Genomic DNA, 57,671 nt, shown 5'->3' with positions numbered 1-57,671 from the left:
GGAATTGAACTCCTGCGACATGATGTTCTGCGTCCGGAAGCTGCCGTACGGAAACTTGGCGCCCGCATCGTAAGGCCGTTGCTGGGAGCGGTCTTCGTACCCGAAGTCCATCGCCGTGCGCACCTGCAGGCTGAACTTTTTGGTAATGTTATAGGTGGCCGACACGTTGCCGGTAATGCCGTGGCGGTTGGATTTGTTGAGATATTCGTACGCCACCGCGTAAGGGTTGCTGGGGAACGAACTGAAGGGAAACATGATCTTCAGCTGCTCCTGCCCCAGTTCCCAGTAATTCTTCAGCCAGTCGATGTCGGCGCTGGGCTGCCAGAAAATGTACCAGTACATGATCGACTGGTTGCCGTAACCCGCACCGGGGAGGTTATCGGAATATTTGTTGGTATAGTTCACTTTCGACGAAATCTGCAGCCGGTCGTTGATTTTCGAGTTGACGGACAGCGCCACGGTATTACGGTCGTACCCGGTGTTGGGCAGGATCCAGGTGTTGTGGACGTTGGTGACGGAGAACCGGGCCGTCGTCTTGTCTGTTCCGCCATCCAGCGAAATGGTGTTGGTGAAGGTTTTACCGTCGTCGAAGTAGGAATTGACTTTGTTGGGATACGGTTGCCACAGCGTCCTTTCCGTTCCCTGTTTCTGCGTAACGGGGTCGAACTGGTGGAACATCTGCCCGTCGAACCGGGGCCCGTAAGCCGAGCTGGTGCCGCTGGTGGAGCCACCGTCCGGACCGGCGCCGTAGGAATAATACGCGGCGCCGTCGAGGCCCTGTCCGTATTCGAACTGGAGGTCGGGCCAGCGGTTCACTTGTTCGACAGACGCATTGGAATTGAGGGAAACGCCGATGCCTTTGCGTTTGCTGCTACCGGATTTGGTGGTGATGATGATGGCGCCGTTGGCTCCTCGGCCGCCGTACAGCGCCGCAGCACCGGGGCCTTTGAGCACGGTGAGCGACTCGATGTCTTCCGGGTTGATATCGTTCAGGCCGCTGCCATAGTCGGCCGGCATGTTATCGCTGCCGGTGCCGTAAGTGGCTTCGCCGCCCACGGCCGTTCTGCGGCCGCTTCCCTGGTTGATCACGACGCCGTCTACCACGATGAGGGCTTCGTTTTCGCCGGTGAGGTTGTTTTCGCCGCGGAGGATGATTTTATTGGAACCGGTGGGGCCGCTGTTGGAGCGGACGAGGTTCACGCCCGCTACTTTGCCGGACAGCGCGTCTGTCCAGTTACCGGAAATGGCTTCGGTCAGTTGTTCGCCTTTTACGACGGTGGCTGCATAGCCGAGGGCTTTTTCTTCCCGTTTGATGCCGAGCGCCGTTACCAGCACTTCGTTGAGGCTTTTGGGATCGGCGGCGAGCTGCACGTTGAGCTGTTGCGTTTTCTGCACGGTGATTTCGCGGGTGATGTAACCCACGTACGAGAAAACCAGCACGTTATTGGCCGAAGTGGTGGAAACGAGGAAAGCGCCCGCAGCGTCTGAAGTAGCGCCTTTGGGAGTGCCTTTCACCTTGATGTTGACCCCGATGAGCGGGTCGCCGTTAACGTCGGTCACGCGTCCGCGAACAACGATCGCCGAATCCTGGAAAGGACGCGGCCTGGCGGGTGTTTTGTCGTAAATGCCCGGCCGGAAGACGGTGGGTTTCCGCGATACGTCCTCCGTGGCTGCGTGAGCGAATGCCCCGATCTGCAAGCCGGTCATGAGCAAGAAAAAATGTTTCATTCAACAAGTTTTATAATGTAATGATTCCCCTTGTGGCAATGTGGGTGCGCGGCCTGTGGACGATCCGGGATACTGCGCAGGCGGTACTTTCCGGGAAAACATCCCCGGGCGGGATGAGCCATCCAGCCGGTACCTGTTCAAGTCAGCGTATATTGGTAACCGTTATTCCTCCTGCCGGACGGCCGCGCAGCGGAACGGATAAACGGAAAGATGTTTCTTCATACTGTGGATGATTTTGGTTTCATTCAATACTTACTCAGCCTTTCATTCAAGACAAAAATTCTTCGTGCAGGTGCGTAACCGGCAATAACCTGGATGATCGTTCCCGGTGGCGCCACCGGGTATTTTTCCCGAAAAACCTTGCGATTGATACAGCCGGATTCACACCGGATGATCGTGGAACTTCACTTCATCTAAGGGACATTCGCTAAAGTAGAACAAAAGTAAAATTAAACAAAAAATAATTACCTGTAATTATTTAGAACTAGATATGAAATATAATGAAAGAATGGACAGATTTGGGTGCATTAAATTGATTATCAACATAATAAGTTAAAATACAAAAAGAAAGGAGGATAGACCGGCCATAAACGGGCGCTCCATCCTCCTTTTATTTGAAACTTTCCGCAATCAGCTCGCCTTCACCGCCTGCATCCGGCAGTTGCGATGCCGCTGGCCCCAATCGCTCAACTGTTTCCACACCGGGATCAGTTCTTTGGCCACATGCGCCAGTTCGTATTCTACCCGTGGCGGCACTTCCGCGTATACGGTACGGCGGACCAATCCGTCGCGCTCGAGTTCTTTCAACTGCAAGGTCAGCATTCTTTCGGTGATATTGGGAATGGAACGGCGCAGTTCGCTGAATCGCATCGCTCCTTCTTCCAGCCTGCAAAGGATCAGCAATTTCCAGCGGCCGCCCACCAGGCCAATAGCGTAGGTGAGATCGCATTCGATGATGTAATCGCGGTTGATGCTGTTCGATGAATTTTCCTTACGCTTGCTCATTACTTACAAATTTGTTAGTACCATACAACGAGATGTATGCATACAAAGGTAAGGGTAACCCCTCTACTTTTGCTGTATCAAATTTTTGTTACGTGAAAAACACAACCATGCTTGCCCTGGGAGCCCTCCTGCTGACGCAGCCCGCTTTCTCCCAACAGCCCACCCCCGCTACATTCCAGGAAGCCCGAATAGACTCCCTCGCACAAAGGCTTGTCCGCACCGGCAAAGTCCAGGGCGTAAACCTGCTCTTCTCCCAACACGGGAAAATCATCTACCGCAAAGCCTTCGGAAAAGCGGACGAAAACCGCCCGCTGCAAACAGGCGATATCTTCCGCATCGCGTCACAAACCAAAGCCGTTACCAGTCTTGCCGTGATGATGCTATGGGAAGAAGGGCGCTTTTTGCTGGACGATCCCGTGTCGCAATATATTCCCGCTTTCGCCGGCCTCCGTGTCATCAAAGACTTCAACGCCGCAGATACAACGTATACTTCCGTAGCGCCCAACCGGCCCGTGACCGTGCGCGATCTTTTGCGGCATACTTCCGGCATTTCGTACCCCCTCATCACCGGCGACCCGCGGTTCCAGGCCATTTTCGCGAAAAACAAAGTGCCCACCGGCATCGGCAGCCCCGGCAACCTGAAAGATTTCGTAGACCAGATCGCGCAGCAGCCGCTGGTGCACCATCCCGGAGAAGCATTCACTTACGGCCTGAACATCGACGTGCTGGGAAGGCTCGTTGAGATCTGGAGCGGCCAGCCGCTGGAGGTTTTCTTACGTGAACGGATCTTCCGTCCGCTGGAGATGCACGACACCTATTTCCGCGTTCCCGACGATAAAGCGAAGCGCCTCGTGCCCGTGTTCTCCGCCACCGGCGGACGTTTACACCGCCAAACCGCGCCGATCTACGAAGGCAACGACGCCGGTTATCCGATGCAGGACGGCATTATCGTATCCGGCGGCGCGGGCCTCAGTTCCACCACCGCAGACTACGCGAAGTTCCTGCAACTGCTGCTGGACGGCGGCGTATATAAAGGAAAGCGGATCATCGGCAACGCCGCCATCCGCCTGATGACGACCCCGCAAATCCCGCAGGGCGCCACTGCGAAGTGGGACTGGCCGGATTTCTCGTTCGGACTGGGCTTCAGTCTCGTAACGCCGCAAAACCAGGCTGCCGGCCCTGTTCCGGTGGGATCGTTCTTCTGGGGCGGCGCGTTCAACACGCATTATTGGGCCGATCCGGCGAATGACATCGTCGGCATCGTGTTCACCCAGGAATATGCACCCGCGTCGTACTGGGATTTAGGCACGCTGTTCAAAAATGTTTTCTACACCGCATTGGAAAAATAAAAATGAAAAAGACCGCATACATCGGATGCCTCGGGCTGATAGGCATCATAACGACAGAATTCGGCGTGATCGGAATATTGCCGCAGATCGCTGCGCATTACCGGATCCCCATTGAAAAAGCGGGTTGGCTGCTAAGCGCGTTCGCCATGGTGATCGCGCTGGGCGGCCCGGCGATGACGCTGCTCTTCTCCCGCGTGAACCGCAAGCTCATCATGAGCCTTGCCATCGGCATGTTCATCGTCACCGGCGTCGTATCGGCACTTGCACCGCCTTTCTGGCTGTTGCTCACGGTGCGCGTATTGCCCGCCATCCTGCATCCCGTCTTCGTTTCCACGGCCATTGCCGCGGCCATCCAGGCGGCGCCGCCGAAAGAGGCCACGCGGATGATGGGCATCGTGCTGGGCGGGATCGCCATCGCGATGGTGACCACTGTTCCGTTCGCCACCTGGCTCGCGGGGCGCATCAACTGGCAAGCGGCGTTCTGGGCGCAATCGGCCATCAGTTTGACAGCGTTGCTGGCGATCCTCATCGGGCTGCCGCAAATCCCGAAAGGCGAAAAGGAAAGCCTGGGCAGCCAGGCGGCCATCTTACGCGATCCTATTTTCGTGACCAGCAGCATCGTGAATGTGTTGCTCATTGCCGCGTGGTTTTGCACATATAGTTACTTCGCGGATTTTCTGGGAAAGGTGAAAGGAATGGATGAAGAAAGTATCAGTTATATGCTGATGGTGTTTGGCCTGGCGGGGATCCCCGCTAACTGGATCGCCGGGAGATGGCTCGGGAAGCAGCTTTCGCTGACTACGGCGGCGTTTCTCGCTGGCGCGTTGTTCATACCGTTCCTGAGCATCGCCGTGGGCGGAGGGATCGTGGTGAATGCGGTGGTGCTGGCGCTGTGGGGATTTTTTTATGCGCCCTGCTATCTTACCGCGGCGGCGTATCTGACCTCCGCGGCACCGGGAGCCGTGGCTTTCGCCAATACGCTTGCGATATCTTATGGTAATTTGGGAATTACGGTGGGGACGACGGTCAGCGGATGGGTGATCGCGCAGTACGGGATCGCGGCCGCGCCCTGGGCGGGCGCTGCTTTCGGGATAGCCGCGCTCGTTGCCATGGCGCTGCGGTCGCAACTCGTGGCCCGCCGCGAAATACGCCGCTCCTGCATTGCACCATGATGATCGTAAAAAAAATACTTGCAGACCGTCTACCGTAAAACCGGTAGACGGTTTTATTTTTATCCCCGGCCCGCAGCCCCGTTTCCCCTGAAACTCAATATCTACGCACTTGTTCCCGTTTCCATCGATGCAAAGCCGACCCATTTGCCCTTCCTTTTACTAGATAAAATTTTTTCGAGCGTTACAACTTTTATTTAAAAACTTGAATTATATTGCGATCAGTTAACATGCAGGCACAGAAAAAAAATTCATCCAATGCCAGCTAAGCGGAAATAGAAATCTAAATCAAGCGTAACCAGAATCTAACGTAACAGCTTCATCCTTTCACTTCGCCATCTAAATCGAAAGTCTGTAGATTCCTGTTTGCCAAATTTTATGAATAATGTTTTGAAACGGTCAGCAGTAGGCCTTTTCAGAGAAATCATATTTTTTTTCAACTGATTGCTCCCCGACATCCAGGGAGTAGCATTGCAGCATATTCGCGCCGGCCTGACCGCCGCGCAGCGGAAGTTATATGCCATGCCAGACCATAAACTAAAATCTAAATGATGTGACTATGAAAAAAATCGCAGCCCGGCATTTATTGATGATTTAACCAGGATACAGGCAACCCGACCGTAGCCGTCAGCAGCATATGATATTGACCTAAAAGCCTCTTCCCGATGGCTTCCTGGCCATGCCATGCCTGTTACGGACCGGCGGCCCATTTCCTCCAGATACAACTTATACCGCTTCATCAATTCAAATCTAAACCGAAATCGAGTATGAACACACGATCGTTCCTGATCCCGCTAATGGCGGTATGCGTAACTAACGCTTACGCGCAAACGCAGCAAGCGACCGGGCGGGTAACCGACGCCAGAGACGGCACTCCCCTTCCCGGCGTTACCGTTCGCATCAAGGGCTCCACCACCGGCACCATCACCGATGCCAACGGCAGCTTCAAACTGAACGCACCTTCGGGCGCCGTTCTCATCTGCTCCTTCACCGGCTACTACAACAAGGAAGCCGTCGTAGGCGCAGGCCCGCTACACGTTGCGCTCAGCGCCGACCAGAAATCGCTGGACGAAGTAGTGGTAGTGGGTTATGGCACCCAGGACCGCCGGGACGTGACCGGCTCCGTGGGCACCGTAAAGGGAGACAACCTGAAAACCATCGCCGCGCCCAGCTTCGAAAAAGCGATGGCAGGCTCCATCACCGGCGTGCAGGTGAACACCACCAGCGGCATTCTCGGCGAGCCCGCCCGCATCCGCATCCGCGGCGTCAACTCCATTTCCAGCAGCTCCGACCCGCTGTACGTGGTAGACGGCGTTCCGTACATTTCCGGCGACCAGAGCGGCTCCCAATCCGTTCCCTACAACCCGCTCGGCGACATCAATCCCGCCGATATCGAAAGCGTGGAAGTCCTGAAAGACGGTTCCGCCACCGCCATTTACGGCTCCCGCGCGTCTGCAGGCGTAGTGCTCATCACCACCAAAAAAGGCAAGCTCGGCAAGCCCCGCCTCAGTTACGACGGTTGGATCGGGATGGCGCAGGCTTCCAAAAAATTCGACCTCATGAACGCGGCAGAATTCATGGAAGTGACCAACGAAAAACTCACAAACGCCGGCGCCGCAGCAGCCGCCAAACAGCCGGCAGACAAATATTACGACACCGACTGGCAAGACCTCGTGTTGCGCAACGCCGTGCAGCATAGCCACGCCCTTTCGCTCAGCGGCGCTACCGAAGGCACCAACTATTACTTCTCGCTCGGCTATTCCGACTTCGAGGGCATCGCCGTCGCTAACGACCAGAAGAAATACAACGTGCGCGCCAGGGTGGAACAAAAAGCGTTCGACCGCCTGAAGATCGGCATCAACATGGCCGCCACGCACACCACAGACAATGGCCTCAATTACGGCACCAACGCGCTTTCCGGCAACATCGCCGGTGCCATCCGCGCACTGCCCAACGTTCCGGCGAAGTGGGAAGACGGCAGCTACAACCTCAGCGCCGACAAGCAGCGCCTGGGCCGCGCCGGGAACGGCCGCGAAATAGACGATAACTACACGAACATCCTCTTCGTACTGGAAAACAACATCTACAAAAACCAGAGCCTCAACCTCACCGGCAACACGTTTGCGGAGCTGGAGATCATCCCCGGCCTTACGGCGAAAACACAGGTAGGCATCAACTACCTGAACGGCGAGTATTACCGCTACTGGAGCCCCGTTCACGGCGATGGCCGCGGTGTGAACGGCTCCACCGCCCAGTACAATCTTCCGCAGTTCAGATACAACTGGCAGAACACGCTGAACTTCAACCGTACTTTCGGCGATCACAAAGTGGGCGCCATCGCAGGCCTGGAATGGCAGAAGACGCGCAGCCGCTACTTCTACGCCAGCGGCACCAATATTTCGTCCGAGTTTTTCGGCGGGCAGAACATTATCACCGATGCCTGGGGCGCCCGGTCGCTGGGCGGGTACGTAGCCGAGAAGGCCTTCCAGTCCGTGTTTGGCCGCGCGAATTATGGGTATAAGGACAGGTACCTCATCGCCGCCACGCTGCGGTACGACAAAATCTCCGACCTGCCCTGGGGCAACCAGGGCGCAACGTTGCCCGGCGTTTCAGCAGGGTGGCGTATTTCGGAAGAAGCGTTTTTCAAGCGGTCCAATTCCCTCAACTTCATCAGCAACCTGAAGCTGCGTGGCGGTTTTGCGAAAGTGGGGAACGTGGAACTGGGGGCCGATTATCCGTATGCAGGCACCTTCAGTCCCTACCTCTACGGCGAGATCATGGCAATAGCTTACAGCCAGATCAGCAATAACAACCTCCGTTTCGAAACGGCCAATAAAATCAATATCGGGTTAGACGCGGGACTGTTCGAAAACCGGGTGAATTTCTCCGCCGAGTATTTCAGCAACAACGTGGACAATATGATCCTGGCGGCGCCGCTGGCGCCTTCGCTGGGTGTTCCCTACAACAATATCAAAATGAATATCGGGGAAATGACCAACAAGGGATGGGAATTCTCCGTGAACGCCGAAGCCGTTGCCACCCGCGATTTCCGCTGGAATACGGCACTGAACCTCACGCTCACCAAAAACAAGGTGACACAGTTGTATAACGGGGCAGACATCATCGGCACCTATCACATCATCCGCGAAGGGCAGCCGGTGGGCATGTTCTACGGATTCGAGTACGCCGGCGTGAACCCCGCCAACGGCAATCCGCTCTGGGTGAAGGCAGACGGCTCCATCGTGCAGGGCGTGATCAGCCGGCAGGGTTACGCGAAATACGATCCCGCCAAACCGGACGATGTTTCGGTATCCGCGCCCGCATTGAACACCAACGATAAAAAGATCCTCGGCAACTCCAACCCCACCTGGTTCGGAGGGTTCAGCAATACTTTGTCCTACAAACGGTTCGACCTCGGCATCAACCTCGTGTTCTCCGGCGGCAACAAGGTGTTCAGCGCCACCCGCCAGGAAACCCTCGCCAACATGAAGTTCCAGAACGCCGGCCGCGAGCTCCTCGACCGCTGGACCACGCCCGGCCAGGTGACCGACGTGCCCAGGCTCATGTACGGCAGCAACCCCGGCAACTTCATCAACCAGAACGGCAATACCAACAGCCGCTTCCTGGAAGACGGTTCCTACCTCCGCGCCCAAAACATCACGCTGGGCTTCAACGCGCCCTCCGCATGGCTGAACCGTTTCAAAGTGAACAGTCTGCGCGTGTACGCACAGGTGCAGAACGCATTCGTGATCACCAACTATTCCGGCCTCGATCCCGAACTGACCATCGTTGGCACCAACAATGCCGCCCGCAACTGGCAGGCCGGCCTGGACTACAACAGCAATCCGCTCCCGCGCACTTACACGCTGGGCGTAAACCTGGGATTATAAAAACATGACCATGAAAAAACTAACATTCAGATCATACAATTTCCGTCGCGCGGCCGTAGCAGCGATACTGCTCGCGGCCGGCACCTCGATCGTTTCCTGCAAGGATTTCACGGAGCTGGCGCCCATCAGCCTTGCTTCGGAAGAATCCGCATTTGCATCTCCGGGGAATATCAAGCTCGCCATGATGGGTGTATACGAGTCTGCCGCCATCGGCACGTATCAAAACCTGAAAAGCTCTGCGCGCGGCTATCCTTTCGGTGCGGCGGCGATAGAACAGGGGGAAATGAGGGGCGAAGACATGCTGAACATCGATCAGTTCTACGCCATCACCTACGAAGGCGGCGCCAACCCTACATCGCTCAACAACGTTACGATGTGGCATACGCTCTATGCCCTCATCAACCAGGCCAACATCCTGATCGAAGGCGTACAGAAAGCCGGCGCCAAAGGCGTCATCACCGATGCCGAAGCCAAAGCCTATGAAGGCGAAGCGCGTTTCATGCGCGCCCTTTCCCACCATGAGCTGCTCGTCCATTTCAGTTTCCCGTATGCGGATGCGGCGGGCGGCAAATGGGGCGTACCCTATCGCACCAAAGCCATCACTTCCCTGGCCGCTTATGAAGAAGGGTTGAAAATGGACCGGGGAACGGTGAAGGATTGTTATACCAAACTGATCGCAGATCTCGATTTCGCGGAAGCCAACCTGCCCGACAAGCAGCCGGACGGCGTGCAGCGCGCCACCAAAGGCGCCGCCATCGCCCTGAAAGCGCGCATCAAACAGCATATGGGCGACTGGGACGGCGTGATCGCGGAAAGCAATAAGCTCATCCCCGCATCGGCTCCCTACAAGAGCCCCATCGGCGCCTTCCAGCTCACGGCAGAGCCGGACGGGCCGTTCACCAGCTATAAAAACAATACCGAGTCCATCTTCTCCATCGCCAACGGACCCAACGCCAATGGCGGCAGCAATGGCGCGCTCCCGGCGATGTTCGGCCCGGCTTCGCTCAACGGCCGCGGACTGGTAGCTACGAGCCCCATCCTGTACAACGCTTCGTTCTGGAAAGCGACCGACAAACGCCGGGCTTTGCTGCAGGTGTACCAGCCTACCACCGGATCGCGGTATTATTTCAATTACAAATACCGCGACTATACCACCCGTGCCGACTGGGCCCCGATGCTCCGCTATGCGGAAGTGCTGCTCACGGCCGCCGAAGCCCATGCCCGTAAAGGCCAGAACGATCGTGCGCTGGCGCTGCTGAACGCAGTGCGCAACCGCTCCGTGGAAGCCGGCGACCAATTTACCACGCCTCCCGCCGACCTCGTGCTGGCCATCCTTCAGGAGCGCCGTATCGAGCTGGCAGGCGAAGGGCGCCGCTGGGCAGACATCCACCGCCTTGCGCTCGACGCCGCTTACGGATTCCGCGGCATTCCCGCCAAAATGAAGAAGGAACAAATGAAGCTCGACGGCACCGATTACAATGCCGTAACGCCTCCCACGTTCCCCGCTACCGGCGGCGTTCCTTCTTATGCGTACGAAAGCTACCGCTTCCTCTGGCCCATCCCGGCGGAGGAAACCGCGGCCAACCCGACGCTGCGGGCACAACAGAACAAATTGTCCGACTAACTTTTTTCTTTGGATATGTATTAATTTATCATCTATCGTACTAACCAATAGCGCCGCAGATCCCCGCGGCGCTTTTTTATTTGCATTCCGGGCGATAGCGGTGTATTCTAATGGGTCCCTGCCATATAAAGAATTCCTTACCCAGATGGCCATTTGCTGTATGGCGACGGCCGGCGTGCAGACCAATAACGCCGTTCCATAAAAAAGTCAGTAGTTTTAAGATATGAAACGCGCCACACGTGCCGACAAAGCCCTCGTAACGGGCATCCTCACCCGTTCTTTCGCGCAGAACCGCAGCGTGCTCGCCGCCGTGCGCAGGCATGGGGATGCGGAACGGAATATCCGTGGATTGATGGAATACGCATTCGATGTCTGCATCCGGTATGGCGACGTGCTGCTGTCTGACGATGGGAACGGTTGCGCCCTGGTCCTGTACCCGGACCGGAAGCCGGAAAACCTCCTCACCCGCTGGCTCGATCTGCGGTTGGTTTGGTGCTCCATCGGATGGAAGCATTTACCGAATGTGAAAGCCCGCAGGAAGCTGGTACAGTCCGTCAGGCCGGAGGTACCCATGGCCTACCTGTGGTTCATCGGTGTAAACCCGGATTCCCGGCGCAGGGGCGCCGGCCGGCAATTGCTCAACGACGTGATCGAACTGGCGAGGTTGGCAGACCGGCCCGTTTACCTGGAAACGTCCGCCCCGGAAAACGTGTCCTGGTACAGCAAAGCCGGCTTCCGGACGTACGCGGTTACGGACGTGGGGTACACGCTGTATTACCTGACCACATCTCCCCAGGCTATTCCCTGGCTGCAACAACAATGACGCGGCCGGTGTTGTTATTATCTGTAACTTGACGACATGAAAGAAGAATACATTGGACTTCCGTTGGTGAAGAATGAAACGGACCATCAGTTCGAACTGACGGTGGAAGGGCATACCGCCATTATCGTATATAAGGAAAGCGGAAAGAAGATCTGGCTCATCCATACCGAAGCGCCCGCCGAGCTCGAAGGCAAAGGCGTAGCCACGGCGCTCATTGAAAAAACGCTCGCGTACCTGGAAGAAAACCACTATACGCTGGTGCCGCTTTGTCCGCTGGTAGTAGCCTATCTGAAGCGCCATCCCGAATGGAAACGCATCGTAGACCCATCCGTCACCCATCTCTGATCCGCCATCATGGAACCCGCGCCATACGCCGTCATCAACAACGAAGCCAGCCAGCAGCTGGAAGTCTGGATAGCCGGTGAAGCCGCTACGCTCACTTATCGCTATTATAAAAAAGACATCGCGTTCATGCATACCACCGTTCCGGCTGCGATGGAAGGTAAAGGCGTGGCTACCGCGCTGGCGAAGGAAGCTTTCCGGCTGGCCGCCTCCCTGAAAAAGCCGGTGATGGTGTATTGCCCGTTTGTGGCGGGGTTCGTGGAGCGCCATCCGGAATACCGCTCCCAGCTCGATCCGCAGTATTACGGCAAACGGTGATTCAATCCGCCAGCTCCAGCACCGATCCCTTCAAATAACGCAGCTTTTCGAAAGCCGCCGTTTCTTTCCAGCCGGCGTTCAGCCAAACGTTTTTGTGCTGCGGGTTCGCATACAGCACCTTGATCTTACGGGGGCGGCGGGCCCGGCTTTCCTTCACCCGCTCCACAAAATCCACCATCGCTTCTTCATTGAAAGGGTTGAACAGGAAAATGACGCCCGTCTGGTCGGAGACCTCCATCCGCCGAGCGTCTTCACATAATACTTCATACTTCCCCGGCTTCACGGATTTACATAATCCGGGCGACAGCTCGATCCCGGTAATATCATCGAATCCGTAAAATTCGGCCATGGCCAGCACGCGCCCTTTCCCGCAGCCCACATCGAGAAAACCGGTTTTCTTTTCGGCATCGGTCACATGGTTTAGCAGCCATTCGGCCGAATAATAATTGACGGGCTCGTATTGCGTGGCCTGCGCTTTGGCCGAGTCCGAGATGGCGTCTCCCAGGTAATGCGTGCCGATGGTGCGCAAACCGTACTTCCGCTCGCCGGCAATTTCGCGGCGGATGACGAACAAAGCCATTTCAAGGTCCCAATGCCAGGCGAGGTACAAAAAGTAACGGATAAAGCGCATCCGCCCAAGTTACAAAAAACCCCGGCCCAAAAGAGCCGGGGCAATTGCATTTGCATGATTTCCGTATCAAGGTGTTAATGCCATTTGTAGTTGGACGCGGAGGCGAGACTCCACTTCCGCTCCTTCGAATCCTATATTGGCAAATCGTATCCGCCCGTTTTTGTCGATGACGTACGTGGCGGGAATAATATTGAAATTGAATTTTTCGCCGATGTTGGGATCGGTGTTGTAATACACGGGGAAGGAATACGTTTTGTTCCCTTTCCAGTTCTGCGCATCCTGCAGCGTGTTTTTCGCGCCGCTGTTGACGATCATGAAAACCACGTCCGGATTGCTTTTGAACTCATCGTAGAGTTTCTGTACGAAGGGCATTTCCTGCATGCAGGGCACGCACCAGGTAGCCCAGAAATCGATCAGCACCACTTTTCCGCGGAGGCTTTCCGGGGTAACGGGATTGCCTTTCAGGTCTACGAACGACGAAAGCGCCGGTGCGGGCTTGTCGATCATTTGCCTGGCCACGGCGGCTTTCAGTTCCCCGAGGCGCAGCGCGCCGATTTCCGCCAGTGCCGTTTCGCGGCCGGTCTGTTTGTAGAAGCGGCTTACGTTTTCAAGGGTTTCGTGGTCGTGCGAAGCGGCGATCGCGGCGCGCATGTGCGCTTCACCCTCACCGTCTTTCCCTTCCAGCATATCGATGAGGCCGAGCATTGACAGGAGGTTCCCTTTTGCCTGGGCGGTTACCGCCCGGCGGGTGCTGTCGTCTACCAGCGGAATGATATGTCCCGTTTCCGGGAAATACCGGATGAGCCCGGCAGGCCAGCGGTCGGCCATGGCCAGCGCCATGTTGGTGTATTGGCGCGCCAGCGGCAGGGCCACCGCGTTTTCGATGAGTGTTTCGGCCATGCTTTTGTAGAAACGCGGGAGATGGGGGCTTTCCATGTCGTGGCGCACCTTTCCTGCGTGGAACACCGTTTTGGCGGAGTCTTTGGCACGGGCGTACAGTTCGAACAGTTGTTCATGGAAGGGCGAAAAATCCGCTTCGTTCTGTTCCGTTTCTTTGTCCAGCGCCAGTTCCAGCAGGGTGATGCGGCGTGCGGTATCCTTTTCCCGGCCGATGAAATCCGCATGCAGGCTCCGACCCAGCGCGGTTTCCGGGTACCGGGCGCCCACTTGCTTCCGGATGGAATCCAGGCGCGAGGGTTCCCCGATGATAAGGTAGCCCATCGTTACCCGGTTGAGGTTTCCGCGGTCGGAAGGCGCTTCTTTCCACTTGGCTTCGATGACGTCGTGCATCCGGCGGCGGATGGCTTTCTTTTCCGAAGCCAGTTTCGCCACCTGCTCACGGTATACCAGCAGCCGTAATCTGGCTTCATAGTTGTCGGGGAACGCTTTCAATTCCTGTTCGTACAAATCCGCGGCAGCCGCCGCGGCACCGGGCGCTTTGCCCATTTGCGCGGCCATGCTGCCACCGCGGTACAACAAGGCATGGCGGACGGGCAGGCCGTTTTTGTATACCATCACTTCGTAAAGCCGGTCGGCCGCCGGCCGTTCGATCGTGTTGCCGCTGGTAAGCTGGAAAGTGGCGAAGGCCGCGTAGGGCGCCAACCGGAAGCTGGCGGTCCATTTACCGTTGGTTTTCACCATCGGGATGCGGATGGGCAGGTCGTAGAAGTTGGAGGTGACGAACTGTACCGTTACGGCGGTGGCGCCGGCGGGAATAGGGCCTCCGGGCACGGAGGGGTCCAGCGTAACGGTGACGGTTTCCCCCGCCTCCGGTTTCCCCGGCGCGATCACCACACGCTCCTGCGAGCGCGCGGTGAGGCCGGTGGTTATGAGGAGGAGGATTACAAAAAGTAATTTATTTTTTATAGCCTTCATTCTGCGTCAGGTTAATGTTGGTACTGATGGCATAGGCGGGGATCGGGTACAGCGTGTCGGTCGGCTGCCAGTTGGCACCCTTGATGGGGCCCAGTACATCGGTGGCGCGTTGGGTACGTTTCAGATCGAACCAACGGTGGCCCCATTCCGCGAACAGTTCAAATTTCCGTTCATGTTCCACAGCCAGGATCAATTGCGGCTGCGTAAGGGCGGTATTCAATTTCTGCAGGTTGGCGCGCTCCCGCACTGCATCCAGGTCTTTACGGCCATCATCCAGTTTATTTTGGCGGATGCGCGCTTCAGCCCTGATGAGGTATTGTTCGGCCACACGCATTACCATGGTATGCTCCTGTACCGGTGTCGCGTTACGCACTTTGTATTTGGCGGGCCAAAAATACGTAGCACCCGTTGCCAACGTCCTGTTACCCGTCCATTTGGCGAGGCGCGCGTCCCCAGCTTCGAACTTCCGGATCAGATTAAGGGTATCCAGCCGGAACAGCGGGCCAGAAGTAGCGTTTGCCGGAATGGCTACCTGTGCTTCCCAGGTATTCCGTCCTCCCCCTACATTCACCGACTGCAGTTGGAAAATTGCTTCACGGCTGTTGGCGAGGAACACGGCGTTCAGATCTTTCAGCAGCTCATAATTACCGTTACCGATCACGGCATTGGATTCCGTTTCGGCCAGCGCCCATTCGTGACGGTATAGGTACACCCGCGCCAGCAGCGCAGATGCGGCCGTTTTGTTGGGACGTACGCGGTTGCCGTTGGGGTAATTATCGCCCAGCAAGCGTTTGGCTGCCTGCAGGTCCGCCACCACCTGGTCGTACACTTTTTCCGTTTTCTCGCGGGGCAGTTTCTCGGAAATGCGGTAATCCGTCGTCAACACCAGCGGCACGTCGCCATACATATTCACGAGGTAGAAATAAAAATAGGCACGCATAAAGTAGGATTCGCCTAGCAACTGGTCTTTCAGTGCCGGCGTCAGCTTCGTGGAAGCCGTCAACCCTTCAATGCAGGCGTTAGCGGAATAGACGTAACTATAAACAGCGTTCCAGAACCGCTCCACATAAGTACTGTTGGGTAGCAGGCGCGTTTGTTTGAACACGTCGTAATCTTCAAAATTGCTGGCATAATACACATCATCGGCATGGATCCCGGCGAGGAAGTTCATCATCACGTTCGCCCAGAGGTAATTGAGGCTGTTCATGCTGATGTAAATGCCGGTAACGGCGGATGTGGCGGTTTTATCGTCGGCGAACACCTTTTCGTCCCCCACTTCCGTTTTCGGCGTGGGCGTGTCGAGGTATTTGTTGCAGGACGCGGAAAGCGTGGCTGCGAATATGATAAGAAGCGAAAATCGTTTCATCTTGATGCTTTTGGATGATTGTTAGAAACTCAGCTGGATACCTGCGGTAATGGTTTTCACCGGCGGCAAACGGATGCCCTGCGTTTCCGGATCCATTCCCTTATAGTTCGTGAACGTCAGCAGATTCTGCGCGTTCAAATACACTGAAGCGTTGTTCAGCTTGATTTTGCGTGCGTATTCAGACAGGTCGTACCGCAGCGAAACGTTCTTCAGGCGGATGAAGCTGGCATTGCCCCACACTGCACTGGATAACCGGTAAACGTCGAACAGGGTGTTGGCGGGGTTTGTGGTGGCACGGGGAACATCGGTCACATCACCCGGTTTCTGCCACCTGTCCAGCGCCTCCCGGCCTTGGTTGAAACGCGTTCCATAAGCGTTCGCCAGCCGTCCGTAGTTATATTCGCCACCTTCCTGCTCCACGAACTGGAAGAGGAAATCCAGCGATACTTTTTTATACCGCAGCGTATTCTGCAAACCGCCGTAGTATTCGGCCATAGCGTTGCCGAGGATCACGAAATCCGTGAATTCCACCGGCCTGCCGCCGCTACCGTCTTTCGTCCAGAAAACGGGCACACCGGTAGCAGGGTCCACATACTCGTACTGGTAGCCTTTTACGATGGTAAGCGGCTCGCCTACCACGTATTTGTCGCGATAAACGGTTTTCTCGATGCCGTCGAACTTCTTCAGCTTGTTTTTCGGAATGGTAATGTTGAACGAAGACGTCCAGGAGAAATGATCACGGCGGATATTATCTGTTGTGATGTCCATTTCCCAACCGGAGTTCTGTACCACTGCATCGAAGTTGTCGCGCAGGCTGGAGAAGCCTACCTGCGGCGTGAGCGAAAGATCGATGAGCTGGTTATCGGTCAGACTGTAATAATAACCGGCATTGACAAGGATGCGGTTCTTCAGGAAACCCAGCTCGATCCCGCCTTCCGATTTACGCGATTGTTCCCAGCGATATTCCGGATTGGCGATGCGGGAAGGCGTAAGACCGGTACTGCCGTCGTACACGTACGCGCTGTTGGAAGCGGCCCAACTGGCGAGGTAATCGTAGTATCCGATGTTATCACTTCCCACGGAACCATAACTTCCGCGCAGCTTACCGTGCGACAACCACGGTAATTTCTTTGCCCAGGGCTCTTCCGAAAAAATCCACGCGGCGCCCACAGAGCCAAAATTGCCCCAGCGGTTATCCGGCCCGAACCGGGTGGAACCGTCGCGACGGAACGTGGCGTTCAGGACATACTTGCCGTCCCAGTTATACGTAGCGCGACCGAAAATGGAATTGTAGCGGTACATATAATAATTGAGGTTCTCGTTGCGGACACCGGCGGAATCCAGGATGTGCATGAACTCCTCACCGGAGAACCTGCTGGCATCCGTACGTTTCCCGTCGCGGACGCTCTCCTGCCAACTGGTGCCAACGAAAACGGAAAGGTCGCCCTTGCCGATGGCGCGTTTATATTCCAGTTGCGGCTCCACCACGTAGGAATGCGCTTTCACATCGCCGAAATACGTAAAGGCGTTGGCGGCGTTCTGCGCATTCAGGCTCGACGGCGGTGTGATCTGCATCTGATCCATGGAGTTGTGCGTGTACCCGCCGGTTACCCTCGCCGTAAGGCCAGGCAATACCGTGTAGCGGATTTCGCCGCTGGTGATGAGGTTCCGGGATTTGGAAGCATACGTGCGGGAAAGCGGCGCGATGGGATTCTGATCGCTGCTGAACCAATAGAATTTCCCGTCGCTGTCATACACCGGAAAGTTCGGCGAAAGGTTATATACGTAAGACATGTCGCTGGGCAGCGAATTGCTTTTATCGCCGCTGTAGCTGGCGGAAACTTTGAACCCGAAGCGGTTGTCTTTGCTGTTATGATCGAGGCTGAAGCGGCCCGTTCCCCGTTTGTACGCAAGATCGTTGGGCAGTACAGTGGATTCCTTTCTCCAGGTGCCGCTCAGTAAATACCGCGTTTGCTGCGTCCCCCCAGACATCGAAAGCTGCGCCTCCGTTTGGTTGGCCGTGTTGCCGATGAGGCGTTTCTGCCAGTCGTTCGTTTCGGTCTGGCTCCATTCCAGCAGGTCCGGCGCATTGTCTGTCGAAGGTGTAAGATTATCATTGGCGAATGCCTCCTTCCGCATGTCGATATATTCGGAAGTGTTCAGCATCGGCATGCGATTTACGACTTTGCTGCCGCCGCTGTAAACGTTGGCATTTACGGAAAACTTGCCGCTGCGACCTTTCTTGGTGGTGATCATCACTACGCCGTTGCCCGCGCGTGAGCCGTAGATCGCCGTTGCGTCAGCATCCTTCAGCACATCGATCCGCTCGATATCGGCGGGGTTCAGTGCCGCGAGGGGGCTTTGGGTGCCGCCGGCTACGGGGATGGTCGTGTTCATGGGTTCGTCCAGATACGGTACCCCGTCAATAACGTACAACGGCCCGTTGGCCTTCAGCAGCGAATTCTGGCCGCGGAGGGTTACGTTGAATGAAGTACCCGGCAACCCGCTGTTCGAGGAAATGAACAGGCCGGGCACGCGGCCCTGCATGGCGGCGAGCGGGTCGGTCACCGGGCTGTTGGCAATGTCTTTGCTTCTCACGGAAGACACGGAGCCGGTGAGGCTTTTCCGCACAGCGGAACCATAACCGATGATCACGGCTTCGTCGAGCGCGCTGATGTTCGGTTTGAGGCGGATGCTGAGGGCGCCGGCGCCTACGGTCACTTCCTGCGGCTCGAAGCCGATGTAGGAAATGACCAGCACATCACCGGGCTCGGCATTCAGTTTGAATTTCCCGTCTACATCGGTGGTGGCGCCCGTCTGGGTGCCTTTGATGCGGATGGTGACCCCGGGCAGCGGGGTACCGTCTGTCCCGGTAACGGTACCCGTCACTTCCTGTCTGGCTGCTTTGGCGGAAGGAGCGGTAGGAGCAACTGGTTTCGGTTTGATGAAAATGGTCTTGTCCTTGACGGAATAATCCAGCGGCTGGTTTTTAAAAACCGCCAGCAGGAAAGATTCCAGCGGTTGGTTGCTGGCCTCTACCGTCACTTTTCCAGCACCGCGCAACAGGTCCCTGTCGTAAAAGAACAGGTACCCGGTCTGGCGCTTCACGGCGGCAAACACTTCTTCCAGCGAAGCGTTTTGCAGCTTCACGGTCACCCGTTGGGCATAGGTAGTGGCGGAAACGTTGAGGCAGGCCGCCAGGATAAGAAATGCTGTCCATCTCATGATTCGTCTGAGTTTGGTTGAAAGCAGCCCCTTTCCAAAACAGGGGCCGGCATGATCGGTCAATTGCATAGATTTGCATTGTCTGGTTAATAGTAATTCAAGTTCGTTGCTAAGATGCCTGACATTCGCCGGGGGTGGGTCCAATCACCTCCGGTTTCTGTTTTTTATAATGGTTGAATAATGATCTTCGATCCTTCGATGGTAAACGACATGCCCGAAACCCGCAGTCCATCGAGCACATCCTGCAGCGGCAGGTCCCGTTGTATTTCGCCGTCGAACCGGCGGCCGGGCACATTCCCGCGATATTCCACTTCCACGTCGTACCACCTTTGCAGTTGCCGCATAACGGCTTTCACGTCTGCGTTCCTGAAATAGAACACGGCGTTCCTCCAGGCCAGGGCTTCCTCCACATCCGGCCGCGCATCCACCACCGGGACGCCGCCGCTGATGGCGGCCTGTTGCCCGGGCGCCAGCTTCCGCGTTTGCCCGGCCGCCGTCACGGCCACCGAGCCTTTCACCAAAGTGGCGCGGATCGCGGGCTCGTCGGCGTAGGCGTTGATGTTGAATTCCGTTCCCAGCACCGCCACTTCGGCCTTCCCGTCTACCGCCACCGTAAAAGGTTTCGCGGCATCTGGCCGCACCTCGAAATACGCTTCGCCCGTCAGCTCCACTTTCCTCGCTCCCGGCCCGAACACCACGGGAAACCGCAGCGACGATCCGGCGTTCAGCCAAACCTGCGACCCGTCGGGCAAGGCGATGCGGAACTGTCCGCCGCGCGGCGTGCGAAGGGTATTGTATTGCATCGCCCCTTCCTTTCCGCCGGGCTGGTAAACGAGCGATCCGCCGTGCTGGCTCGCCGTGGCGCCCTGCTGCGCGAAGGTCTGGTTGCCGGTGCTGTCCAGCGGAATGGTGGTCCCGTCTGCCAGGGTGAGCACGGCTTTGCTGGTGGCCGGCAGGATAGTTCGCTGGGCCGCGGCCACGGGGGCTTTGGCGGCTTCCTGCCCGGGCTTCCAGAGCCAGATACCGGCTGCGGCGGCTACGATAACGGCGGCAGCGGCCCACCAGCGGTAATCCATACGCTTCACTTTCTCCCCTTCGCTATCCGCCGGGGCGGGAAAGTGTTTTTCGGCAAACCGTTGCCAGGCGGCGTCTTCGTCGGGCGCACCGAATTTTTGCAGCCGGCTTTGCAGGCCGGGCGCACTGGTCATCCGCTCGTAAAACGCACGATGTTCCGCATCGGCAGCCAGCCAATCCTGCAATTCGCGGGCCTCGGCTTCCGTCTGTTCGCCGCGCAGTTCCTTCAGGATCAGTTCGGCAGGTCGTTGTATCAGTTGTGGGTCCAACATTCAATTTTTTTATGGATTACTATAGAAACAACGGGTTTGTTATTTCGATGACAAGGTTTGGCGGATTTTTTTGAAGATTTTTTAGCCCGGCTCAAAAATCGATGGCTTTGTCCGCCCGGAAATCGTCCTTCCCCCACCAAATTTTCCATCCTCCCAAAATATTTCCCTTTGTCGATCGTCAACTTAAACAACCGCAGGATGCGGCCGATCTATCCATGAAGAGATTATTTAAAATTCTGAAATACATGATGTTAGTATTGATCGTACTGGTAATGCTGCTGACCGTCACTACTTATTTTTATATGAAGCGCCCCCAGTTCGGGGCCTTACCGGAAGGCAAAAGGTGGGAATCCATACAAAAGTCGCCGCACTTCAAAGAGGGCCGCTTCCGCAATCTCGTGGAAATGCCCGTGATCGCTGAAGGGTATTCCATGCCGGGGGAAATTTTCAAAACCCTCTTCAAGAAATTCCCCAACCGCGAACCGGTAGATCCCCTGCCGTCCGTTAAAACCGACCTCCGCAACGCCCCGCACGACAGCGACATGATCGTCTGGTTCGGGCATTCGTCGTTCTTTCTGCAGCTGGATGGCGTGCGTTTCCTCGTGGACCCCGTGTTCAGCGGCAAAGCCTCGCCCCTGCCGGGCGGCGTGAAGGCCTACAAAGGCAGCGACGTCTACACCGCCGCCGATATGCCCGATATCGATTACATGCTCCTCTCCCACGACCATTACGACCATCTCGATTTCGAAACGGCCGTGGCGCTGAAAGACCGGGTAAAATTCGTGATCTGCGGACTGGGCGCGGGCGCGCACTACGAAAAATGGGGCTACCGGCCGGAGCAGATCATCGAAAAAGATTGGTACGATCAGCTGGAGATCAAACCGGGATTTACCATCTTCACCGAATCCGCCCATCATGATTCGGGCAGGGGATTCACCCGCGGACAAAGCCTCTGGCTGAGTTTCTACATCCGCTCGCCCCGGGGGAGCGTCTATTATAGTGGAGACGGTGGATACGACAGCCGGTTTCAGGAGATTTTCCGCAAACACGGCGCGCCCGATTGGGCGATCATGGAATGCGGCCAGTACAACGAAGCCTGGCACTCCGTGCACGAACTGCCGGAAGAAGTAGCGAAAGCGACGGAAGAACTGCATGCCGGGAACCTGCTGACGGTCCACCACTCCAAATTCACCCTGGCGAACCACCCCTGGAACGAGCCACTGGAGAAAATTTCAGCATATTCACAAAACAAGCCTTACCGGTTGGTAACACCCATGATCGGGGAACCTGTCCGGCTACACGATCACGCACAACAATTTGAACAATGGTGGAAAAAGATACAATAACCCTGCTAATGGAAATGCCGGGTAAACGCCAGCCAGGCATAGAATACGGGCAGGAGATCCCGTTTGAGCAGGGCGGCGCGGATGAGTTTCAGGGCGCGGAGCTTCTGGGTCCTGACAGTGTTGTAGGAAATGGACAGCTCCCCGGCGATCTCCTCGTTTTTCTTCCCTTCCAGGTAACTCATCTTGAAGATACGCCGGCATTGGGCGGGCAACTCATCGATCTCCCGGTACAGACTGGCGATGATCTCGGTCTCGGCCAGCCGCGGGTCGAAAGCGCCCGTGTCGGGAAGGGCGTCGCCGGCAAGGTAGGCATAGTCTCTATCGCGCGACTGCTGCCTTTCCTTTAGTTTGAGATGATTGAGGCATGCGTTGCGGACAGACACGTACAGCCAGGAGCGGAGCGCGGCGGCATTGGGGAACACCGGCCTTTTATCCCACAGCCGGGAAAACACTTCCTGTATAAGGTCTTCCGCTTCCTGCCAGTCGTCCACGATAGTGCCGGCATAATAGCAAAGCGCCTTATAATGCTGCTGAAAAACCGATCTGAAAGCTTCCTGATCTCCCAGGGCTATCCGCTCCAGCCATTCCTGTTCCGTATTTCGATGCGCAGGCAATAAAGTCCTCCCGGTTGTTTTGTTGGTTTCGGTCCGAAGCTTTAAAAATACCAAAAATCAGCCGTTTTCCCATCTTGTCCGCTTTTGGACGGCGTGTCCGGTTTCGTAAACGGCCGTTTCGCGCCCGCCGGTCATCATACAGCTGCTCCTTCCGGTTTTTCCGCCCATCGTTGCCCATCCGCCGTCAAACCAATGCCCAGACAATGTTTTCCGCTACCGCCCGAAAGCGGACAACGGCGCCTCCCATCCTCCACCCTTCCCATTTCACTTGCCGTCCGCCATTTCCGGTACTAATTTTACATCGCAGTTAGTTTAACAGAATTTTAGTCAGCCGCGCATGAAGGTTAGACCATACGCCGCTGGGAACATACGATGCAGAACGTATGTTCCGTTTGTTTTCCTCAAAAAAAAGGGCAGCCACTTATGGCCGCCCTTTCCTTATTCCGTTTGGTACGATCTTTTACTTTTTGATGATCTTGTCCAGCGTTTCCTGCGCCAGCGGATGATAGTTGCCGCGGTATTTCCCATAGATGGAACGCGCCATGGCCGTGCCTTCGGGCGACTTCATCATCTCCGAGTACAGCGGCGTGAGGAATTTGCGGCGACCCACCTGGCTGAGGAACTTTTCCATGTTCCCGAAAGCCGGCTTATACCCCGCCGCAACCGACATGATGAACCACTGGTTCGCCACTTCGCTGTTGCCGGTTTGGGTGAACCGGAATGCCCCGTCCAGTTGCTGCATCTGCCCCAACTGCAAAGGCTTCGGCATTTTGCGGAGGAAATGCAGCCATTCGTGGCTCGTCCAGCCCTGCGTTTGCAATCCGCCCGCGGCATCGCCTTTGAGGAATTTCTCCCTTTCCGCATCCACTTTGCCGAACCGGGCCTGTGGCACACGCGGGCAATTATCCGGGATCCCCGGGCCATAGACCCAATCCTTCACCCGGATTTTATTCACCAGCGCCGTGTCCCCTTTCATCAGCTCCGCGTTGAAATATTCGAGGAATTGCTCGGTAGACATCGTTTTGAACGCATGGGAATTGAAATATTTATACAGGAACGAATCGATTTTCTGCCTTCCCACTTCTTCTTCGGCACGGCGGAGAAAGTGCGCGCCTTTTTCATATGCCACGTCCGTGAGGCCGTCTTCCGCGCTGCGCCCTTTCAGGTCGAGCTTCAGCCAGGTGTCGCGGCTGTCTTTGCCGAGATCGTTCACGGTTTCCTGCATATCCTGGTACCCCAGCTCCCATAACATATCGGCGTAATCCGCGCCCATCATGGCTTCCATGATCCGGCGCTCGAAATAGACGGTAAACCCTTCGTTGAGCCAGAAATCGTCCCAGGTGGCGTTAGTCACGAGGTTGCCGCTCCAGCTATGCGCCAGTTCATGCGCGATGAGCGACACCAGCGAGCGGTCTCCCGCGATGATCGTAGGCGTTGCGAAGGTGAGGCGCGGGTTTTCCATGCCGCCCAGCGGGAAGCCGGGAGGCAGCACCAACACGTCGTATACGCCCCAGCGGTAGGGCCCGTACAGCCCTTCGGCCGTGGTCACCATTTTGCCAACTTCCGCGAATTCGTAATGCGCTTTGTCCAGCATCGCCGGCTCGGCATACACGCCGGTACGCCCGTCTATGGCGCGATACGCCACATCACCCACGCCCAGCGCCATGAGGTACGCCGGCACGGGCTGGTCCATCCGGAAATGATACACCCCGCTATCGTTCTTCTGGCGCGGGTTTTCGGCGCTCATAAGGGCCATGAGGTCTTTGGGAACGGTCACGCGCGCGGTGTACGTAAAGCGGATACCGGGGCCGTCGGGGCCGGGGATCCAGGTGCGGGCATACGTGGGCTCCGACTGTGTATAGAGGAACGGTTGTTGCTTGCCCAGGGTCTGTGCGGGTTCCAGCCATTGCAGCGCCGTGGCCGTGGTAGCGGTTTTGTACCATATGCGCACGAGCGTGTCGGATTTTTCGATGGGCACATTCAGGCGATTGCCAAGGAACGCAATGGCGGAATCCAGCGTGTACGGCACTTTGCGGCCGCCTGCGGTAACGCTGTCGATCGCAAGGCCGTCGGTATCGAGGCGGAGCACGGAAAGGCCGCCGGGATTGGTGAAATGCCAGGCCGCCGAACCTTCGATGCGGTGCGCGGCAAAATCCACCCGGATGTCGAGGTCGAGGTGGCGGACCCGGATGCTGTCGGCGTTCGACAGGGTATGCAGGTCTTTGGCCGGCGGCGTGTCCGCGGTTTGATTGTTGGTTTCCGGGGATTGGCAGGCGGCGGCGAGGAGCGCCCCTGCCAGCAATGCATATCTCATAATTACAGGTTTGTTTCGGTGTTTTGACGGGTGGCCTTAGCGCAGGGGCTCCGGTGTTTTCTCCGGCGACTCCATCACATACAGCCCCCGTTCTTTCAACAGCGGGATGAATTTCGCCAATCTTTTCTCAAATCCCGCGAAATCCTTTTTCGCCGGTGCCGTCCACGCCGCTTCGGCCATGGCCAGCAAGCGCGGGAACGTCATGAAATAAAGGCGCTCTTCGGACTGGATGACCTCCGTCCACTGATTGGCCTGGTAACCGATGATCTGCCCGCGGTTGGCAGCAGTGACGGCCGGATAATCGTTCAGGTTGAATTCGTACACCCGGCGAAGCGGGTTAAATTCCTTGCCCCATCGCCGCCCCACGGTATGGGAACTATCCTGCACAAAATCGAAATAAAACGGCAAACGCGGACACACCACTACCTTGTACCCCTTATCCAGCGCGCTTTTCAACTGCTCGGGCCGTTCCTGCCGCCACCAGAACACGATGGTTTCCTTCACAGGAAGGTCGGCCGCGGTCACTTCGTCCCAACCCAGCATTTTGCTTTTGATGGCCATGAGCGAGTCAGACATGCGGCGGATGAAGTAATGCTCGACATCCACCAAAGTTTTCATGTTCTCACGCTTCATCAGGCTTTGGACATGCGGATCGGTGTTCCAGCTCGCGGAGCCGAAACTCACCTCGTCGCCGCCGATATGGACCATCCCGGCCGGGAACAACGCGTTCACTTCCCGGAGGATGTTCGTCAGATATTGATAAGTCCCCTCTTTCCCCGGATTAAAAGTGAATTCCGGGTATTTCGCCGTGCCGCCGCCGCTGAATTCGGGATATGCCTTGTTGGCCGCCGTGGCATGGCCCGGCATATCGATCTCGGGGATCACCGTGATGCCGCGCGCGGCTGCGTAAGCAACGATTTCCTTCACGTCTTCCTGCGTATAATAAGCCGCCGGCGCCAGCGAGTCCGTTCTGTTGCCGATGCCGCCCACGGTGGTGAGCCGCGGATATTGTTTGATCTCGATGCGCCAGCCGGGCTCGTCGGTCAGGTGCCAGTGGAAACGGTTGAGCTTATACATCGCCATTTCGTCCAGCAGTAATTTGATGGTTTTCTTCCCGAAAAAGTGGCGGGACTCATCCAGCATGAAACCCCTCCAGGCCATGGCCGGGGCATCCTCGATCCGCCAGCAGGGTACGGAAATCCCCGCCCCTTTTTTCCCGAAAACCCGTGCCAGCTGGACCAATGTCATGACGCCATGAATATAGCCGTCGCCGGAACCGGCTTCTATCTTTACCCGTTGGGGATTGACTTCCAGTTTATACGCATCGCCCTGTTCCAGCACACCGCCGATAACGATCAGGGGCGGAAATGAATCGTCGGGGTTGCCGACCAGCGATTTGATGTATTTTTCCCGGTTAACGGAATGCGCGATTTTCACTTTCACGCCGGTATGTTTCAGGAGCTCCTGCTGCAGGAGGTCGCCCACGGCATTCTGCAAGGGATCGATCACAAAGATTTCCGTGTTGGCGCTTATCGTGAATTGGCCTTTCAGCTTGCCCGCCTGCTGCGGCCTGGGAATAACCGGGCATTCCTGCGCCTGCACAAAAAGGCTGATGGCCATGGTCGTAATGAAAAGGAGCGTTCTGAGCATGATCGTTGGTGGAATATTGGTTGAAGTTTTAAAGATAATCATCAATTCCGAACGAACATATTTACTACCTTTCTCCTCCAAACGCGAAAATCATGCTGAACCTTAGCCTCAACTACCCATCGGTACCGAAAGAAATGGAGATTTTCCGGGAATTTACCAGCCGGCTCAACGAGCGCGACCAGTTCGACCTCCTTCATCCGCCCTACGATCCCCTCAACGAATATGCCCTGTCTGTTTTAGGGAGCCATCTCCGCTTCGACCCTGCCGCCGTGGCCGTAACGCCCGTGCCCAGCGCCAACAGCGGGCTTTTCACCATCGCAAAATACCATCGCCCGCTGACGGCCGGAGTGGCCATCGAGCCGTTTACTTTCCCGGGCTGGCGCATGATCGCGTCAGACGCTGGTTTCAACCTGCATGTGGTGGAGGCCGACGGAGAAGGCATGCTGCCGGAGAAACTGGCGGAATGCCTCGAAAAAAACGACTCCAAACTGATCTACCTCCAGCCCACACTGCATAATCCCACGAACGCCGTCATGAGCCTGGAGCGGAGAATGGCCATCGCGGAAGTGGTGCGCAGTTTTCCGGGAACGTACATCGTGGAAGACGACGCCTATCGTTTCCTCCATGCCGATCCGCCGCCGTCGTTCCTGGAACTGGCGCCAGACGTGACGATGCATGTATTCAGCCTGTCGAAGCCGTTCAATCCCATGCTGCGGTCGGGCTATGTGGTGCATCCGGCGGATTTGCTGAAAGGCGCGTCGAATTTCGTCAAAATGACCAGCAGCGGCACTTCCACGCTTTTCAACCAGTTCAGCGTGCAGGTCATGGCCGGCGGATGGCTCGGCAAACTCGCCGACCTGAAGCGCGAAGCCGCCACGGCCGGGCGTTTGCTCATGGAAAGTTATTTTCGCGGGAAGGAATATCTCAGCCACCCGAACAGTTTCCACTACTGGGTCCCCTGCCGCGAGCCGGAAAAAGTGACCGCTTTCCTCCTTTCCCGGCAGATAGACGTCAGCAACGGGAAAATGTTTTCGCTGACGGCCGACGATCAGTACATCCGCGTGGCCCTCGGCGGCGCGTACGACGCGCCCGAACTGCCGGAAGCCCTTCGCATGATCGCCGAACTGACCTGATTCAGTCCATCTCTTCGATCCGTTTCAACAACCCGTCTTTCAACCGCGTGAGGAAAGACGCCATTTCCTTTTTGCGCATGCGGATGTCGCGGAAATTGCTGTACACATTCCCGAAATCCACGTCCAGCGAGTTTTCCAGCCATTCAAACACCTGTTTGATATCGGCGTCCCCATTGTTGAAACTGCCGTTAAGGTGAAGGGCGTACCCCAATTCCACGAGGTCGGTTTTAGATTCCGTCCATCGCAGCCGTGGCTTGTACTGTAGGTTCCGGGGCAGGGCGTAGAGGTTTTCCAGCCGCGTGATCAGGTATTTGCTGACCCCTTCCAGCGCGATCAGTTCCGCCAGCTTGAAGGAGGTGACGGTGCAGAAACGCGTGTCCAGCATACCGTCGAGGTCAACGGGATATTCGTTGTTGTAGGTGCTGTTGCGCAGGAAATACTGTTCGTCCCGCTCCGTGGCGCCGCCGCGGAAATAGAGGAACAGTGCGTTATGGACTTCAAAAAACATTGTGATGCGCTGCAGCTCCTGGTCGAGGAACTTGTGGTAATCGTCGCGGATGGTCTTGGGCCTGTCGGCCTCGATCCGGAAGAGTTGTGCGTAATAGATTTTTTTTGCGAGGATATGCGGCTGGATGTGCTTGAAGAAAAATATTTCATCGATGGTGCTGTCGAAATGCTGCGGCACGAGGTGTTTGAGCTGGGTTACGGAGTCGTCGGCCAATTGCGCGCCGGTTTTAAAACGCTCGAGGAGATTGGGAACGCGGGCTTCCATGGCCATGAGATCTCCTTCCAATTTTGACAGGATTTGCCTGAAATCGGTTTTCATTTGCATGTTGTTTTCCGGATAAGTAATGGGTTAATGATCCGCGCTGGTACGCATCTGCGATTCATAATCGTTGAGCCTGTCGAGGATTTTCCCGATCCATTGTTTACAGGCGGTGATGGTGGACAGGCTCGGGTTCTGGTACTTCACGCGAAACGCATCTTCCGCGATGGTATCGGCTTTGCGGAGATGCAGCATGTCGGCAAGGGAAACGAACACCTGTTGCAGCGACGCGGTTTTCACCAGGCCTTCTTCCAGGTACACCCGGGCCATGAGCGCGGCCTGGGGCACGGTGAGGCGGGTGGTCCACGGCGCACCGTCGGCGCTGCGCGCAACCGGGGCCATGAGGTGGCGGATGAAGATGCGCTCTTCCTCCAGCCAAACGATCAGCTGGTCGCGGATAGGGAAAGATCCCGGCCGGAGGCCTTTCTGCCTGTCGGCCGGCGGGATGCGTTTCACTTCGCGGAGGCACCAGGCGAGCACGCGCATCCGCTCGCGGAAGCTGCGGTACTTTAACATCTCGCGGCGTACGGATTCCACGCAGAACACGAAATAGCCTGCTGCATTGAAATTCAGGTCTACCAACAGGTGGTGCACGTCGATCATCGCCCTGTCTGCCGTGGTACTGCCCGGGTAGGTGAAAAAGAGGAGCCGGGTGAGGAGGTCGCGGAGGAAGAATAGTTCGCCGAAGGTGATGCGTTCTTCCGGGCGTTCGAGGAAATTCCAGACCGGCTCGAGCATGAGGCGGCGGAAGGGCGCATCAATGTTGAGGCGCCCCATCCCCCGTTCCGCCTGTAACATTCGCGGCAGCAGAATGGAACGGGCAGAACGGGCGTAGGCCTGCGGAAGGAGGAGATCGGGAGCGAGATCATCGCGGAAATGCTGTTCGAGGCCGGTCATGACCTGGAGCAACTGCTGCGTGGCGGCGGCGTAATGCCGGGTGAAGCTATGCGTGCCGGGCGTGTCTTCATAACTCCGCAAAACGTCGAGCAGGCGGGCGATGGTACGCTGCCAATACCTGACGGCGGCCGTGCGCCGGGCATTACCGGCGGGGAGGTCAGACAGGCGGAGGAGCAACGCGGTGACGCGGTTTTTCTCGGATTGCAACTGCTCCAGGCATTGCGGGACTTCCCCGATCATTTCGGTGAGCGCCTGTGGGCAAAGTTGCACGGTTACGATGTGGTTGAGCAAAGTCATTGGCTTACTAAAAAAAGGTGAAGCTGGAATATCGAACGGCCGGCGCGCGATTACACAAACATATTTGTGAGACTGGTTGGCCCGGTGAGCGATTCGGATCATTGCGACACGAAAATGGCGAAACAATGAGGACCGCTTTCACAGGTGGGAAATATTTTCTCATGTCTGCCGGCTGAGGGGTTAACCGGGGAGAACGCTCGCACGTTAAGAGTTCCAGGTGGTAAATAGATTATGCATGAAATGTTTTTCTTCCTTGATCCATTGCAGGAGCTGGTCCCGGATGGAGCCTTTACCTGGGTATAGCGCATACTCGTTTGTAGGCAGGTAGCGTAATTCCTTTTCGTACCAGGACAGGAGGCCTTTTTTTTCCTGCAGGGTGCGGAGTGCGACGGCCCTTCTGCGGAGTACTGCGGCGGCGTGGCGGAGCAGTTCGGGGCAGTTGAAGTTATGGGCGAAGAGGATGAACAGCGTCCGCTCTTCGGGGTCCATGTAATAATGATGGTCGGGCTCGCGGAGGTCGCGCATGAGGCGGCGGAAGTATTGTGCGGTGCCGAAGGTGGGTTGCGCGCCATTGCGGCGTAAGGGAGCGAAGATGAGCTCCACGAGCCGCGGATCGGCGCCCCGGTCCAGCAGTTCCGCTTCCGTTTCCCGCATGCGGGATTCCTGCATGGCGAGGATGTGTTGGGCGTAGGGCCCGGGGAGGAAGAGATCTTTGGCGAGATGTTCGGGGAAATATTGTTCGAGGGCCATGATGAGTTCCATGAAGAGCGTGGTGGCTTCCCTGTAAAACGCCTGCAACGCGGGGCCCGCCTGTAGCTGGAACAGATGGAGCACATCCGTGATGGCGACGAATTGCAGTTGGTACCTGCGGACGGCCTGCGCAGATTCCGCGGAATCGGGCTGGCTTTCGATCTCCAGCATGTGCGCCGTCATCCTGAGCTTCTCCGCGCGCAGTGCCGCGAGCAGGGCCGGAACGTCTGCGGGATGGGAAGATAGTTGCGCCGGCATCAACCGGGCATATACTAACTGATTTACGCTGTCCATGATTGATAACTTTAATTGGCTGCGATGGGGTTCTCTCAGGCTAATACAATATGTAATTAAAGATGGCCGATGTTTCCGAAAGGGTGAATTAACAACTGTAGATTTTGATGGCCGGAAACAGGCCCTGTTAACAAATCCACGTGTTTCCGCGACCCGTTTGCGGTGTAAAATTTCCTTCCATTAACAAACGAAAAAAATATTCCGGTTTTTTCCTTTCCCCGTTCACCCCGCGCACCTCAAAACTGTATCTATATATTCGGATGGAAAACGAAAATCACATACGCATCCTGCTCAATAAAGAGTTGTTCGGAACGATTACTCCCGAAGAGCAGCAAGCGTTGGATGATTTACTGGCTACCAGCGCAAAGGCGCGCGCCATCAGGAGCGAAATGCGGGACCAGGAACGGTTTGGCGGGCAGTCGGTTTTTCCGGCGAAGGAACTGGAAGCGGATTATTTCGCCGTGTTGCAGCGGCATCGCCGCCGCCGCATGCAGCGGATATGGAACTGGTGGATCGGCGCCGGGCTTACGGCAGGGGCCGCCATCACCGCGCTGCTCATCTGGCCGCGCGATCCGGCACCCGAACCGCCCCAGGCCGTGATCCCTGCTGAAATACAGGAGATCACCCTGCAGTTCGCGAACGGTGAAACGCTCGCTTTCCGGGATGGCGGCCAGCAACGCTACCGCGTGCAATCCACCGGCATCGTTTTCGATAACGGCACACTGCACTTCGAAAGCGGCACCACCGGCGCCCCGGGATGGAACAGCCTCAACGTTCCCCCCGGCCATCAAACCCGCCTCCAGCTGGAAGACGGCACAGCAATAGTGCTGAACAGCGCATCGAAGATCCAGTTCCCCTTCCACTTCGGCTCGGGCAGCCGTGAAGTGTACCTCGAAGGCGAAGGCTACTTCCGCATCGCGCCCGCCGGCAACCGGCCATTCGTCATCCACGCCGGCCAGGCAGACATCCGTGCGAAAGCAGGCATATGTAACATCAACGCATATACGCCAACAAACGTATCTGCCCAGATCGTGAACGGCACAGTGGAAATGGAATCCGGAGGCGTCAGGATACCGGTATCCGCCGGAGAAGAAGCCACCGCCGCCACCGGCAAAACGCTCACCGCCGCGCGGATGCAAGACCAGTACAGCCTTTCCTGGCTGAAAGGGGAACAGTTTTTCAGGGATATGCCCGCAGCAGATTTACGGGATATCATCGCCAGGTGGTTCAACACCACGCTATACATCGATTCCCGGGAGGCAGAAAAAAAATTATTAAATGGAAGGATTTATCGCAACCAAACGCTTTCCGAATTTGTTGATAATATGAATGCACAAAACGAAGTGGAGTTTTACTGGAAAAACGGCATGCTTCACTGCAAATAAAATAGACTCAAAATAGTTGTGTAGATAAATGATAGCATCCTCCAAAAGGAGCTTAGACTTTCAAAAAACCGCTCCCGTAAGAGCGGTTTTTTGATCCAGCCGGCAGAAAACATGTGTAGATAAATTGATAGCGACCTCCTCAGCCGAGGCAAACAAGAAAAACCGCTCCAGCTGGGGCGGTTTTTTCATGCTGTTAACACTGATGAAGAAAGGTTAAATGTTCGTTCCGCCATCTACCGTAAATCCGGCACCGGTAATGAACTGGCCGCCTGGCCCGGCAAGGTAAGCCACCATCGCTGCGATATCTTCCGGTTTTCCGTAAGTACCGAGCGCAGTAATGGAACGCTGGTAATCGGCCCCCGGGCCGTCTGCCGGGTTCATATCCGTATCGATGGGGCCGGGATGCACGATGTTCACATTGATCTTCTTCGGCCCCAGTTCCCGCGCCAAAGCCTTGGTGAGCCCTGTGATGGCGGCTTTGCTCGTGGAATACAGCGCGCATCCGCCGAAAGTGATCCGGTCTACCAGGCAGGTCCCGATATTGACGATGCGCCCGCCGTGCTGCATGTGCCGCACCGCCACGCGGGATGCGGCGAATACGGCGCGGACGTTCACCGCCATGGTTTCATCGAAATCTTCGAGGGAACATTCTTCCAGGGGTTTGATATTGCCGATGCCCGCATTGTTGACGAGCACGTCGAGCCGGCCGAAATGCGCCGCCGCCTGGTCCACCGCCGCTTCCACGGCATGCGGGTCTTTGCTGTCGGCCGCAATGGCGAGGGCTTCCACGCCGAGGGCTTTCACTTCCGCCACCAATATCTCCGCTTTTTCTTTGGACGATTGATACGTAAACGCCACATTGGCGCCTTCCTGCGCGAGCTTTTTCACGATGGCCGCGCCGATGCCCCGGCTGCCGCCGGTTACGAATGCTGATTGCTGATGTAGATTTTTCATGCAGCAAAACTATTTCAAACACTTTACCTTTGCAGGTACTGACGCGATTGTCAAGTACTAACAATAAAGTAAGTATGCGTAAAGCCAACTCCACGAATAGCATCAACGAAAACCGTCTACACCTGCTCTGCGGCATGTCTCACGCCCTGTCCGTCATCGGCGGCCGCTGGAAAGCTTCGATCCTTTTCAGTCTTACCGACGGCTGCAAGCGCTACAGCGAATTGCGGAAAGACATTCCCGGCGTTTCGGAAAGGATGCTCGTGGCGCAGCTCCGCGAGCTGGAAGCCGACGGACTGGTGGAGCGTACCGTGTTCCCCGAGGTGCCGCCGCGTGTAGAGTATGCGTTGACGGACTTTGGCCGGTCTACCCAGCCGATGTTGCGGGAGATTTCCGCCTGGGGTGCGAAGCACCGGAAGAGCTGAACGGATATTTTTTCAGATATTTTTTGGAATTGTAACGGAATCCCCTACCTTTGCAATCCCAAACGGGAAATGCCGCGTTGGTCAATCGGCTAAGACGCCTCCCTTTCACGGAGGAATGACGGGTTCGACTCCCGTACGCGGTACAAAATAAAAGAGATGGTCTAATCAGCCGTCTCTTTTTATTTTTTGCACCTTTCCTCTCTCCTCTTTTAATATCCTTTCAAGTTCAACTTCACTCGGCAGATTTATCAGATACTTTGACACGAATAATTTGTGTGCCAGACCTGCTGTCGCATACCTTACCAATGCTTCATTCTTTCCAGAACAAAGTATGATATCAATTGGCGGATTATCTCCGGAGACAGACTCGTTCTCTCTGTAATAATTTAGATATACGTTCATCTGACCTGCATCAGCATGTGAAAAATCGCCCAGCTTCAAATCTACCAACACATGGCATTTCAGGATACGATGATAAAAAACGAGGTCTATTCGATAATGCGTATTATCAAAAGTGATGCGTTTTTGTCTTGCTTCAAAACAAAATCCCTTTCCAAGTTCTAATAGAAATGTTTGTAAATGATCGATAATTGCTGCCTCCAGATCACATTCGGTATATTGTGCTTTATCTTCTAACTGAAAGAACTCAAGCAAATAGGGATCCCGAAAAAATTGTTCAGGCACCAAAGTATCAACGGTTGTCCGTTCGCAACGAATTTCCCTATGCTCGCTCAACCCTGTTCTTTCGAATAAAAGGCTACTCATTGCACGTTGCAATGCTCGTACAGACCAGCTATTCCTAAGAATTTCGGCTTCGTAAAAGAATCGGCTGGCATCAGAATTGGCCTTAAACAATTCGATAAAATGAGAAAAGGATAGCCGATCCAATAAATCGCCTGCAGGATGGTAAATTCCCGGCAGCTTGCATTCCCGATAACCCACAACTATTTGACATCCAATATGTTCAAATTCAACAGACACTGTCTGATGAATCTGTGGATAAAGCATATAGAACTGTCTGAACAATCTTAAGTTTGATGCAGACATTCCCTTAATGCCGGCTACCTTTAATTTTTGAGACAACCGCTCAAATAAATGTTGTCCATATGCTGCCCTATCTTCTCCGTCCTGCTCATATTCAACTATATAGTATCCAATTATCCAATTTCTTATAGTAAATGCAGTATTTACCTGCTTATAAGCCTTATTTAGAAAGTAAGAATTCGTTTCAAGTATTTTCCCTTCTAGCAGTTGAATATTTGTGATCATCTAAAGAAAATTTTCGGCAGGTTAACAATCGCTAATTATCAATTTTTCCTCTCTGAAAAAGTTAAACTCGTGTTATTTGAAAAAAGGATGCGAGATCGTCTAAAAATCCGCACCCACATAATTTCCGACGGAAGAAAAAATTGTAAAATATGCGTACGAACAAATCGCAACAGACAAATGGGCACAAATGTATTGCGAATAGCCAACCAGATTCGTATTTTAGGGATTATGATCAGATCGTCCTGCCTGTATCTTACAGCTATACTCCTGTTTTCCACTGCTGCCGCCTACGCACAGCACACCGGTAAAGGACTGAAAGACTTTTACCGCAGCTACTTCCCCATCGGCGTTGCCATCACGCCCCGCCATTTGCAGGACTCCGCCACCAGCGCTTTCATCGTCAGGCATTTCAATAGTCTTACCGCCGAGAACGTGATGAAAATGGAGCCCATCCACCCGGAAGAGAACCGCTATAACTGGGGCGGCGCCGATGCCATCGTTCAATTTGCAACGGAAAACGGACTGAAAGTAAGGGGCCACACCCTCTGCTGGCACAACCAGGCACCCAAATGGATGTTTTACGATGCAAACGGCAAACTGGTGAGCAAAGACGTACTGCTCGGCAGGCTGCGCAAACACATCCACGACGTCGTTGGCCGTTACAAAGGGAAAATCTATGCCTGGGACGTCGTAAACGAAGCCATTTCCGACCAACCCGGTGAATTTCTCCGCAATTCGCTATGGTACCAGATCTGCGGGGAAGATTTTATTGCCGCGGCATTCCGGTACGCGCACGAAGCCGACCCGGACGCCGTTTTGTTCTATAATGATTATGGTACAGAATTTCCCGGAAAAAGAGACAAGGTTCACCGCTTGCTGAAAAAACTGCTCGATGCAAACGTACCGGTGCATGCGGTCGGATTGCAAGGCCATTGGTCCGTAAACGATCCATCAAAGGAATTACTGGTGGCCGCCATCGAAAAATATGCATCGCTGGGGATTAAAATACAGGTCACGGAGCTGGACGTATCCGTCTACACCAACAATAACATGCCGGAACAACGCAATTTTACGCCTGAGCAAGACCAGCTGCAGCAACAGCAATACGCCATGCTTTTTGAGACGTTCAGGAAATACCGCGACAAAATTACCGGCATCACTTTCTGGAATGTTTCTGACCGTTATAGCTGGCTGGATAATTTTCCGGTGAGGGGCCGGAAAAACTATCCGTTGCTATTCGACGAAAATCTTCAACCTAAAAAAGCATATCGGAAAGTGATCGATTTTTAAGCGATCATTCACATATTCCTACTTTCTTTTCGACGCTCCGGCCCGCTTCGACGATTTAGCCTGGTCGTTGTAAGCAAGGCACAACTCCATCCAAAACACGAAATCCTTCCTGCTTTTATACCCTTCCGGCGCTACGTAGCAATAGCCCGGTAATTCCTTCCCCTTCATGATCATGGGAAGAAAGCCCGTCCTTTCCGACAAAGCCTCCGTTTGGTCCGGATCGAACCGGCACATCAGCCGGTCTTTCGATACATTGACGCACATTTTATCGCTGACCATAAAAGCCAGGCCGCCAAACATCGGCTTTTCCGTCAAATCCAACACCTTTTTATCATACAAGTATTCCCTGACACGGTTTGCCAGATTGAGATCATATGCCATGGTAATTGGTTTTATCCGCCTATTGCATCAACCCGATAACGAGCGACATGCTTAACATCAAAACGAGCTGATACCCGTTATTTATCCAGGTCAGCTTTGCAGGCTTCAACTCGAACGCATTGTGCGTTGCCAGCGTTGTGGCTGAAAATGCCAACCACGCCATGAATCCTGTCAACAATGCAACGCCAACGTTCTTCGTTCCGAAAACGATGCTGCCTGCAGGTATTAAAACCGACAGCACGATCGCCGTGATGAGATTCGCAAATAAGGTAATGACGATCGGGCGCTTACCCGCTGCCTGGGATGCGGCTTCGCCGATACCGGTCAATTTTCTCCAGACCGGCCCGAATGCCGTTTTCCTGTACCAGGATTTAGCACAGATCATTCCGGCGAGGGTCGCCAAAACAACAGCAAGCCAATTCACTTCGATGTCCATATAATCAGGTTTTAAGTTTAACTTGCACTTGCGATTTGCAAGAACTAAAGTAAATAAGTTCTTGCAAATTGCAATAACTATTTTCGATTTTTTATGGAAAAGAGCAGATCTGATTGTCCGATTAGCTGTGCGCTGGATGTTTTCGGTGACAAGTGGTCTTTATTGATTATCAGGGACATTATGTTACGGGGGAAGGTGTCTTACAGTGAATTCCTGGGGTCGGAGGAAAAAATAGCCACCAACATCCTGGCGAACCGGCTGAGCGTGCTGGAGAAGGAAAACATCCTCGTTAAAGAAACATCGCCGGCCAATAAATCGAAGTTCGTTTACAGCCTGACCCAAAAAGGCGCCGACTTATTGCCGATCGTTATCGAGATCATGGATTGGGGAGCGAAGTATAACGCCAATTCCCCGCGCCGCGAACTTGGGAAAAAGATCCAGCAGAACAAATCTTCCGTGATCAGGGAATTGAGTGAAGCGTTGAAGAAGAAGGTGAAGTGAAAGACGTTTCCATTAGTGGCACGAAGCATAGCGCTCCGGTTCCCCGCAAGTAAGCATTATTTAGTTACCTTCATCGCCAATCTCATTTCCAACACGAATGCTCCACATAGCAGGAATCATCATTTCCATCTTCCTTGCATTCCTTCTTTTTGCCAAGAAAGGCAAATCCGCCGCCGACCTCGTGCTGGCCGCCTGGCTCGTCGTGATTTCGTTTCACCTGCTTTGCTATCACCTCCTCATCTCCGGCGCCTACACCGGATTTCCGTACCTCCTCGGTACCGAGATCCCCCTTCCGCTCGTGCATGGCCCGTTCCTGTACCTCTACACGGCTTTGCTGACCGGTCAAACCAGCAGCCGTATCCCCTGGCCCGTACATTTCCTCCCCGCCGCCATCGCCTACATGCTGCTGTCGAAATTTTATTTGCTGCCAACTGCAGCCAAAATCGCGGTATACGAAAATCATGGAAAGGGATTCGAAACCATCACCGCCATCATCCGCTTCCCCATCGTGCCCTCGGGGATTCTTTATGTGGTACTGTCGCTCATGATGCTGCGGAAACACCGGATCAATATTTCGAAGCAATTCTCCTATTCCGAAAAAATCAACCTGGACTGGCTGGTATACCTCGCCCTGGGAATGGCCGCCATCTGGCTGTCTATCATCTTCGGCGGCGATGTTTCCACCTTCATATTGGTTGATCTCTTCGTTTTGTTCATCGGGTATTTCGGGATCAAACAGGTCGGAATATTTACCAACCGGCCGGAAGCACCTATCCCGCAAACCGGCGAATCGCCGCTTCCGGAAACCGTCCTTCCTTCCGAGCCGCCAAACCATAGCGCACCAAAAACCAAGTACCAAAAAACGGCCCTTGGAGATGACATGTTGTCAAATATCCACCAGCAACTCACTGCGCTCATGGAATCGGAAAAACTTTTCACCGCCCCCGAATTGAACCTGGACGACCTCGCCGCCCGGCTTTCCGTCAGCAGCAACGCCCTGTCGCAGGTCATCAATTCCCTCGAGCAAAGGAATTTTTACGATTACATCAACGACCTCCGCGTCCGGGAATTCAAACGCCTCGCCGTTCTGCCGGAAAACAGCCGTCTCACGTTACTGTCCATCGCCTACGAAGCCGGTTTCAATTCCAAAACCTCCTTCAACCGGAACTTCAAAAAAGCCACCGGCATCTCCCCCCGCGAGTTTTGCCAGCAGGAAAAGATCCTTCCCGAGCCTGAATAATGCTTCTAAAACGGCCCATTCGCCCCGGCGGCACCTAGAAAATAGGGACCACCTTACCTTCTGGAACGTTTAAAACCCGCGACCACGCTTCCTTTGCCGAAAAAACGCATGGCAAAAAAATTTTCATGGGGACTAGTAGCGATCCTGTCGATTTTCATAGGGCTGTATCCCGGCCTGTTCCTCACCGGCGATCAAAAAGCCGGCATTCTTAACATCAAACCTGCATCCCTTTTCTCCAATCCTTTCTGGCTGATCAGCTTTTACACGCACATCACGCTCGGCGGACTAGCCCTGTTGACCGGGTGGCTGCAGTTCAGCCAAAAAGTCAGGGCTGCTAGTATAAGACTACACCGCACCCTCGGAAAGATATACGTCATTTCCGTATTGGTGAGCGCGGCGGCGGGGATCCATATCGCCTTCTACGCATCCGGCGGATGGCCTACCGCCCTGGGATTCATGAGCCTCGGCATCACCTGGTTCTACACCACGCTGCAGGCTTACCGCTCCATCCGGAAAGGAAACATCCCGGCGCATGGGAACTGGATGATCTATAGCTACGCCTGCACTTTCGCGGCGGTCACGCTCCGGCTCTGGATGCCGTTGCTGGTACCGCTGTTCGGGAATTTCATGACGGCATATACCGTTGTGGCCTGGTGGTGCTGGCTGCCCAATCTTGCCGTCGCCCGTTTCCTGACCAGGCAGCCGAAATCCATCGCTAAAATTCGATAACTTCGTCGACCATCATTCTTTAACCTGTCAACGCCCAAAACCATGGCAGTCTATTACATCAACAGTTACGACATCACCGATCCCGAACTGTTCAAGACCTACGGCCCGAAACTTCTTCCCATCCTTCGCAAATACGGCGCTGAAATCCTCGCGTCGGATACGGCGGGGATTGCGGTGGAAGGGAACCCCAGGCGCATGAACGCCATCGTCAAATTCCCGTCCGAAGAAGCGGCCATGCAATGTTACAACGACCCGGAATACCAGCCCGTAAAGGCTATCAGGCAGCAGGCCACCGCCAATTGCACCATGGTTTTGGTGAAGGAATTCCAGCTGCCGGCGAAATAAACTCAAAACTACCGGCATGAACTGGTCGATCCGAAAAGCCTCCCTGCAAGACATTCTCCCGCTGCGGCCGCTGTACCTCCAGGAAAGTAATTTCCAGATCAGGTACAACGCACGGCACGAACGCGGCTGGACGGACAGCTACCTCATTTCCACCGACGGCAGTGCCATCGGTTACGGCGCCGTGGCGGGCAAAAACGATCATGGCGACCGCGACAGCCTGTTCGAGTTTTACCTCGTGCCGCCGTTCCGGCACCTGGCTGCGGAGATTTTCGCGGAACTGCTGCGGGTTTCGGGCGTTACCGAGATTACCTGTCAAACCAATGACCTGTTCTTTGCGTCGCTGTTCTACCGCTTTGCAAGGAACATCCGGGCGGAGGCTTTCCTTTTCAGCGAGCAACACACCACTTATTTCAGGCAGGAAAATCGGGTGTTCAGGAAACGGCAGGCGGGCGAAGTGATGAACCGGTACGAGGAAAATCAAATGGGCGGCTATGTGGTGGTTGCGGACGGGAAACCCGTTGCCACAGGGGATTTTTACCTGCACTACAACCCGCCGTTCGCGGATTTATGGATGGAAGTGATGGAAAGTCACCGGCGCAAAGGGATCGGCAGCTACCTGCTCCAGGAACTGAAAACCGCCTGCTACCTCGCCGGGCGCATCCCCGCGGCCAGGTGCAATATCGATAACGAAGCGTCCAAAGCCAGTCTGCTGAAAGCGGGACTGCAAGTGGCGGGATGTTTGGTGAGCGGAGACGTGATCGGGTGATCCCGTAACGAAAAATATCTGGTACCCGCAGCCGAGCACAGAGCTGCTTTCATTTCCCCCCTATTACTGAACGGCATCTGCGATGAGCTCCAAACCCTTTTCCGCGGCGGTTTTCGTAGCACCGAACACCACGATCGTATGCGCCATGCCCGCAAACCGCACGGCGGAAACGGGCACACCTGCGCGGTGCAGCGCTGCGGCGTATGCTTCGCCCTCATCGCGGAGCGGATCGTATTCGGAAGTGATGACCAGCGCAGGCGGGAGACCGCGGAGATCGGGCGCATCCAACGGCGACGCATATACGGAATGCGCGTCTGCCGGTCGGCGGAAGTACCGGGAGCTGAAGTAATCCATCGCCGCGCGGGAAAGGCCGTAGCCTTCGGCAAACTGATCGATGGACGGGAAATGCCGGACGTTGGACAGGCGCGCGTTGAGAAGGATTTGCCGGTAGACGGGCAGCTGCAGCCCGTCGCGGTTGCGCAACGCGAGCCCTGCGGCAAGGCTGCCCCCGGCACTGTCTCCCGCGATGGAAATCCGCCGGGGATTGAACTGGAACGCGGAGGCATTGTTGTGCGCCCAGGCAAGGGCGGCCAGGGCATCGTCGAGGCCCGCGGGGAAAGGGTGTTCCGGCGCCCGGCGGTAATCGACGGCTATCACGGCGGCATTTGCGGCGAAGGCAATGTTTTTCAGGACGCGGAGGTAACTGGAGCTATCGGTCAGCAATCCGCCGCCGCCATGGAGATACAACACCGCGGGCAATACGCCGCAACCGGCCGGCCGCACGATCCGGAGGCCGAGCAGTTGGTTTTGCACCGGGATGTGGAGGTACCTGCAATCGAAATCGCCTTCGTAGAGGCGGGGCGCCATGAACCGGGTGGCTAGGTGGACCATCCCGCGCATAAGCGCCAACGGCATTTTGGGGTTAAAACTACCCTGGCGCCTGAACTGCTTCATTAATGCGGGATCGGGAGGAAGGGAAGCCACGCCCTCGGGCCAGGTGCCCACGCGGAATGATGTTTCCATATTACCGGGTTAAATATGCGCACGAATGTACGCGAATCCGGCGCGTAGATCATACCGCGCACCGTACGGCGTCAATTCTGCCGGATGAAATGTATTTTCTGCGATGTGAATGGTATCAACCCGCCTCCCGACAAAAGAAAAATCCCGCTGCGAAAGCGGGATTCCAGCTAATTACAATACTATTTATCAAATTCAGGTTAGTGGGTTTAAAATTTGTGGCCCGAATGCCGGATGCAAGTCGCCATCGCCCGGCGCCAAATCAGGAACCCGGATTCCGAAGGTTGGACGAAACCTGTCCGGCAGGACATTCAATCTCCCATCACGTTTGCGCCAGTTCGTGCTTATAATATTTCGTCAATTTGATTGTCTTTCCAACATGAAATCCTGATGGAAAGCGTTATCGGGCATAACACTTGCCGCTATGGGCGTGAGGATATGCTTATCATACAATAAAGTCTTCCGAAAATTACTGAATTTATCCGGTGCGGGTAACATTATTTTAGCGGATACGCACCCAAAGTTGACAAAACGTCCTTTTTAGGGTCTGTCCGTCTATCTTTATGATACCTCCGTGCCCGGCGCGGAGCCAATATTCCCATATGAAAAAACTGCTTTTCCTGTTCGCGGCCCTCGCTTTCGGCCCGTCCGTTCCGGCACAGAAAACCATCGGTATTTCCTGCATTGGCGACAGTATCATGTCTGGCAACGGCCTCCCCAGCCGGGAGCGCAACAATATTCCCGCACAATTGCAAAACATGTTGGGGAAAACGTTTGAGGTGAAGATGGACGATGCTCCCGGCAAACTGGCCGCACAACTGCAAAACATGTTGGGAAAAGGATATGTGGTAACGGTGGAAAAGAATTCCCGCTTGCCGGACATCGTCCTGATCTGCTTCGCGGATGAAAAACGGATCGACAGCGCAGTGTTGGCCTGCGAGGCGAAACGCATCATCATCGCCCTGCCGCCGGTTCTTCCCGGCAGCCACCCGGGAGATCGGGAGCGGCGGATGTCGGCCATTCGCGCGCGGGCGGCGGAACGGTTGTGCGAGATCGTGGACCTGGCGCCCGTGGTGTCGGCGAAGCCTGAAAATTTCCAGGACCCGGCGCACCTTTCGTCTTTGGGCGCCACGGAAATCGCGCGACGGCTGTACGAAGCCGTGCAGTTCCGCGCAGCGGCGCCATTGGATATCGTTCGCCGGTTGGGAGCACAAGCGGGCGGGTCGTTTTTCGGGTTCAGGACTTTCGTGGTATCGGGAGAAGGCAACAATAAAATTACGGTCATAAGTCCGCATCAGCCGGCGAAAGGGTACCACTGGGCGCAGGTTTCCGGTGATAGGACAGACAGTGTTACCCTATTGGGATTGCTGGAACGGGGCGTCCATGTCGTGATCTCCGCCGATGCAACACCCGGACCGCAATTGAAAAAGGCAGGACTGGCCGCCCAACCCGTAATTTCATCCAACAACACCTGGACATACAACGGGCAACCACTTGTGCAATTCAGTGAGCGGCCGCTTCCGGGAATATTGCGCGCCCTTGGCCTGCAACCCAACTTTGCGGCCATCGCGGCGCCGGGCAGTGAATACCGTTCGGGCGCAGGATGGTATCCGGGGAAAGATTGGTGGGCGCAACACGAGAATATCGACAGCCTGTTGCGCGCCCCCGGCCGGCTGGACATCGTTTTCCTGGGGAATTCCATTACACAGGGAACGGGCGGCCACAGGACCACCACCACTTACAAACCCGGTTTTCCCGCATTCGATTCCGCGTTCGGGATGTACCGTTGGGAATCTGCGGGCATCAGCGGCGACCGTACCCAAAACGTGCTCTGGCGCCTTCAAAACGGTGCGTACCGCGAAGCCGCGCCGCGGCTCATCGTACTGACGATCGGCGTCAACAACTTCCCGGACAACGATCCCGAAGAAGTGGCCGCGGGCATCAAAGAAATCGTGAACTGGATCGGCAAGCACATGCCGAAAACCAAACTGCTGCTGCTCGGCCCTCTTCCTGCAGGGAACCAGCCCGGCGACATGCGCCGCGTCAAATACGAAAAAACACAGGCCATCATCCGGGGGCTCGCGGTGCGGGGGCGTTACCTCCCGCTCGCCGGGACTTTCATTCTTCCCGGCGGTCCGCTCGATCCGAAATTATATTCCGGAGACGGGATCCATTTGCAGACAGCGGGGTACCAGGCCTGGGCGAATGCGTTGAAACCCGTAGTGGATGAGATGTTACGGTGACCGGGAGGGTTTCTGTTGCCAACGGGGCAATTCATCCGTCAATGATGAGGTGTTTGCTTCCTCCGCTGTGAGACCGGATAATTGGTGTGCAGTTCCATGCATTTTTACGTTGAAGTGTGCGACGCAACGGCGGCCCAATAGCGGAAAAATGACCGGCTACACCCATAAAAAAACCCGCGACCTGGTAGCCGCGGGCAATCACTACTTTGTAATGCGATGAATCAGAACAATTTTTCCTGCGGAGGCGTCACGCCGGCAAGGCGGAGGTAAACGGTGGTTTGGCCGCGGTGGTGCGTCTGGTGCTCGAACGATTTGGCCATGGCGGCGCCGCGGGTCATTTCGAATTTATCGAACAGTTTGATCTGCTCGCCCGGCTGCACGGTAGTTTTGCGGATGTTGTCGATCACCCAGTCGTAGCTCGCCATGGTGAGCTTGATGACATTGGCTTTCGATTTATCGGTCACCTTTTCGGATTCCCCGAAATTCACGGGACTTTTCACGCCCAGCGCAGCTGCCGTGAGGCCGTAATTGGCGTCTGTGATGTGCAGCATCTGATCGGCGAACGAGCGCATTTCGGGCGTGGGTTTGAGACTGTAGCCGGATTCGGGCATGGCTTCCAGGTATTCGAGCGTATAGGCTTTGGCCCTCTCCCATTCCTTGGCGATGCCTTCTGTGGTGGATTGCGCTTGTGCGAGGTTGCCAGCGCCCAGGGCGATGGCGAGAACGGCCAGGATTCTTTTAATGAACGTCATGACGGATTTTTTTGGTGATTAAAAACGGGGGACCAGGGGATTATTGACAGTATCAAAGGTAATGAGGTATTTTCATTTGCCGTTGATCCAATTTTCGGGAATTTTCCGCTGCGGGATGTGTATTTTGACAAGGTTCACCACAATACTGAATCGATTTAGCAAACCGTTATGAAAAGGAACTGGCTCCTGATTTGCCTTGCAGGCATGTTTACCCTGCCGGCGCTCGACAGCTACGGGCAAAAGGGAAAATTCACGCAATACGTCAACACTTTCCTGGGCACTGAGCCCCTGAACGATTCCGCGATCGTGGGCTACCGGTTGCCGGACGGCTGGCGCTCCTGGGCAGGGCTCACCTTTCCCGGCAGCTCGCTCCCCAATGCCATGGTACAATTGAGCCCCATGACCGAATACGGCTCCGGCGCAGGCTACGAGTACGAAGACTCCCTCATCCTGGGTTTCACCCACACCAATAAAGGCCACTGGAACCTTTGCCATGTTCCCGTATTGCCCTTTTCCGGGGAAACCCCGGGCAAAGGGTCGCGCTTCTCGCACAAAAGGGAATCCGCGGCGCCGGGGTACTACCAGGTGTATCTCGATGACTATAAAATTGATGTGCGCCTCACTTCCACCCTGCGCTGCGGGTTCCACCGGTATGTATACCCGCAATCCACCGGCCGCCATATCCTGTTCGATCTTGCCCGGGCCAATAACCGGGTGGGCGACTGGCAGATAGAACAGTCTGGCAGCAAGGCGTTGCAAGGTTTCCAGCAAACCGGCGAACGGATCTATTTTTACGCAGTGCTCAATACGCCGGTGGCGAAACTGGAGAAAACCGAAGAAGGGAAACGCACCGGTCGCGCCATAGCCATATTGGAAAACGGGAAGGGCCCGGTGGAAATGAAGATCGGTTTCTCGTTCGTAAGCATCGCAAATGCAAAAGAAAACCTGGAAAAGGAGATCGGGGAACGATCGTTCGAAACCGTCCGCGCTGCTGCGAATGCGTCGTGGGAACAGCTTTTGTCGAAAGTGGAAGTAAAAGGCGGGACGGAAAAACAGCGGACGCTGTTCTACTCCAGCCTGTATCGCTCCTTCCTCTGGCCCGCACTGCGCAGCGATGTGAACGGCGATTTCACGGGGGCCGACCGGCAGAAGGCGAACACCGGATTCCGGTATTACACCGAACCGTCGCTCTGGGATACGTACCGGAACAATGACGTGCTGCTGGCGCTGCTTTCGCCCGATGTGGCGCTGGATGTGATCAGGTCCATGAAAGACGTCGGTGATAAAAAAGGCTTCATCCCCACGTTCTTCCACGGCGACCATGGCGCGTCTACCATCGCCGGGGCGTACCTCCGGGGGATCGATGGGTTCGATGTGAAGGGAACGTACGACATCCTGCTGAAAAACGCGAACCTGGAGCCCGGCGCACGGCCGCATATCAGGGAATACATCGAAAAAGGGTTTATTTCCGATCCCGATATCGAAAACCCCCATGTGGAAACCAAAGCGAAAGCAGGCGTTTCCAAAACGCTGGAATACGCGTACGACGATTACTCCCTGGCCCAGCTGGCCCGCGCGCTCGGCGATTCCGCCAACTACCGCACGCTCATGCAACGTTCGAAGAACTACCGCAATATGTTCGACCCTTCGACCCGGTTCATGCGCGGCCGCCTGGCGAACGGCGACTGGATCGCGCCTTTCGATCCGCAATATCCTTATTACGAATACATGTACCGCGAAGCGAACGCCTGGCAGGTATCGTTTTACGCGCCGCACGACATGCCCGGCCTCATCCAGTTGTACGGCGGCGCAGCGGGTTTCGAATCGAAGCTGGACTCGCTTTTCACCGTGCCCTGGAACCCGCGCCACATCGCCCGGAACGTGGAATCGATGATCGGGCAGTATTGTCATGGCAACCAGCCCGACCATGAAGCGCCGTTCGCTTATTATTTCATCGGCAAGCCGGAGAAATCGCAACGGATCATCGATACCATTCTGAATCACCTGTACGGCATCGGCGAATTCGGGAACGCGCTCTGCGGGATGGACGATGCCGGTGAAATGTCTGCCTGGTATGTATTCTGCGCGGCGGGCCTCTATACTTTTTCCGCGACGGACCCCGAGTATCTCGTTACCGTTCCGCTGTTCGATGAAGTAAAATGGAAGGCGGCAAACGGCAAATGGCTGACGATGCGCAAACAGGGCCGCAGCCGCAGCCTGAAGGGCGTCCGGGTGGATGGGGAACCGCTTGACGGGTGGTTCGTACCGCACCGTTTGTTCAGGAACGGCGGGGAGGTTTTGGTGGAAACGAAGTAATATTTACTTTCAATTTTTATGATATTTAGATACAGCGTTAGCTTATATGGGGTTAATCTACAACCCAAAAACGTTATCCCTAAAGTGAAAGGCGATTTTATACTTGAAGATTACTTCCATCCGGATGATGATATAATCGATTATTTCCAGCCCGGCGTGAATACCGGGAAGAAATATGGTTGTGGCGAGATGACTTATTTCCATCCGATGAAAGTAGCCTGTGATGATTGGATAAAAGAATATGAAGAGGAAATTGTTGAATTCGTCCAGATGAATAACAGATTATTCTGGGATAACGACGTTGAGAAATTATGTGTTTTCCTGGAAGTTTTCTATGACGGCGGCCAATGCAATTTTTCCATATTCGATCAGGCGAAAATTAAGCGCCTTGCGAATTGTAACATTGAATTTCCTATTAGCATCTATGCTTTGGACATGGATACTTATCTCAACTGGGAAAAAGAAACTCAGACAAATTGGGAGAACCGTTGATTCATTCATAACTCCGCTTCCATATAGATCGCGCCTTGCATGGGATTGAACCGGTAAGGCGCGATCCTTTTGAAACCATGGGCTTCGTAGAGTTTGATGGCGGACGTCATATCGGGCATGGTATCTAGCCGGAGCTTTTGGTAGCCCAGGTCTTTGGCGGCCTGGAGGGCACGGACGAGAAGGGTTTCGCCGAGTTTCATGCCGCGGAACCCCGGAACCACGTACATTCTCTTCAGTTCGGATTCGGTGCCCGACAACTTACGGACGGCTACGCAGCCGATTACTTCGGAATCGTGGTAAGCGAGGATGAGCGCGCCTTCCGGGGGGCCGTATTGGCGATCGATATCTTCCAGTTCTTTTTCGAACCCCTGGAACTGCAGATCGAAAGCCAGCGATCGGGCGTAGGCGCGGAAGATAGCGCGGGCGGCTTCGTATTGCTGCGGCGTGGCGGCGATGAGATAATTGACGTTCGTTTGCATGGCAATCCAAAACTAATCAATTTAGTTGCTTTTGTCAACTATTTTCAAATGCGCGCATAACTATCTTATTTTCAAATACATAACTTTTATAATTATCCAGTGGACTGTGCACTTTCAGCAGTTATATTTCGTATATTCAGGATATGAAATGCCAATAAATCCCCCGTTATGCAACACCCCATCCTTCTCGCAGCATGCTTCCTGCTCTGCGCCGTTCCGGCCAGCGCGCAAGACGCCGACCACAACGCGCTCCGCAATCACAATGCCGACTGGATCCAGGCGTACCCCGAAAAAGACACCACCGTTATCAAGCGAATTGCGGCAGACGACCTGGTGATGATCACTTCCAACGGAACGCGCCTGAGCAAGAAAGAGCTCATCCGCAACGTGGCCAAACCCGCTGCACCGATCACTTCCGCAACGATCGACAATGTAGACATCACCGTGAAGGGAAACATCGGGATCGTGGTGGCGCAGGTGGAATTTATTATGGTCGTCAATGGAAAAGAAACCACCGTCAAGAATAATTACATGGACATTTATGAGAAGCGCGATGGCCAATGGGTGGCTATTGCAGCGCATGTGACCCGGCTCGACGTCAAGTGAATTTTTTCACCCTTTTTTTACCATCCATTGTCTTTTATTCGTAACACCAAAACACATCCCCATGCAAGCCTATCAAAACCTTGGCGGCACTTCGGCCGTGAAGGCCTATGAAATCGACGACAGGTACATCAATGTACATTTCAGAGACGGCACCGCCTATCATTACAATTATGTGGTGCCTGGCGTTACCTATGTGGAAAAGATGAAATCCCTCGCCCAGCGGGGCCTCGGGTTGAACACGTTCATCAACCAATTCGTGAAGGATAAATATGCGGCGCGGTTGAATTGATCTACAGTTCAGATAGGCGTGTTGAGGGTTACGGCCGCCACCGACACATCGCTTCCTTTCGCAGCACTTACATGCAAACGGTAAGCCGCCGGATTGAAAGGGATCTCGACTTTCATAACGGCACCCTTGCCCAGGCGCTCTTTACGGACAGCCTTCCCTTCCCTGTTGAGCCGCACCAACACCCATTCAAAAGTAATATCCCCGTCAACGGCGTATTGCCAATTTCCGTTCTCCATGAGGAGGGCACGGTATTCCAGCGTTTTACCTTCGCTGGCGGTTACCGCCGGCCTGAGAATGTTGACGGGCGGCAATGCTTTTGACGGACGGGTTTGATGCCAGATAGCGCGGAGCCGGTGCCAGTCGGGTTTATGACGGCCTTCCACATCCAGCAGTCCGTTGAAAGTAACCCGGTTCGTAGCTTCCTCATCTTGCCAGGCCGCCACGAAAACGCCGGTTTCCTCCGGCCCCGCATTCGCATACAATTGCACCGGCGTGGCACTGAGGAACCATGGCGCGGCAACATCTTTCAGCTGTACCAGTCCTTCCCCGCCCGGAGGCAGCACCACGCCGAAGGCCGCCGCCTGCGGGATTTCGTCGGCCAGGTACTGGAGCATGCCCGCCAGGTTTCCCGGAGCGTCTACGTCTATCGTAACGGGGCGGCCGGGATCGGCCTCGCGGATCCTTTGCACCAGGGCCCGCAGCCAGGCGGTATAAGCCTTCTGCTGATAGAGATAGGCCGGTTTCACGAACCGGTACTGCAATAATTTGAACGCTGTGTTCCCGAGGCTCCAGGCTTTGATTTCCGGATGATGTTTCATGCGGCGGACTTCCGCCACGATCGCATCGGCCTTTTTTTGCATGGCTTCCGCATCCGCCAGGGCATCGCCTACCGGCGGCAACCAGAAGCCATAATGCAGGCCAATGCCCGTTTCCGCTGCCGCTACCAGCACATTCCTGTCGTATGCGCCGGGGCCGTAGCGGCGCACGGTATTCACCCCGACGGCCCGCATCTCCCTGAAATCGTTCACCACTTCGGCCCGGGTAAGCGTGTGCAGATTGCGGAACCAGTTACCGCCTTTTTGATATTGCATGCCGCGCAAAGTGTCTGTCCAGCGCGGACGGGAAGCCATCCGATCAGGCGGCCGGATGAAATGCAGTTGTTTGAGCGGCGCTGTGGCACCGGGTTTCCCGCCGGTCAACCGGAAAAAATCGCCCCCATCCTGCAGCTGCCAATCGATTTGCGGAACATTCGCCCCGGGCGGCACATTTTTATCGAAAGCGGAATTGAACACCACGAACGCCTGTACTTCGCGGAAGCTGCCGGCGATCGATTTCGCGGCGTCTTCCATCCATTTTTTCTGGCGCTCGCCGCGCAGCGATCCGCCTTCCGCCACCATTACCGGCAGGCCCGACCGTAAAATGGGTTTCCGGTGGAAGGGCGCGTACAATTCCGAAAACGTGTAGTCTTTTCCGTTAGCAGACAACGTATCGTAGTTTAGCATCGTTACCCCGATCCAGTCTACATACCGCCGCCCCGGGAACCCCGGCTCCACCGCTTCGGGCTTCCAGGGATTCCACACCCACACGGCGTTGTAGGCGCGCTCGGCCTGGAAGAGGTCATGGACATGGCGCCAGGCGTTTTTCGTTTCCGCCGCCGTGTTCCCGCCTTCCGGCGACCATGGATAGGCGGGATTGTCGGCCTCATGCGCGAACCGGATGAACACGGGCCGGTTCAAAGCCCGCACCTGCCGCGCGAATTTTTTCACGTATTCGTCGAACACGCCTTCCGTGATGCGCGACATTACCTTCCGTTCCCTAGCCAGCTCCGGATCGTTGGCGGAAAAAGCGAAACCCGAGGCCCAGGGCTCCCAGGTGATCATCGGCGCCGATCCGTTCCGGTAGATTTCTTCGGCAAGCGGGAACGGCAGTTCCGATTGCGGCCCCTCGCCCCAGGGGATGTACAGGGAAACGATGTCTGCATGCGTGGCGAACTGCCGTTGAAATTCTTCCCAACCTTCCCGCCGTGTGATCCCTCCCGGTTCCGAAGGCTGGAAAACACCGGTGTAAAAAATGGGCTCCCGGGCCTGCAAGCCCGGCTCGCCCGATAAATACGCCTGTTGCGTGCTGCCGAACAAGTATAGCGTGGAAATCGCCATCAGCAACATGATCGGGAAGGCAAACTGGCGCAAGCCCGCGTAGATGCCGTGCCGGAAGTTCCAGAAGTATTGCTTCAACGTGCGGTAATACGAAAAACTGTTGCGCAGCACGCGGAACTGCGTCCGCATTTCCTGCACGTCTTTCTGCCGGCTGATGGCAATGTTGCAACTCATCACGAGGAAATTGATCCCCGCGATGCCGGCCATGATCCAGGTGTAAGGGTTCCAGTCGATATACAAACCATACACGATGGCCGTCAGGGAACATATGGCAACAATAATGTTGGGCAGGTTGAGTATCCAGTTGTCTTTTTCCTGATCGTCTTTCGGTGTGGGGATGTACGGCACTTTTTTCCGGATGATGGTGTAAACGAGCCCCAAGATATGCACCCACCAGGTGCCGATGAGCAACACGCCTCCCAGCACATGGTTTCCCCGTTCGCCGCGGCCCATCACCCATCGCTGCACGAAATGCCGGATCGCCAGGATGCTTACCAGGAACGGAAGCCCGGCGAGGGCAAACAGTACCAGGTCCATTTTGAACGGGATGATCCCCATCGACAGGGCCAATACCGGAACGATGAAATTCAATCCGAAAATCAGTCCGGATAAGTAATGCAAAGGCGCCGTCCCGTAATGGAGCCGTTGCGCCCAGGTGAATTTCCGGAACAGCTTCGGATAGGTGACCAGCAGTAATTCCAGGCTTCCGCGCGCCCATTTCAACTGTTGTTTGTAGTAGGCCGACAAGGTAGACGGAACGCGCCCTTCCGTGAGCACGGCGGGCAGGTAGGCCGATTTCCAGCCTTTCGCGTGGAGCTGCATGGCCGTGTGCATATCTTCCGCCAAACCGGCCGCATGCCCGCCGATGGAATCCAGTGCCGCCCGCCGGAAGGTACAATTGGCGCCGATAGCGAGCACCGTGCCGTAGCGGTTCATCGTCATCATCATCGGGCCGTAAAAATGGAACGTCTGCTGCGCCGCACCTTTGGCGATCAGGCTGTCGCCGAGATTATAATACGCCTGCACGATCTGCACATAACCGATCTTTTCGTCGTTAAAGAAAGGAACGATGGGATCGAGGAGCCCGGGAGACGGGATATGGTCCGGGTCGAGGATGACGCAAAGCTCGCCCGTGGCGAATTGCAGTGCGTTGTTGATATTCCCGGCTTTCGCGTTGGTGCGGTGGTTGCGGGTTACATGCCGGACGCCCAGTTTGCGGCACACTTCCTTGAGATAGGGGTCGTCGGCTTCGTCGCACAGCCAGGAAGTATGCGGATAGGTAACGGCCTGCATGGCTTCGAGGGTTTGCACGATCATTTCGTATGGTTCCCCCGGGCAGAAGGTCGTCAGGATATCCACCGAAAACTGCCGGTTACCGGGTTTGGGTTTCGGAACGGAAATAAAGAGATAGTGATACCATTCGTGCAATATCCGCAGACAGGCAAAAACCGTTGCGCTGACGAACATCCAGTACAGCACGGGGTGCCCGATGTGGGTGGGCCGGAGCAGGCAATACAGGAAAAAACACAAGCCCAGCGTGCCGATGGCGATCATCAGCCGCAAAGAGAGCATATCGCTCCGGGTGGGTTGTGGGGCTTGTTTCAGTTCACGCATGGTTTATTCTACTACATAAAAAGGCGTATTGGCGGTGGCGATGTGCCCTTCCCGGTCTGTGACCTGTACGAAAATCCGGTAGGGCCCTCCGCGCCGGGGCGTCACGAAAGACAACTCCAGCCCGTCTTCCACGCGAACGGTGGTGTCGATCATAATATCGGGTTTCTTCGTCCGCCCGGTGCTGTGATACCAGTTTTCCTGCGTCACTTTCCATGCCAGTGTGGCGATGGGAGCACGATTGGCAGCATCGAGGAAGAGACTGGCCGTTTGCCGGCTGCCGGGAGTGAGCAGGATGTTGTCGCGGGCGCCTTTGCCGCCGAGGAGCATATATTTTATCAGTGGCCAGGTGGTGTTGGCGTTTTTTCGTCCCCATGTTTCGCGGAGCGCCGCTACGGATTCGGTGGGTTGGCCGGATGTGGAGAAAAGGCTGAACCATGTGCCGGTGGCTTCTTCCCGGTAACCCCAGTAAAATGCGAGGGCGCCCAGGCAGCGGGGGTTTTGCAATGGCAGTTTGGTCGCCATTTTGCGTAACTGTTCCGCTTTTTTGCTGCTCGTATTTTCGACGGGCGCTTGCCAGGCGGTGTATTCCGCCTCCCATGGCCCGTATGCGCCCCATTCCGCAACGAGGAAAGGCCCGTTCCAGATGCGGGAAAACTGTTCCAGCCGCTCGTCCAGTTCATGCAGCCGCCCGAAGGTATTGAATGAGATCACATCGAGCCCCGGCACGCATTGCCGGATCATCCAGATCTGCGCGATATTGAAATTGGGAAGCGTAGTGGTGACGGGATGATCGGGATCGAGCTCGTGGACCGTGGCCAGGAGGCGGTTATAAGTGGAATAAAACCCCCTGTGCCCGGGCTTCCACGTCATCACCGGCTCATTCCCCAAACACCACATGAGCAGCGCGGGATGATCGCGATAGCGAAGCACGGCGGCGCGGACGCCCGCCTCCAGCGAATCCGTCTTGCGTTTGTCCCGGTAAAAAAACTTTTCATAAGGGCTCGAAGGAATGGGCAATCCTGCGATCACGGCGAGGCCATGGCTTTGGGCTTCGTCGAGGAACGCGCGGAGGTTGACGGTGTCATAAGTTCTGACCGTGTTGCCGCCGGCCGCGGCGAGCGAAGCGAGGTCTCCCCTGCCGGAAGCGCCCTGCACAAAAAACGGGCGCCCGTTCCGGTAGAGCGTATAATTCGCGCCATCCTGCCGGATATGTACCTTTCCCTTATACCGCAACGGCTGCGCCAGCGGCCCGCCACCGTTCAGCAACGGCATGCTCCACGCCGCAACGGCCAGCAGGGCTGCAAACGCCCCCATCCAGGTCAAAATTTTCCGTATCTGCATCCGTTTGTTTGCGGAAGGAAAATTAGCGCATTGAGGGGCCTCAAAAGACTACTCATTCGAGTAGTACGGCGGGTATACGACAGATGCCGTGTTACTCGTTTGAATATAAAGCAAATGGTAGCCCGGCGAGTTCTTCATCGGTGTTACACCTCATAATATAATGCGGAGGGGGGATGCGTTTTATCACACAAACCACCACAGCACCGGATACATGAAATCGAAATCCATCAGCACATAAAAATGGCGACCTGAAAGCCGCCACTGAACAACATTTCGTTTCTCAGAAAAATGAACGTACCGTCCTTTTCAACATAAAAAAAGGCGGCCCGAAAGCCGCCTCCCAGGTGGTTACACCTTGTAATATTGTTCCCAACCCTTGCGCGGGGGCGGGCCCACGAGGAGCGCATTGGCCGCTTTGTCGTTGGTGATGATTTTCTTTTCGCGGTCGAACTGGATCTTACGGCCTGTCCACTGCGCCACTACGCCGAGGCAGAACACCTGGCTGAGCGGGCCGGCGATCTCGAAAGGAGAACGGGTCTTTTCCTCGCCTTTGCATGCCAGCAGGAAGTTGGCGTAGTGATTGGAAGGGCTTTTGGGCACTTCGGGCAGTTTGCCGGCCATCTCCTTCGCTTTTTCTTCAGGGATGATGGAAAGCGTAGATGCGTGCGAACCGCCTTTGAACGTGAGGTCTTTGCTGTAGATGATCTTGCCGGGGTTGAGCTTGGCGGGTTTGATGGTGCCGGTGCTCGGGGGCGGAATGTTCGGATCGAGGCCGGAAACGCCGTAGCCGGCGGGGATCGGCGGGAGGTTGTCTACCCCGTCGTACCACATCACATCCACCGCGGGCATTTGTTTGCGTGCGGGGAATTTGAACGAAAGCGTGGTAGACATGGGATAGAAGAAATTGTTGTGGCCCGTCAGCTTGATGGGATCCACTTCGTGGGGCAGGCCCAGGTCGAGGAACTGGTGGGCGGTATCGAGGATGTGCGCGCCCCAGTCGCCGAGGGCGCCCATACCGAAATCGAACCAGCAGCGCCATTGGCCGTTGACGAAATCCTTATTATAGGTGTGCCCCTGCGTCTGCATCTGCCAAACGTTCCAGTCGAGCGTTTCGGGCGTGGGCTCGGTGGCGGGGAAGGATTTGATATTCGTATCCCATCCGTGCCAGCGGCGGGGCGAGTTCATATGTGCAACGATCTTGTCGACGTCTTTGATGATCCCGGCTTCCGTCCAGGCTTTGAACTGGAAATAGTTGGCTTCGGAATGGCCCTGGTTGCCCATCTGGGTCACTACTTTCGGATGTTTGCGGGCGGCTTTCATCATGAGCTCCACTTCCTGGAAGGTGCGCGCCATGGGCTTTTCGACATAGACGTGAATGCCGAGGCCGATGGCCATCATGGTGATGGGGAAATGCGCGAAGTCGGGAACGCCGACGGAAACGGCATCGATCTTTTTGCCCATTTTGTCGAACATCTGCCGGAAATCCTGGAACCGGGGCACGTCCGGGAACATTTTCATGATTTCCAGGGTATGGGGAGCGCCCATGTCTACGTCGCACAGTGCTACGATGTTGGCCAATCCGGTTTTATGCAGTTCGCGGATAATTTCTCCTCCCCGGTTGCCGATACCGATGCAGGCCAGGTTCACTTTTTCGTTGGCCCCGATCCTGCGGGGCCGGGCGCCGCCACTGGCCATGAGAATGCCGGGCGTTGCGAGAGCAGCAGAGGCCATCATGGCCTGTTGGAGGAACTTCCTCCGGGAGTATTCGTTATGCATCATACAATTATTTCATTCGATTGCAAAAACAAGATACAGAAATAAAATCCAGTATTCGCACAGTTTTTGCAGGAGTGGAGAAATAATTATGCGGGCGCGGGGGATTGCGCCTTTCACCACTGAAAAACCGATATAAAATGAAAGCCATATCTGCTGTATTGTATTTCCTGAGCCAGCATCCTGCCTGGTCGTTCTTTATTATCCTCGCTGTTTTTGCGGGGCTCGCGGTATTGTTGCGCCGCTTGTGGCTGCTCGTTCCGGGTTTCCTGCTCGGAATCGCCAACATTTTCTGCGCTTCGTTCCTGAACGCTTGGTTCCTCCAGACCTGGGGCACGCCGGGCACAGCCGTCGTCATCCAGGCCACCCAAACCAATTCCACCCTCAACGATCAGTACATCTTCGAATACGCCGTCATCGCCAAAGCCGGCGGCAAAGATGTGAAAACGGGCTTCTCGTCCATGTCTGCCGCCATCTGGCCTATCCGCAACGAAATTCTCATCCCGCCGCCCGGACAGGTTTTCGTTACCAGATACATCCCCGGGTATGAGGAAAACATCGTGATCATGGCCGACGAATCCATGTACGGCAAAATGCGCATCATCGCTTCCAACCGCGAGGCGGTAGACCGCGCCCGCAATCAACTGGCCGCCAGTCCGTCGAACGAATCTTACCAGGAAGAATACCGCCAGGCGCTTCAAACCTTCCTGTCAGACCCCGCCAACCGCCTCGATTCCGTGAGCATCCGGCAGTTCAGCGACGCCCTCGGCCAGCTGAAAACCGCCGCGCCCGCGCCGTAACACGAAATCACCCGCCTGGCGGATCATCCCGCAGTTTCGCGGAGAATAGCCAGCAGCTGGGGGCTCACCGATCCGAATATCGACACGCCAGCGGCTCCGTTATCGATCGCGAGGCGGATGGCTTTGCGGATATCGTCGTTGTTGCCGTGGAAATCCGGGAGGAAAAGCCCGGCGTAAAGCGGGAATTTCCCTTTCAGCGCGTTCACGCCTTCCGCCACCGCATCGCCGATCCATTGTACGTTCTCATTGTAAAAACCGTGGTAGATCATGGGGCAAACCGCGTCCAAAGGCCAGTTCGTCCAGTCTTGCCGGACGATCCGCTTCGCGATTTCCGGTGTGGGAAAAACGGCTGCCGTGATGGGTTTCTTCTTCGCATGGGCTACCTCCGATAAATTCCGGACGATGTTCGTGATGCTGTCGTACCGGAACTTGCGCCACGACGGACTTTGGTCCGGATGCGCCATTTCCAGCGGGTCCTTTCCATACACGGCCGCATATTTGTCCCGGCAGGTTTTGCAATAGCAGAAATCGTATTCCGGCAATTCTTTCGACTGGTCGATATGGTATTTGGCCCAAAGGTTCACGGGGAGTATGACGTCCACGAAGCGGACATAATCCAGGTGCAGCCCGTCGATATAATCTTTGGCGACCTGTTCTTCCGCTTTGGATTTGAGGTATTGAAGCGTTCCCGGCTGGTTGGGACAGAGGAAGCGGTAGTAACCTACATACGGCGGTTTGTCCGCGCAGGATTCGCCTTTGCGGTTCACGGAAAACAGTTCGGGATGTTTTTCGCGCAGTTGGGGCTCGTTGCGGTTCATGGTCCAGAACCAGCGGTGGGCTTCCATTCCGGCTGATTTTGCGGCACGGAAATGGCGCTCGCTGTCTTCCTCGAAATAGATCACCCCGATGCCGGCGGCGCGGTATTCCGCATAACGTTGTTTCAGTTCGGCGTCGGTATCTTTTTCGCTGGGGTTGATCCAGATGCGATGGCGTACCGGTGCTTTGGGCTTTTTGTTCTCGTCGCGGTTGCCGGCGATGGACATTCCGGGTTCCATGAGCGCGAGGCTTCCCAGCCCGAGCGCCTTCAGAAAATGACGTTTATTCATAGCGGTTGAGTTTTCCTTCCTGGTCGATAATGATGGTGCGGCGGCCCTGCCGGATGATGGCGGAGAACTGCCGGCCCGTGGCTTCCATATCCACTTCGAACTTTTCCTTATCCAGTTTCAGCTCGCTCATGGTGGATGCGAACTTCCCGTTTTC

At 55.5% G+C, this 57,671-nt stretch carries 48 protein-coding genes and 1 tRNA gene (2 of these 49 cut by a window edge); 24 read left to right on the top strand and 25 right to left on the bottom strand.

The features are described 5' to 3' along the window. On the bottom strand, positions 1-1,728 hold the 5' portion of the coding sequence (locus tag ACQKLP_RS23525) for a SusC/RagA family TonB-linked outer membrane protein (protein ID WP_427325433.1). It extends 1,530 nt beyond the left edge of the window; only the first 1,728 of its 3,258 coding nucleotides appear in the window; it begins with the start codon at positions 1,726-1,728; its stop codon lies beyond the left edge, outside the window. Positions 1,729-2,358: 630 nt separating this feature from the next. After that, complete coding sequence (locus ACQKLP_RS23520) at positions 2,359-2,733, bottom strand: winged helix-turn-helix transcriptional regulator (RefSeq protein WP_427325432.1); 375 nt, start codon at positions 2,731-2,733, stop codon at positions 2,359-2,361. Between the two features lie 92 nt (positions 2,734-2,825). Between ACQKLP_RS23520 and ACQKLP_RS23515 the strand changes: the two genes are divergently transcribed. The 7 genes from ACQKLP_RS23515 to ACQKLP_RS23485 all read left to right on the top strand — a co-directional run bounded on the left by ACQKLP_RS23515 (position 2,826) and on the right by ACQKLP_RS23485 (position 12,248). After that, complete coding sequence (locus ACQKLP_RS23515; protein WP_427325431.1) at positions 2,826-4,082, top strand: serine hydrolase domain-containing protein; 1,257 nt, start codon at positions 2,826-2,828, stop codon at positions 4,080-4,082. A 2-nt stretch (positions 4,083-4,084) separates the two neighbouring features. Then, positions 4,085-5,254, top strand: a complete 1,170-nt coding sequence (locus ACQKLP_RS23510) for an MFS transporter (RefSeq protein ID WP_427325430.1) — start codon at positions 4,085-4,087, stop codon at positions 5,252-5,254. A 764-nt stretch (positions 5,255-6,018) separates the two neighbouring features. Continuing rightward, entirely contained in the window at positions 6,019-9,141 is a 3,123-nt protein-coding gene (locus tag ACQKLP_RS23505) for a SusC/RagA family TonB-linked outer membrane protein (protein ID WP_427325428.1), read from the top strand. A gap of 10 nt (positions 9,142-9,151) precedes the next feature. After that, positions 9,152-10,765, top strand: coding sequence for a RagB/SusD family nutrient uptake outer membrane protein (locus ACQKLP_RS23500; protein WP_427325427.1), 1,614 nt, complete (start codon positions 9,152-9,154; stop codon positions 10,763-10,765). A 223-nt stretch (positions 10,766-10,988) separates the two neighbouring features. Continuing rightward, the gene (locus ACQKLP_RS23495; protein WP_427325426.1) at positions 10,989-11,588 is read left to right on the top strand and encodes a GNAT family N-acetyltransferase; all 600 of its coding nucleotides are present in this window, start codon (positions 10,989-10,991) and stop codon (positions 11,586-11,588) included. Between the two features lie 36 nt (positions 11,589-11,624). After that, positions 11,625-11,933 carry a GNAT family N-acetyltransferase gene (locus ACQKLP_RS23490; RefSeq protein ID WP_427325425.1) on the top strand — a complete coding sequence of 103 codons (309 nt, stop codon included), beginning with the start codon at positions 11,625-11,627 and terminating at the stop codon, positions 11,931-11,933. 9 nt (positions 11,934-11,942) lie between these two features. Next, on the top strand, positions 11,943-12,248 hold the full coding sequence (locus ACQKLP_RS23485; RefSeq protein ID WP_427325424.1) for a GNAT family N-acetyltransferase: 306 nt from the start codon (positions 11,943-11,945) through the stop codon (positions 12,246-12,248). A gap of 1 nt (position 12,249) precedes the next feature. Here ACQKLP_RS23485 and ACQKLP_RS23480 read toward each other — a convergent pair whose 3' ends face one another. The 5 genes from ACQKLP_RS23480 to ACQKLP_RS23460 form a co-directional block, all read right to left on the bottom strand. Next, positions 12,250-12,879 carry a class I SAM-dependent methyltransferase gene (locus ACQKLP_RS23480; protein WP_427325423.1) on the bottom strand — a complete coding sequence of 210 codons (630 nt, stop codon included), beginning with the start codon at positions 12,877-12,879 and terminating at the stop codon, positions 12,250-12,252. Positions 12,880-12,945: 66 nt separating this feature from the next. Further along, positions 12,946-14,754 (bottom strand): TlpA family protein disulfide reductase, encoded by a 1,809-nt coding sequence (locus ACQKLP_RS23475; RefSeq protein ID WP_427325422.1) that lies wholly within the window; start codon positions 14,752-14,754, stop codon positions 12,946-12,948. Next, the gene (locus ACQKLP_RS23470) at positions 14,735-16,120 is read right to left on the bottom strand and encodes a RagB/SusD family nutrient uptake outer membrane protein (protein ID WP_427325421.1); all 1,386 of its coding nucleotides are present in this window, start codon (positions 16,118-16,120) and stop codon (positions 14,735-14,737) included. Before ACQKLP_RS23470 ends, ACQKLP_RS23475 begins: the two co-directional genes overlap by 20 nt. 21 nt (positions 16,121-16,141) lie before the next feature. Next, on the bottom strand, positions 16,142-19,345 hold the full coding sequence (locus tag ACQKLP_RS23465; protein ID WP_427325420.1) for a TonB-dependent receptor: 3,204 nt from the start codon (positions 19,343-19,345) through the stop codon (positions 16,142-16,144). Positions 19,346-19,509: 164 nt separating this feature from the next. Beyond that, positions 19,510-20,691, bottom strand: coding sequence for a FecR family protein (locus tag ACQKLP_RS23460; RefSeq protein ID WP_427325419.1), 1,182 nt, complete (start codon positions 20,689-20,691; stop codon positions 19,510-19,512). A gap of 245 nt (positions 20,692-20,936) precedes the next feature. Here ACQKLP_RS23460 and ACQKLP_RS23455 point away from each other — a divergent pair, with 245 nt between their 5' ends. Beyond that, complete coding sequence (locus ACQKLP_RS23455; RefSeq protein ID WP_427325418.1) at positions 20,937-22,037, top strand: MBL fold metallo-hydrolase; 1,101 nt, start codon at positions 20,937-20,939, stop codon at positions 22,035-22,037. 5 nt (positions 22,038-22,042) lie between these two features. On the opposite strand, the gene ACQKLP_RS23450 is transcribed toward ACQKLP_RS23455, so the two are convergent. The 3 genes from ACQKLP_RS23450 to ACQKLP_RS23440 all read right to left on the bottom strand — a co-directional run bounded on the left by ACQKLP_RS23450 (position 22,043) and on the right by ACQKLP_RS23440 (position 26,615). Then, positions 22,043-22,651: an RNA polymerase sigma-70 factor gene (locus ACQKLP_RS23450; RefSeq protein WP_427325417.1), complete on the bottom strand. Its 609-nt coding sequence runs from the start codon at positions 22,649-22,651 to the stop codon at positions 22,043-22,045. 460 nt (positions 22,652-23,111) lie between these two features. Beyond that, on the bottom strand, positions 23,112-24,965 hold the full coding sequence (locus ACQKLP_RS23445) for a M1 family metallopeptidase (RefSeq protein WP_427325416.1): 1,854 nt from the start codon (positions 24,963-24,965) through the stop codon (positions 23,112-23,114). 36 nt (positions 24,966-25,001) lie between these two features. Continuing rightward, the gene (locus tag ACQKLP_RS23440; protein ID WP_427325415.1) at positions 25,002-26,615 is read right to left on the bottom strand and encodes a beta-N-acetylhexosaminidase; all 1,614 of its coding nucleotides are present in this window, start codon (positions 26,613-26,615) and stop codon (positions 25,002-25,004) included. A 92-nt stretch (positions 26,616-26,707) separates the two neighbouring features. Between ACQKLP_RS23440 and ACQKLP_RS23435 the strand changes: the two genes are divergently transcribed. Then, positions 26,708-27,748, top strand: coding sequence for an aminotransferase class I/II-fold pyridoxal phosphate-dependent enzyme (locus tag ACQKLP_RS23435; RefSeq protein ID WP_427325414.1), 1,041 nt, complete (start codon positions 26,708-26,710; stop codon positions 27,746-27,748). Position 27,749: 1 nt separating this feature from the next. Here the strand turns inward: ACQKLP_RS23435 and ACQKLP_RS23430 are convergent, their stop codons facing one another. The 3 genes from ACQKLP_RS23430 to ACQKLP_RS23420 form a co-directional block, all read right to left on the bottom strand. Further along, positions 27,750-28,574 (bottom strand): RteC domain-containing protein, encoded by an 825-nt coding sequence (locus ACQKLP_RS23430; RefSeq protein ID WP_427325412.1) that lies wholly within the window; start codon positions 28,572-28,574, stop codon positions 27,750-27,752. Positions 28,575-28,604: 30 nt separating this feature from the next. Then, positions 28,605-29,768 carry a hypothetical protein gene (locus ACQKLP_RS23425; protein WP_427325411.1) on the bottom strand — a complete coding sequence of 388 codons (1,164 nt, stop codon included), beginning with the start codon at positions 29,766-29,768 and terminating at the stop codon, positions 28,605-28,607. 204 nt (positions 29,769-29,972) lie between these two features. After that, complete coding sequence (locus tag ACQKLP_RS23420) at positions 29,973-30,812, bottom strand: hypothetical protein (protein WP_427325410.1); 840 nt, start codon at positions 30,810-30,812, stop codon at positions 29,973-29,975. 260 nt (positions 30,813-31,072) lie between these two features. Between ACQKLP_RS23420 and ACQKLP_RS23415 the strand changes: the two genes are divergently transcribed. Then, the gene (locus tag ACQKLP_RS23415) at positions 31,073-32,197 is read left to right on the top strand and encodes a FecR family protein (RefSeq protein WP_427325409.1); all 1,125 of its coding nucleotides are present in this window, start codon (positions 31,073-31,075) and stop codon (positions 32,195-32,197) included. Between the two features lie 213 nt (positions 32,198-32,410). Here ACQKLP_RS23415 and ACQKLP_RS23410 read toward each other — a convergent pair whose 3' ends face one another. Further along, complete coding sequence (locus tag ACQKLP_RS23410; RefSeq protein WP_427325408.1) at positions 32,411-33,151, bottom strand: 3-oxoacyl-ACP reductase family protein; 741 nt, start codon at positions 33,149-33,151, stop codon at positions 32,411-32,413. 74 nt (positions 33,152-33,225) lie between these two features. Between ACQKLP_RS23410 and ACQKLP_RS23405 the strand changes: the two genes are divergently transcribed. Then, positions 33,226-33,573, top strand: coding sequence for a winged helix-turn-helix transcriptional regulator (locus tag ACQKLP_RS23405; protein ID WP_427325407.1), 348 nt, complete (start codon positions 33,226-33,228; stop codon positions 33,571-33,573). Positions 33,574-33,644: 71 nt separating this feature from the next. Then, positions 33,645-33,716 (top strand) — tRNA-Glu (locus ACQKLP_RS23400). A 22-nt stretch (positions 33,717-33,738) separates the two neighbouring features. Here the strand turns inward: ACQKLP_RS23400 and ACQKLP_RS23395 are convergent. Further along, complete coding sequence (locus ACQKLP_RS23395; protein WP_427325406.1) at positions 33,739-34,842, bottom strand: PDDEXK nuclease domain-containing protein; 1,104 nt, start codon at positions 34,840-34,842, stop codon at positions 33,739-33,741. A 228-nt stretch (positions 34,843-35,070) separates the two neighbouring features. Here ACQKLP_RS23395 and ACQKLP_RS23390 point away from each other — a divergent pair, with 228 nt between their 5' ends. After that, complete coding sequence (locus ACQKLP_RS23390; RefSeq protein WP_427325405.1) at positions 35,071-36,132, top strand: endo-1,4-beta-xylanase; 1,062 nt, start codon at positions 35,071-35,073, stop codon at positions 36,130-36,132. Between the two features lie 18 nt (positions 36,133-36,150). Here the strand turns inward: ACQKLP_RS23390 and ACQKLP_RS23385 are convergent, their stop codons facing one another. Then, complete coding sequence (locus tag ACQKLP_RS23385) at positions 36,151-36,513, bottom strand: TfoX/Sxy family protein (protein WP_427325404.1); 363 nt, start codon at positions 36,511-36,513, stop codon at positions 36,151-36,153. Positions 36,514-36,532: 19 nt separating this feature from the next. Further along, complete coding sequence (locus ACQKLP_RS23380) at positions 36,533-36,949, bottom strand: DUF1761 domain-containing protein (RefSeq protein WP_427325403.1); 417 nt, start codon at positions 36,947-36,949, stop codon at positions 36,533-36,535. Positions 36,950-37,042: 93 nt separating this feature from the next. Between ACQKLP_RS23380 and ACQKLP_RS23375 the strand changes: the two genes are divergently transcribed. From ACQKLP_RS23375 to ACQKLP_RS23355, 5 genes are all read left to right on the top strand, one after another. Beyond that, on the top strand, positions 37,043-37,450 hold the full coding sequence (locus ACQKLP_RS23375) for a winged helix-turn-helix transcriptional regulator (protein ID WP_427325402.1): 408 nt from the start codon (positions 37,043-37,045) through the stop codon (positions 37,448-37,450). Between the two features lie 97 nt (positions 37,451-37,547). Next, positions 37,548-38,690, top strand: coding sequence for a helix-turn-helix domain-containing protein (locus tag ACQKLP_RS23370; protein ID WP_427325401.1), 1,143 nt, complete (start codon positions 37,548-37,550; stop codon positions 38,688-38,690). Between the two features lie 108 nt (positions 38,691-38,798). Then, a complete protein-coding gene (locus ACQKLP_RS23365) occupies positions 38,799-39,419 on the top strand; it encodes a DUF2306 domain-containing protein (protein ID WP_427325399.1) in 621 nt (206 codons plus the stop codon). Between the two features lie 42 nt (positions 39,420-39,461). Next, positions 39,462-39,764, top strand: a complete 303-nt coding sequence (locus ACQKLP_RS23360) for a DUF1330 domain-containing protein (RefSeq protein ID WP_427325398.1) — start codon at positions 39,462-39,464, stop codon at positions 39,762-39,764. A 16-nt stretch (positions 39,765-39,780) separates the two neighbouring features. Next, positions 39,781-40,530 carry a GNAT family N-acetyltransferase gene (locus tag ACQKLP_RS23355; RefSeq protein WP_427325397.1) on the top strand — a complete coding sequence of 250 codons (750 nt, stop codon included), beginning with the start codon at positions 39,781-39,783 and terminating at the stop codon, positions 40,528-40,530. A 63-nt stretch (positions 40,531-40,593) separates the two neighbouring features. Here ACQKLP_RS23355 and ACQKLP_RS23350 read toward each other — a convergent pair whose 3' ends face one another. Next, a complete protein-coding gene (locus ACQKLP_RS23350; RefSeq protein ID WP_427325396.1) occupies positions 40,594-41,553 on the bottom strand; it encodes an alpha/beta hydrolase in 960 nt (319 codons plus the stop codon). Positions 41,554-42,152: 599 nt separating this feature from the next. Here ACQKLP_RS23350 and ACQKLP_RS23345 point away from each other — a divergent pair. Then, positions 42,153-43,793 (top strand): GDSL-type esterase/lipase family protein, encoded by a 1,641-nt coding sequence (locus tag ACQKLP_RS23345; RefSeq protein ID WP_427325395.1) that lies wholly within the window; start codon positions 42,153-42,155, stop codon positions 43,791-43,793. Between the two features lie 221 nt (positions 43,794-44,014). Here the strand turns inward: ACQKLP_RS23345 and ACQKLP_RS23340 are convergent, their stop codons facing one another. After that, positions 44,015-44,545, bottom strand: coding sequence for a DinB family protein (locus ACQKLP_RS23340; RefSeq protein WP_427325394.1), 531 nt, complete (start codon positions 44,543-44,545; stop codon positions 44,015-44,017). 168 nt (positions 44,546-44,713) lie between these two features. Here ACQKLP_RS23340 and ACQKLP_RS23335 point away from each other — a divergent pair, with 168 nt between their 5' ends. Further along, positions 44,714-46,861 (top strand): GH92 family glycosyl hydrolase, encoded by a 2,148-nt coding sequence (locus ACQKLP_RS23335; protein ID WP_427325393.1) that lies wholly within the window; start codon positions 44,714-44,716, stop codon positions 46,859-46,861. Between the two features lie 18 nt (positions 46,862-46,879). Next, positions 46,880-47,353, top strand: coding sequence for a hypothetical protein (locus tag ACQKLP_RS23330; protein ID WP_427325392.1), 474 nt, complete (start codon positions 46,880-46,882; stop codon positions 47,351-47,353). 5 nt (positions 47,354-47,358) lie between these two features. Here the strand turns inward: ACQKLP_RS23330 and ACQKLP_RS23325 are convergent, their stop codons facing one another. After that, positions 47,359-47,832 carry a GNAT family N-acetyltransferase gene (locus tag ACQKLP_RS23325; RefSeq protein ID WP_427325391.1) on the bottom strand — a complete coding sequence of 158 codons (474 nt, stop codon included), beginning with the start codon at positions 47,830-47,832 and terminating at the stop codon, positions 47,359-47,361. A gap of 168 nt (positions 47,833-48,000) precedes the next feature. Between ACQKLP_RS23325 and ACQKLP_RS23320 the strand changes: the two genes are divergently transcribed. Beyond that, positions 48,001-48,438 (top strand): nuclear transport factor 2 family protein, encoded by a 438-nt coding sequence (locus tag ACQKLP_RS23320; RefSeq protein ID WP_427325390.1) that lies wholly within the window; start codon positions 48,001-48,003, stop codon positions 48,436-48,438. 61 nt (positions 48,439-48,499) lie between these two features. Further along, positions 48,500-48,727 carry a hypothetical protein gene (locus ACQKLP_RS23315; protein WP_427325389.1) on the top strand — a complete coding sequence of 76 codons (228 nt, stop codon included), beginning with the start codon at positions 48,500-48,502 and terminating at the stop codon, positions 48,725-48,727. Between the two features lie 8 nt (positions 48,728-48,735). Here ACQKLP_RS23315 and ACQKLP_RS23310 read toward each other — a convergent pair whose 3' ends face one another. The 3 genes from ACQKLP_RS23310 to ACQKLP_RS23300 form a co-directional block, all read right to left on the bottom strand. Beyond that, the gene (locus tag ACQKLP_RS23310) at positions 48,736-52,497 is read right to left on the bottom strand and encodes a glycosyltransferase (RefSeq protein ID WP_427325387.1); all 3,762 of its coding nucleotides are present in this window, start codon (positions 52,495-52,497) and stop codon (positions 48,736-48,738) included. 3 nt (positions 52,498-52,500) lie between these two features. Further along, a complete protein-coding gene (locus ACQKLP_RS23305; protein WP_427325386.1) occupies positions 52,501-53,838 on the bottom strand; it encodes a glycoside hydrolase family 2 TIM barrel-domain containing protein in 1,338 nt (445 codons plus the stop codon). Positions 53,839-54,186: 348 nt separating this feature from the next. Further along, a complete protein-coding gene (locus ACQKLP_RS23300; RefSeq protein ID WP_427325384.1) occupies positions 54,187-55,617 on the bottom strand; it encodes a Gfo/Idh/MocA family oxidoreductase in 1,431 nt (476 codons plus the stop codon). A 134-nt stretch (positions 55,618-55,751) separates the two neighbouring features. Between ACQKLP_RS23300 and ACQKLP_RS23295 the strand changes: the two genes are divergently transcribed. Further along, positions 55,752-56,411 carry a hypothetical protein gene (locus ACQKLP_RS23295; protein WP_427325383.1) on the top strand — a complete coding sequence of 220 codons (660 nt, stop codon included), beginning with the start codon at positions 55,752-55,754 and terminating at the stop codon, positions 56,409-56,411. A gap of 23 nt (positions 56,412-56,434) precedes the next feature. Here the strand turns inward: ACQKLP_RS23295 and ACQKLP_RS23290 are convergent, their stop codons facing one another. Next, complete coding sequence (locus ACQKLP_RS23290) at positions 56,435-57,517, bottom strand: family 10 glycosylhydrolase (RefSeq protein ID WP_427325382.1); 1,083 nt, start codon at positions 57,515-57,517, stop codon at positions 56,435-56,437. Further along, positions 57,510-57,671, bottom strand: the 3' portion of a protein-coding gene (locus tag ACQKLP_RS23285) for a carbohydrate-binding family 9-like protein (RefSeq protein ID WP_427325380.1). 909 nt of this gene lie beyond the right edge of the window; the window shows 162 of its 1,071 coding nt (coding positions 910-1,071); the start codon falls outside the window, past its right edge; its stop codon occupies positions 57,510-57,512. The genes ACQKLP_RS23290 and ACQKLP_RS23285 overlap by 8 nt, the downstream gene beginning before the upstream one ends.

Source organism: Chitinophaga sp. NPDC101104 (assembly GCF_050277495.1).
Classification (GTDB): domain Bacteria; phylum Bacteroidota; class Bacteroidia; order Chitinophagales; family Chitinophagaceae; genus Chitinophaga.
The sequence above is the reverse complement of the archived record's forward strand: the minus strand, read 5'-3'. Positions and strand labels throughout refer to the sequence as shown.

Bases quoted from the DNA above. Each gene is read 5' to 3' on its own strand.
- ACQKLP_RS23520 (WP_427325432.1), bottom strand. From the start codon at position 2,733: ATGAGCAAGCGTAAGGAAAATTCATCGAACAGCATCAACCGCGATTAC.
- ACQKLP_RS23510 (WP_427325430.1), top strand. From the start codon at position 4,085: ATGAAAAAGACCGCATACATCGGATGCCTCGGGCTGATAGGCATCATA.
- ACQKLP_RS23505 (WP_427325428.1), top strand. From the start codon at position 6,019: ATGAACACACGATCGTTCCTGATCCCGCTAATGGCGGTATGCGTAACT.
- ACQKLP_RS23500 (WP_427325427.1), top strand. From the start codon at position 9,152: ATGAAAAAACTAACATTCAGATCATACAATTTCCGTCGCGCGGCCGTA.
- ACQKLP_RS23495 (WP_427325426.1), top strand. From the start codon at position 10,989: ATGAAACGCGCCACACGTGCCGACAAAGCCCTCGTAACGGGCATCCTC.
- ACQKLP_RS23490 (WP_427325425.1), top strand. From the start codon at position 11,625: ATGAAAGAAGAATACATTGGACTTCCGTTGGTGAAGAATGAAACGGAC.
- ACQKLP_RS23485 (WP_427325424.1), top strand. From the start codon at position 11,943: ATGGAACCCGCGCCATACGCCGTCATCAACAACGAAGCCAGCCAGCAG.
- ACQKLP_RS23480 (WP_427325423.1), bottom strand. From the start codon at position 12,879: ATGCGCTTTATCCGTTACTTTTTGTACCTCGCCTGGCATTGGGACCTT.
- ACQKLP_RS23475 (WP_427325422.1), bottom strand. From the start codon at position 14,754: ATGAAGGCTATAAAAAATAAATTACTTTTTGTAATCCTCCTCCTCATA.
- ACQKLP_RS23470 (WP_427325421.1), bottom strand. From the start codon at position 16,120: ATGAAACGATTTTCGCTTCTTATCATATTCGCAGCCACGCTTTCCGCG.
- ACQKLP_RS23465 (WP_427325420.1), bottom strand. From the start codon at position 19,345: ATGAGATGGACAGCATTTCTTATCCTGGCGGCCTGCCTCAACGTTTCC.
- ACQKLP_RS23460 (WP_427325419.1), bottom strand. From the start codon at position 20,691: ATGTTGGACCCACAACTGATACAACGACCTGCCGAACTGATCCTGAAG.
- ACQKLP_RS23455 (WP_427325418.1), top strand. From the start codon at position 20,937: ATGATGTTAGTATTGATCGTACTGGTAATGCTGCTGACCGTCACTACT.
- ACQKLP_RS23445 (WP_427325416.1), bottom strand. From the start codon at position 24,965: ATGAGATATGCATTGCTGGCAGGGGCGCTCCTCGCCGCCGCCTGCCAA.
- ACQKLP_RS23440 (WP_427325415.1), bottom strand. From the start codon at position 26,615: ATGCTCAGAACGCTCCTTTTCATTACGACCATGGCCATCAGCCTTTTT.
- ACQKLP_RS23435 (WP_427325414.1), top strand. From the start codon at position 26,708: ATGCTGAACCTTAGCCTCAACTACCCATCGGTACCGAAAGAAATGGAG.
- ACQKLP_RS23430 (WP_427325412.1), bottom strand. From the start codon at position 28,574: ATGAAAACCGATTTCAGGCAAATCCTGTCAAAATTGGAAGGAGATCTC.
- ACQKLP_RS23425 (WP_427325411.1), bottom strand. From the start codon at position 29,768: ATGACTTTGCTCAACCACATCGTAACCGTGCAACTTTGCCCACAGGCG.
- ACQKLP_RS23420 (WP_427325410.1), bottom strand. From the start codon at position 30,812: ATGGACAGCGTAAATCAGTTAGTATATGCCCGGTTGATGCCGGCGCAA.
- ACQKLP_RS23415 (WP_427325409.1), top strand. From the start codon at position 31,073: ATGGAAAACGAAAATCACATACGCATCCTGCTCAATAAAGAGTTGTTC.
- ACQKLP_RS23410 (WP_427325408.1), bottom strand. From the start codon at position 33,151: ATGAAAAATCTACATCAGCAATCAGCATTCGTAACCGGCGGCAGCCGG.
- ACQKLP_RS23405 (WP_427325407.1), top strand. From the start codon at position 33,226: ATGCGTAAAGCCAACTCCACGAATAGCATCAACGAAAACCGTCTACAC.
- ACQKLP_RS23395 (WP_427325406.1), bottom strand. From the start codon at position 34,842: ATGATCACAAATATTCAACTGCTAGAAGGGAAAATACTTGAAACGAAT.
- ACQKLP_RS23390 (WP_427325405.1), top strand. From the start codon at position 35,071: ATGATCAGATCGTCCTGCCTGTATCTTACAGCTATACTCCTGTTTTCC.
- ACQKLP_RS23385 (WP_427325404.1), bottom strand. From the start codon at position 36,513: ATGGCATATGATCTCAATCTGGCAAACCGTGTCAGGGAATACTTGTAT.
- ACQKLP_RS23380 (WP_427325403.1), bottom strand. From the start codon at position 36,949: ATGGACATCGAAGTGAATTGGCTTGCTGTTGTTTTGGCGACCCTCGCC.
- ACQKLP_RS23375 (WP_427325402.1), top strand. From the start codon at position 37,043: ATGGAAAAGAGCAGATCTGATTGTCCGATTAGCTGTGCGCTGGATGTT.
- ACQKLP_RS23370 (WP_427325401.1), top strand. From the start codon at position 37,548: ATGCTCCACATAGCAGGAATCATCATTTCCATCTTCCTTGCATTCCTT.
- ACQKLP_RS23365 (WP_427325399.1), top strand. From the start codon at position 38,799: ATGGCAAAAAAATTTTCATGGGGACTAGTAGCGATCCTGTCGATTTTC.
- ACQKLP_RS23360 (WP_427325398.1), top strand. From the start codon at position 39,462: ATGGCAGTCTATTACATCAACAGTTACGACATCACCGATCCCGAACTG.
- ACQKLP_RS23355 (WP_427325397.1), top strand. From the start codon at position 39,781: ATGAACTGGTCGATCCGAAAAGCCTCCCTGCAAGACATTCTCCCGCTG.
- ACQKLP_RS23350 (WP_427325396.1), bottom strand. From the start codon at position 41,553: ATGGAAACATCATTCCGCGTGGGCACCTGGCCCGAGGGCGTGGCTTCC.
- ACQKLP_RS23345 (WP_427325395.1), top strand. From the start codon at position 42,153: ATGAAAAAACTGCTTTTCCTGTTCGCGGCCCTCGCTTTCGGCCCGTCC.
- ACQKLP_RS23340 (WP_427325394.1), bottom strand. From the start codon at position 44,545: ATGACGTTCATTAAAAGAATCCTGGCCGTTCTCGCCATCGCCCTGGGC.
- ACQKLP_RS23335 (WP_427325393.1), top strand. From the start codon at position 44,714: ATGAAAAGGAACTGGCTCCTGATTTGCCTTGCAGGCATGTTTACCCTG.
- ACQKLP_RS23330 (WP_427325392.1), top strand. From the start codon at position 46,880: ATGATATTTAGATACAGCGTTAGCTTATATGGGGTTAATCTACAACCC.
- ACQKLP_RS23325 (WP_427325391.1), bottom strand. From the start codon at position 47,832: ATGCAAACGAACGTCAATTATCTCATCGCCGCCACGCCGCAGCAATAC.
- ACQKLP_RS23320 (WP_427325390.1), top strand. From the start codon at position 48,001: ATGCAACACCCCATCCTTCTCGCAGCATGCTTCCTGCTCTGCGCCGTT.
- ACQKLP_RS23315 (WP_427325389.1), top strand. From the start codon at position 48,500: ATGCAAGCCTATCAAAACCTTGGCGGCACTTCGGCCGTGAAGGCCTAT.
- ACQKLP_RS23310 (WP_427325387.1), bottom strand. From the start codon at position 52,497: ATGCGTGAACTGAAACAAGCCCCACAACCCACCCGGAGCGATATGCTC.
- ACQKLP_RS23305 (WP_427325386.1), bottom strand. From the start codon at position 53,838: ATGCAGATACGGAAAATTTTGACCTGGATGGGGGCGTTTGCAGCCCTG.
- ACQKLP_RS23300 (WP_427325384.1), bottom strand. From the start codon at position 55,617: ATGATGCATAACGAATACTCCCGGAGGAAGTTCCTCCAACAGGCCATG.
- ACQKLP_RS23295 (WP_427325383.1), top strand. From the start codon at position 55,752: ATGAAAGCCATATCTGCTGTATTGTATTTCCTGAGCCAGCATCCTGCC.
- ACQKLP_RS23290 (WP_427325382.1), bottom strand. From the start codon at position 57,517: ATGAATAAACGTCATTTTCTGAAGGCGCTCGGGCTGGGAAGCCTCGCG.